The sequence below is a fragment of the Actinocorallia sp. API 0066 genome (assembly GCF_020991275.1).
Classification (GTDB): Bacteria; Actinomycetota; Actinomycetes; order Streptosporangiales; family Streptosporangiaceae; genus Actinocorallia.
In genome coordinates, this window is sequence record NZ_JAJLQY010000001.1 from 1 (window position 1) to 56,939 (window position 56,939).

Annotated in this window: 51 protein-coding genes, 1 tRNA gene and 1 pseudogene (1 of these 53 running past the window's edge); 36 read left to right on the forward strand and 17 right to left on the reverse strand. The window is 70.4% G+C overall.

Going from position 1 to position 56,939, the window contains the following annotated elements; translation table 11 throughout:
- Positions 1-269, reverse strand: a 269-nt coding sequence (locus tag LO762_RS33275; RefSeq protein ID WP_230610976.1) for a hypothetical protein, incomplete at its 3' end; no start/stop codon positions are given.
- Here LO762_RS33275 and LO762_RS00010 point away from each other — a divergent pair.
- Genes LO762_RS00010 through LO762_RS00045 form a run of 8 tightly spaced genes read left to right on the forward strand, consistent with a single transcriptional unit; the run spans position 243 to position 12,499 of the window.
- On the forward strand, positions 243-6,626 hold the full coding sequence (locus LO762_RS00010) for a type I polyketide synthase (RefSeq protein WP_230610979.1): 6,384 nt from the start codon (positions 243-245) through the stop codon (positions 6,624-6,626). The two genes, LO762_RS33275 and LO762_RS00010, sit on opposite strands and share 27 nt — an antisense overlap.
- Entirely contained in the window at positions 6,619-7,425 is an 807-nt protein-coding gene (locus LO762_RS00015; protein ID WP_230610982.1) for an arylamine N-acetyltransferase, read from the forward strand. The genes LO762_RS00010 and LO762_RS00015 overlap by 8 nt, the downstream gene beginning before the upstream one ends.
- 41 nt (positions 7,426-7,466) lie before the next feature.
- Positions 7,467-8,327: a 3-hydroxyacyl-CoA dehydrogenase family protein gene (locus LO762_RS00020; RefSeq protein ID WP_230610985.1), complete on the forward strand. Its 861-nt coding sequence runs from the start codon at positions 7,467-7,469 to the stop codon at positions 8,325-8,327.
- On the forward strand, positions 8,327-9,052 hold the full coding sequence (locus LO762_RS00025; RefSeq protein WP_230610988.1) for an O-methyltransferase: 726 nt from the start codon (positions 8,327-8,329) through the stop codon (positions 9,050-9,052). The genes LO762_RS00020 and LO762_RS00025 overlap by 1 nt, the downstream gene beginning before the upstream one ends.
- Positions 9,045-9,320, forward strand: coding sequence for an acyl carrier protein (locus tag LO762_RS00030; protein WP_230610991.1), 276 nt, complete (start codon positions 9,045-9,047; stop codon positions 9,318-9,320). Before LO762_RS00025 ends, LO762_RS00030 begins: the two co-directional genes overlap by 8 nt.
- Complete coding sequence (locus LO762_RS00035; RefSeq protein WP_230610994.1) at positions 9,313-10,413, forward strand: acyl-CoA dehydrogenase family protein; 1,101 nt, start codon at positions 9,313-9,315, stop codon at positions 10,411-10,413. Before LO762_RS00030 ends, LO762_RS00035 begins: the two co-directional genes overlap by 8 nt.
- Positions 10,410-11,372 (forward strand): 3-oxoacyl-[acyl-carrier-protein] synthase III C-terminal domain-containing protein, encoded by a 963-nt coding sequence (locus LO762_RS00040; RefSeq protein ID WP_230610996.1) that lies wholly within the window; start codon positions 10,410-10,412, stop codon positions 11,370-11,372. The genes LO762_RS00035 and LO762_RS00040 overlap by 4 nt, the downstream gene beginning before the upstream one ends.
- Before the next feature lie 11 nt (positions 11,373-11,383).
- Positions 11,384-12,499: an HAD family hydrolase gene (locus tag LO762_RS00045; RefSeq protein ID WP_230610999.1), complete on the forward strand. Its 1,116-nt coding sequence runs from the start codon at positions 11,384-11,386 to the stop codon at positions 12,497-12,499.
- A 36-nt stretch (positions 12,500-12,535) separates the two neighbouring features.
- On the opposite strand, the gene LO762_RS00050 is transcribed toward LO762_RS00045, so the two are convergent.
- Positions 12,536-13,315: an aminotransferase class IV family protein gene (locus LO762_RS00050; RefSeq protein WP_230611002.1), complete on the reverse strand. Its 780-nt coding sequence runs from the start codon at positions 13,313-13,315 to the stop codon at positions 12,536-12,538.
- 337 nt (positions 13,316-13,652) lie between these two features.
- Between LO762_RS00050 and LO762_RS00055 the strand changes: the two genes are divergently transcribed.
- Positions 13,653-13,895: a hypothetical protein gene (locus LO762_RS00055; RefSeq protein WP_230611006.1), complete on the forward strand. Its 243-nt coding sequence runs from the start codon at positions 13,653-13,655 to the stop codon at positions 13,893-13,895.
- Positions 13,896-14,129: 234 nt separating this feature from the next.
- Here LO762_RS00055 and LO762_RS00060 read toward each other — a convergent pair whose 3' ends face one another.
- From LO762_RS00060 to LO762_RS00070, 3 genes are all read right to left on the reverse strand, one after another.
- A complete protein-coding gene (locus LO762_RS00060) occupies positions 14,130-15,443 on the reverse strand; it encodes a hypothetical protein (RefSeq protein ID WP_230611009.1) in 1,314 nt (437 codons plus the stop codon).
- Positions 15,444-15,757: 314 nt separating this feature from the next.
- Positions 15,758-15,997: a DUF2283 domain-containing protein gene (locus LO762_RS00065; protein ID WP_230611011.1), complete on the reverse strand. Its 240-nt coding sequence runs from the start codon at positions 15,995-15,997 to the stop codon at positions 15,758-15,760.
- 391 nt (positions 15,998-16,388) lie between these two features.
- Positions 16,389-16,985, reverse strand: a complete 597-nt coding sequence (locus LO762_RS00070; protein ID WP_230611014.1) for a hypothetical protein — start codon at positions 16,983-16,985, stop codon at positions 16,389-16,391.
- A gap of 317 nt (positions 16,986-17,302) precedes the next feature.
- Here LO762_RS00070 and LO762_RS00075 point away from each other — a divergent pair, with 317 nt between their 5' ends.
- The 4 genes from LO762_RS00075 to LO762_RS00090 all read left to right on the forward strand — a co-directional run bounded on the left by LO762_RS00075 (position 17,303) and on the right by LO762_RS00090 (position 20,633).
- A complete protein-coding gene (locus LO762_RS00075) occupies positions 17,303-17,560 on the forward strand; it encodes a hypothetical protein (RefSeq protein ID WP_230611017.1) in 258 nt (85 codons plus the stop codon).
- Positions 17,557-17,799, forward strand: coding sequence for a type II toxin-antitoxin system RelE/ParE family toxin (locus tag LO762_RS00080; RefSeq protein ID WP_230611019.1), 243 nt, complete (start codon positions 17,557-17,559; stop codon positions 17,797-17,799). Before LO762_RS00075 ends, LO762_RS00080 begins: the two co-directional genes overlap by 4 nt.
- 542 nt (positions 17,800-18,341) lie before the next feature.
- Positions 18,342-18,926, forward strand: a complete 585-nt coding sequence (locus LO762_RS00085; protein ID WP_374201515.1) for a relaxase/mobilization nuclease domain-containing protein — start codon at positions 18,342-18,344, stop codon at positions 18,924-18,926.
- 1,098 nt (positions 18,927-20,024) lie between these two features.
- Complete coding sequence (locus LO762_RS00090; RefSeq protein WP_230611024.1) at positions 20,025-20,633, forward strand: helix-turn-helix transcriptional regulator; 609 nt, start codon at positions 20,025-20,027, stop codon at positions 20,631-20,633.
- A 118-nt stretch (positions 20,634-20,751) separates the two neighbouring features.
- Here LO762_RS00090 and LO762_RS33795 read toward each other — a convergent pair whose 3' ends face one another.
- From LO762_RS33795 to LO762_RS00100, 3 genes and pseudogenes are all read right to left on the reverse strand, one after another.
- Positions 20,752-20,925, reverse strand: a complete 174-nt coding sequence (locus LO762_RS33795; protein ID WP_374201528.1) for a UTRA domain-containing protein — start codon at positions 20,923-20,925, stop codon at positions 20,752-20,754.
- Positions 20,926-21,016: 91 nt separating this feature from the next.
- Positions 21,017-21,499 (reverse strand): annotated as a pseudogene (locus LO762_RS33800) (GntR family transcriptional regulator); the annotation flags it as partial.
- Positions 21,496-22,029, reverse strand: coding sequence for a GntR family transcriptional regulator (locus LO762_RS00100; RefSeq protein ID WP_230611030.1), 534 nt, complete (start codon positions 22,027-22,029; stop codon positions 21,496-21,498). The gene LO762_RS00100 and the pseudogene LO762_RS33800, both read right to left, overlap by 4 nt.
- Before the next feature lie 884 nt (positions 22,030-22,913).
- Between LO762_RS00100 and LO762_RS00105 the strand changes: the two genes are divergently transcribed.
- Positions 22,914-23,834, forward strand: a complete 921-nt coding sequence (locus LO762_RS00105; RefSeq protein WP_230611032.1) for a hypothetical protein — start codon at positions 22,914-22,916, stop codon at positions 23,832-23,834.
- Between the two features lie 121 nt (positions 23,835-23,955).
- On the opposite strand, the gene LO762_RS00110 is transcribed toward LO762_RS00105, so the two are convergent.
- Positions 23,956-24,037, reverse strand: a tRNA-Tyr gene (locus tag LO762_RS00110).
- Positions 24,038-24,168: 131 nt separating this feature from the next.
- On the opposite strand from LO762_RS00110, the gene LO762_RS00115 reads away from it, so the two are divergent.
- From LO762_RS00115 to LO762_RS00130, 3 genes are all read left to right on the forward strand, one after another.
- Positions 24,169-24,663, forward strand: coding sequence for a YajQ family cyclic di-GMP-binding protein (locus LO762_RS00115; protein WP_230611035.1), 495 nt, complete (start codon positions 24,169-24,171; stop codon positions 24,661-24,663).
- A gap of 746 nt (positions 24,664-25,409) precedes the next feature.
- Positions 25,410-26,150, forward strand: coding sequence for an SDR family oxidoreductase (locus tag LO762_RS00125; protein WP_308103155.1), 741 nt, complete (start codon positions 25,410-25,412; stop codon positions 26,148-26,150).
- Positions 26,151-26,299: 149 nt separating this feature from the next.
- The gene (locus LO762_RS00130; protein ID WP_230611038.1) at positions 26,300-27,661 is read left to right on the forward strand and encodes a pentapeptide repeat-containing protein; all 1,362 of its coding nucleotides are present in this window, start codon (positions 26,300-26,302) and stop codon (positions 27,659-27,661) included.
- A gap of 78 nt (positions 27,662-27,739) precedes the next feature.
- Here LO762_RS00130 and LO762_RS00135 read toward each other — a convergent pair whose 3' ends face one another.
- Positions 27,740-29,392: a tetratricopeptide repeat protein gene (locus tag LO762_RS00135; RefSeq protein WP_374201516.1), complete on the reverse strand. Its 1,653-nt coding sequence runs from the start codon at positions 29,390-29,392 to the stop codon at positions 27,740-27,742.
- Positions 29,393-29,477: 85 nt separating this feature from the next.
- Positions 29,478-29,672: a hypothetical protein gene (locus LO762_RS00140; RefSeq protein WP_230611044.1), complete on the reverse strand. Its 195-nt coding sequence runs from the start codon at positions 29,670-29,672 to the stop codon at positions 29,478-29,480.
- Positions 29,673-29,798: 126 nt separating this feature from the next.
- Here LO762_RS00140 and fxsT point away from each other — a divergent pair, with 126 nt between their 5' ends.
- A complete protein-coding gene (fxsT, locus tag LO762_RS00145) occupies positions 29,799-32,315 on the forward strand; it encodes an FxSxx-COOH system tetratricopeptide repeat protein (protein WP_230611047.1) in 2,517 nt (838 codons plus the stop codon).
- An 8-nt stretch (positions 32,316-32,323) separates the two neighbouring features.
- Here the strand turns inward: fxsT and LO762_RS33280 are convergent, their stop codons facing one another.
- The gene (locus LO762_RS33280) at positions 32,324-33,385 is read right to left on the reverse strand and encodes an HEXXH motif-containing putative peptide modification protein (RefSeq protein ID WP_230611049.1); all 1,062 of its coding nucleotides are present in this window, start codon (positions 33,383-33,385) and stop codon (positions 32,324-32,326) included.
- 1,055 nt (positions 33,386-34,440) lie between these two features.
- Between LO762_RS33280 and LO762_RS00155 the strand changes: the two genes are divergently transcribed.
- From LO762_RS00155 to LO762_RS00195, 9 genes are read left to right on the forward strand one after another with little or no spacing between them, the layout of a single operon-like run.
- Positions 34,441-37,023 (forward strand): tetratricopeptide repeat protein, encoded by a 2,583-nt coding sequence (locus LO762_RS00155; RefSeq protein WP_230611051.1) that lies wholly within the window; start codon positions 34,441-34,443, stop codon positions 37,021-37,023.
- A complete protein-coding gene (locus LO762_RS00160) occupies positions 37,020-37,403 on the forward strand; it encodes a hypothetical protein (protein ID WP_230611054.1) in 384 nt (127 codons plus the stop codon). The genes LO762_RS00155 and LO762_RS00160 overlap by 4 nt, the downstream gene beginning before the upstream one ends.
- A gap of 31 nt (positions 37,404-37,434) precedes the next feature.
- Entirely contained in the window at positions 37,435-37,983 is a 549-nt protein-coding gene (locus LO762_RS00165; RefSeq protein ID WP_230611056.1) for a hypothetical protein, read from the forward strand.
- Positions 37,980-39,689: an Hsp70 family protein gene (locus LO762_RS00170; RefSeq protein ID WP_230611060.1), complete on the forward strand. Its 1,710-nt coding sequence runs from the start codon at positions 37,980-37,982 to the stop codon at positions 39,687-39,689. Before LO762_RS00165 ends, LO762_RS00170 begins: the two co-directional genes overlap by 4 nt.
- A 42-nt stretch (positions 39,690-39,731) precedes the next feature.
- Positions 39,732-41,144, forward strand: a complete 1,413-nt coding sequence (locus tag LO762_RS00175) for a hypothetical protein (protein WP_230611063.1) — start codon at positions 39,732-39,734, stop codon at positions 41,142-41,144.
- Positions 41,141-41,605: a hypothetical protein gene (locus LO762_RS00180; protein ID WP_230611066.1), complete on the forward strand. Its 465-nt coding sequence runs from the start codon at positions 41,141-41,143 to the stop codon at positions 41,603-41,605. The genes LO762_RS00175 and LO762_RS00180 overlap by 4 nt, the downstream gene beginning before the upstream one ends.
- Positions 41,606-41,612: 7 nt before the next feature.
- Positions 41,613-42,284, forward strand: coding sequence for a VWA domain-containing protein (locus LO762_RS00185; RefSeq protein ID WP_230611069.1), 672 nt, complete (start codon positions 41,613-41,615; stop codon positions 42,282-42,284).
- A complete protein-coding gene (locus LO762_RS00190) occupies positions 42,274-43,719 on the forward strand; it encodes a protein phosphatase 2C domain-containing protein (protein WP_230611073.1) in 1,446 nt (481 codons plus the stop codon). The genes LO762_RS00185 and LO762_RS00190 overlap by 11 nt, the downstream gene beginning before the upstream one ends.
- A 16-nt stretch (positions 43,720-43,735) precedes the next feature.
- The gene (locus LO762_RS00195) at positions 43,736-44,665 is read left to right on the forward strand and encodes a hypothetical protein (RefSeq protein ID WP_230611077.1); all 930 of its coding nucleotides are present in this window, start codon (positions 43,736-43,738) and stop codon (positions 44,663-44,665) included.
- A 47-nt stretch (positions 44,666-44,712) separates the two neighbouring features.
- Here the strand turns inward: LO762_RS00195 and LO762_RS00200 are convergent, their stop codons facing one another.
- On the reverse strand, positions 44,713-45,069 hold the full coding sequence (locus LO762_RS00200; protein ID WP_230611080.1) for an Imm51 family immunity protein: 357 nt from the start codon (positions 45,067-45,069) through the stop codon (positions 44,713-44,715).
- Positions 45,070-45,238: 169 nt separating this feature from the next.
- Between LO762_RS00200 and LO762_RS00205 the strand changes: the two genes are divergently transcribed.
- The gene (locus LO762_RS00205; protein WP_230611083.1) at positions 45,239-46,765 is read left to right on the forward strand and encodes an alpha/beta fold hydrolase; all 1,527 of its coding nucleotides are present in this window, start codon (positions 45,239-45,241) and stop codon (positions 46,763-46,765) included.
- 66 nt (positions 46,766-46,831) lie between these two features.
- On the opposite strand, the gene LO762_RS00210 is transcribed toward LO762_RS00205, so the two are convergent.
- Positions 46,832-47,185, reverse strand: a complete 354-nt coding sequence (locus LO762_RS00210; protein WP_230611086.1) for a tetratricopeptide repeat protein — start codon at positions 47,183-47,185, stop codon at positions 46,832-46,834.
- Between the two features lie 103 nt (positions 47,186-47,288).
- On the opposite strand from LO762_RS00210, the gene LO762_RS00215 reads away from it, so the two are divergent.
- Complete coding sequence (locus LO762_RS00215; RefSeq protein ID WP_230611089.1) at positions 47,289-47,900, forward strand: ATP-binding cassette domain-containing protein; 612 nt, start codon at positions 47,289-47,291, stop codon at positions 47,898-47,900.
- A 47-nt stretch (positions 47,901-47,947) separates the two neighbouring features.
- The gene (locus tag LO762_RS00220; RefSeq protein WP_230611092.1) at positions 47,948-49,357 is read left to right on the forward strand and encodes a DUF6297 family protein; all 1,410 of its coding nucleotides are present in this window, start codon (positions 47,948-47,950) and stop codon (positions 49,355-49,357) included.
- Positions 49,358-49,361: 4 nt separating this feature from the next.
- On the opposite strand, the gene LO762_RS00225 is transcribed toward LO762_RS00220, so the two are convergent.
- Together LO762_RS00225 and LO762_RS00230 are read right to left on the reverse strand one after the other, a co-directional pair.
- Positions 49,362-50,240: a sulfotransferase gene (locus tag LO762_RS00225; protein WP_230611095.1), complete on the reverse strand. Its 879-nt coding sequence runs from the start codon at positions 50,238-50,240 to the stop codon at positions 49,362-49,364.
- A gap of 157 nt (positions 50,241-50,397) precedes the next feature.
- Positions 50,398-50,538: a hypothetical protein gene (locus tag LO762_RS00230; protein WP_230611098.1), complete on the reverse strand. Its 141-nt coding sequence runs from the start codon at positions 50,536-50,538 to the stop codon at positions 50,398-50,400.
- Positions 50,539-50,729: 191 nt separating this feature from the next.
- Here LO762_RS00230 and LO762_RS00235 point away from each other — a divergent pair, with 191 nt between their 5' ends.
- Both LO762_RS00235 and LO762_RS00240 read left to right on the forward strand, forming a co-directional pair.
- Positions 50,730-52,064: a hemolysin family protein gene (locus LO762_RS00235; protein ID WP_230611101.1), complete on the forward strand. Its 1,335-nt coding sequence runs from the start codon at positions 50,730-50,732 to the stop codon at positions 52,062-52,064.
- Positions 52,061-53,077, forward strand: coding sequence for a hemolysin family protein (locus LO762_RS00240; protein WP_230611104.1), 1,017 nt, complete (start codon positions 52,061-52,063; stop codon positions 53,075-53,077). Before LO762_RS00235 ends, LO762_RS00240 begins: the two co-directional genes overlap by 4 nt.
- A 1-nt stretch (position 53,078) precedes the next feature.
- On the opposite strand, the gene LO762_RS00245 is transcribed toward LO762_RS00240, so the two are convergent.
- Complete coding sequence (locus LO762_RS00245; RefSeq protein ID WP_230611106.1) at positions 53,079-53,903, reverse strand: SAM-dependent methyltransferase; 825 nt, start codon at positions 53,901-53,903, stop codon at positions 53,079-53,081.
- 173 nt (positions 53,904-54,076) lie between these two features.
- Here LO762_RS00245 and LO762_RS00250 point away from each other — a divergent pair, with 173 nt between their 5' ends.
- From LO762_RS00250 to LO762_RS00265, 4 genes are all read left to right on the forward strand, one after another.
- Positions 54,077-54,787 (forward strand): hypothetical protein, encoded by a 711-nt coding sequence (locus LO762_RS00250; RefSeq protein ID WP_230611110.1) that lies wholly within the window; start codon positions 54,077-54,079, stop codon positions 54,785-54,787.
- A 301-nt stretch (positions 54,788-55,088) separates the two neighbouring features.
- Positions 55,089-55,646: a hypothetical protein gene (locus tag LO762_RS00255; protein ID WP_230611114.1), complete on the forward strand. Its 558-nt coding sequence runs from the start codon at positions 55,089-55,091 to the stop codon at positions 55,644-55,646.
- Positions 55,647-55,869: 223 nt separating this feature from the next.
- Positions 55,870-56,424, forward strand: coding sequence for a hypothetical protein (locus LO762_RS00260; RefSeq protein ID WP_230611116.1), 555 nt, complete (start codon positions 55,870-55,872; stop codon positions 56,422-56,424).
- Positions 56,425-56,593: 169 nt separating this feature from the next.
- Positions 56,594-56,939, forward strand: the 5' portion of a protein-coding gene (locus LO762_RS00265) for a roadblock/LC7 domain-containing protein (RefSeq protein WP_230611119.1). 80 nt of this gene lie beyond the right edge of the window; 346 of the gene's 426 nt are visible here — the first part of the coding sequence; it begins with the start codon at positions 56,594-56,596; its stop codon lies beyond the right edge, outside the window.

The following is a 56,939-nucleotide window of genomic DNA, read 5'->3' on the forward strand; positions in this document are numbered from 1 at the left end:
CTGATCTGGGTGAGCGGGATGTTGGGGGGCTCGCGGGGTTGTTCGAGCGGGCTGCGGCGGCGGAGGAGTGGGAGATCCGGGTCCGGGACGGACGGGTCGAGATCCCCGGTCTCACCCGCGTTACGGGATCTGCCCTCGTGGCGGGTGCCGACGACACTGGGACTGGCGGTGCCGTCCGGGTTGGGGGTTTGGGTGCTGGTTGTGTGGTGGTGACCGGTGGTACCGGGACGTTGGGCGGGTTGGTGGCCCGGCATCTGGTCGCCGCGCACGGGGTCCGGAGTCTGGTCCTGGCCTCGCGGCAGGGTGTTGCCGCGCCGGGGGCCGAGCGGCTTCAGGCGGAGTTGGAGGCCGCTGGCGCTGAGGTGCGGATCGTGGCCTGTGACGTGGCTGACCGTGCTCAGGTCGAGGAGTTGCTCGCCGGAGCGTCGGCGCCGCTCAGCGGGGTGATTCACACTGCCGGGGTCCTGGACGACGCGGTTCTGGGCGGGCTCACTCCGGAGCGGTTGGAGACGGTGCTACGTCCGAAGGCGGATGCGGCCACACACCTGGACGAGCTGACACGCGGGCTCGGGCTGGCGGCGTTTGTGGTGTTCTCCTCCGTCTCGGGGGTGATGGGCGGCCCCGGGCAGGGCAACTACGCGGCGGCGAACTGCTATCTCGACGCGCTGGCCGCCCGGCGTCGGGCGGCCGGTGAGGCGGCGGTGTCGCTGGCGTGGGGTTACTGGGCTGAGGCGAGCACGATCACCGGGCACCTGACCCAGGCCGACCTGGCCCGGATGAGCCGGATCGGGATGGGCGCGCTGGACACCAAGAAGGGTATGGCGCTGCTGGATCAGGCCCTGGCCTCCCGGCATTCGACGCTGGTCCCGATAACGCTGGACCTGGCGGTGCTGCGCCGACAGGACGGCCCGGTCCCCGGTCTGCTGCGGCCGCTGACGGGAACCCGGCGCCGCGCCGCCGCCAGCGGTGGCGCCGCCGACGCGCTGCGGGCGACGTTGGCCGGGATGGCGGAAGGGGACCAGGTCGAGCATCTGGCCGGGTTGGTGTGCGCCGAGGCCGCGGTGATTCTGGGCGGCGCGGGTCGGGATCTGGTCCGGGTCGACCAGGCGTTCAATGACGCGGGCTTTGATTCGCTGACGTCGGTCGAACTCCGCAATCGCCTGACCGCCTTGGCCGGGATTCCGCTGCCCGCGACGTTGGTGTTCGACTACCCGACGCCGTTGGCGCTGGCCGACTACCTGCTTGGCGAGCTGATCGGTGTCGCTTCCGCTGACACCGCGATGCCTGTGGCCGTGACGGTCACGGACGAACCGGTGGCGGTCGTGGGTGTGGGGTTGCGGCTGCCCGGCGGTGTGGACGACCCCGCTGCCCTGTGGAGCCTGCTGCTGTCGGGTGCGGACCTGGTAGGGGAGTTCCCCACCGACCGGGGTTGGGATCTGGAGGGCATGTTCGACCCGGACCCTGACGCTCCGGGGAAGTCCTACGTTCGTGAGGGCGGCTTCCTCACTGATGCGGCCGGGTTTGACGCGGGGTTCTTCGGGATCAGTCCGCGTGAGGCGTTGGCGATGGATCCGCAGCAGCGGTTGTTGTTGGAGACCTCCTGGGAGGCGTTGGAGCGGGCGGGGATCGACCCGTCCTCTCTGAGGGGTCAGCGCGTGGGGGTTTACGCCGGGCTGATCGCCAATGATTATCTCGCTGCTGCTGGGGCGGTGCCTGAGACGGAGGGGTACCGGTCGACGGGTGCGATCTCCAGCGTTGCGTCCGGGCGTATCTCGTACGTGCTGGGCTTGGAAGGCCCGGCGGTGAGCGTGGACACCGCGTGTTCGTCGTCGCTGGTGGCGTTGCACCTGGCCGCCCAGGCGTTGCGCTCGGGTGAATGCTCGATGGCCCTCGCTGGCGGCGTGACCGTGATGGCGCATCCGGGTGTGTTCGTGGAGTTCTCTCGCCTGCGTGGCGTCTCTGCCGACGGCCGGTGCAAGGCGTTCTCAGAGGCTGCGGATGGTGTCGGCTGGGGCGAGGGCGCCGGGATGTTGGTCCTGGAGCGCCTGTCGGACGCGCAGCGGCTCGGGCATGACGTGCTGGCCGTGGTCCGGGGCAGTGCGATCAACCAGGACGGCGCCTCGAACGGGCTCACGGCTCCGAACGGTCCGTCGCAGCAGCGGGTGATTCGTCAGGCGTTGGCGAGCGCCGGTCTGACCCCGGCTGACGTGGACGCGGTGGAAGCGCACGGCACCGGGACCACGCTGGGTGACCCGATCGAGGCGCAGGCCCTGCTGGCGGTCTACGGCGATCGCGGCGAGCGGGGTGAGCCGCTGTGGTTGGGGTCGGTGAAGTCGAACATCGGGCATGCTCAGGCCGCGGCGGGTGTCATCGGGATCGCCAAGATGGTTCTGGCGATGCGGCACGGGGTTCTGCCCCGGACGCTGCATGCTGAGACCCCGTCGTCGAAGGTCGACTGGTCGGTCGGGGATGTGCGTCTTCTGACCGAGGAGCGTGCGTGGCCGGAGACCGGTCGTCCGCGCCGGGCCGGGATCTCCTCGTTCGGGTTCAGCGGCACCAACGCCCACGTGATCCTCGAACAGGCCCCCGCCACTCCCGACACCCCGGATCCGGCCGCTGCCGCGCCGACCTCGGACGCGCCGGTCGACCCGGACGCTCCTGCGGTGCCGTTGGTGGTGTCGGCGCGGTCACCGGAGGGCTTGCGGGCCGCTGCCGGACAGTTGGCCGACTTCCTCGAACAGCGGCCCGTGCCGAGTCTGGGTGACGTGGGCCGTGCGTTGTTGACGTCCCGTTCGGTGTGGGAGTTCCGGGCCGGTGTGGTGGCCACGGACCGGGATGAGGCCGTGGCGAACCTCCGCGCGGTGGCTGCTTCTTCGGGTGGGGAGCGGGCGGCGCGTTCGGCGGGGCGTGTGGTGTTCGTGTTCCCGGGTCAGGGGGCGCAGTGGGTGGGGATGGGTCGTGGGTTGTGGGCTTCTGATGCCGCCTTCGCGTCGCGGATGGATGAGTGCGACCGGCTCCTGGACTGGTCGCTGCGGGATGTGGTGGACGGGGTGGTGGGCGCTCCGTCGCTGGATCGGGTGGAGGTGCTCCAGCCGGTGTCGTTCGCGGTGATGGTGTCGCTGGCGTCGGTGTGGCAGGCGCGCGGTGTTGTTCCGGACGCGGTGGTGGGCCATTCCCAGGGTGAGATCGCCGCGGCGGTCGTCGCGGGGCGGTTGACGCTGGCTCAGGGGATGCGGTTGGTGGTGGCGCGTAGTCAGGTGATCGCGGCGCGCCTGTCGGGGCGGGGCGCGATGTTGTCGGTCGCGGTGGGTGAGGAGCGGGCCGGTGAGCTGATCGGGGAACGGCCGGTGGAGATCGCCGCGGTGAACGGTCCGGCGTCGGTGGTCCTGGCCGGTGCCGGAGAGCTGATCGCGGCGGTGCGTGCGGAGTGCGAGGCGGCCGGGGTGAGGTGCTCGCTGCTGCCCGTCGACTACGCGTCGCACTCGGCGCAGGTCGAAGAGGCCGAAGGTGAGTTGACCGCTGCCGTGGTCGCGGCGTTGGCCGGGGTCGGCGCCGTGGATCGGGGTGAGGGGTCCGGTCCGTCGGTGGGGTTGATGTCGACGGTGGACACGGACTGGGTCGTCGGGGAGTTGGACGCGGGTTACTGGGTGCGGAATCTGCGGTCGCGGGTGCGGTTCGCCGAGGCGGTGGAGCGTCTGGCGGACGAGGGGCACCGGGTGTTCGTCGAGGTGAGTTCGCATCCGGTGCTGACGATGGGCATCGAGGCCGTGTTGGAGCGGGCCGGTGTCGCGGATGCCGTCGTGGCCGGTTCGTTGCGGCGTGATGAGGAGGAGTCGGTCAGGTTCGTGCGGTCGATGGTCGATCTGTGGGTGGGGGGCGGATCTGTTTCGGTGGGTGATCTTGCGGCTGTGATTCCGGGGGGTCCGGGACGGTCTGTCTTGTTGCCGACGTATCCGTTCCAGCGGGATCGGTACTGGTTGGCTCCGGGTGTCGTCGGCGGGTCGTTGGTGGGTGTGGCGGGGGCGGGGTCGTCGGGTCATGCGGTGTTGGGTGTGGTGGTTGATGTTCCTGGTGGGGTGATGTTGTCGGGCAGGGTGTCGTTGGAGGGGCATCCGTGGCTTGCTGATCATGCGATTGGCGAGACGGTGGTGGTTCCGGGCGCCGGGTTGGTGGAGTTCGCGATCGCGGCGGGTGACCTGGTGGATTGTCCGGTTCTGGAGGAGTTGGTGATTCAGGCGCCGTTGCGGATTCCGGTTTCGGGTGGGGTTGATGTCCAGGTTCACGTGGGGGAGGTGGACGAGTCCGGGCTGCGGCCGGTGACGGTGCGCTCGCGTCCTTCGGGTGGCGGGGAGTGGAAGCGCAACGCCGAGGGTTTCCTGGCTCCCGTGAGCGTTCCGGTGGTTCAGGAAGGCGCTGATCTGGGGGCCTGGCCGCCGCCGGGCGCCGAACCGGTGCCGCTGGAGGGCTTCTACGAGCGGCTGTTCGATCACGGCTACAGCTACGGGCCGTCGTTCCGGGGCCTGACCGCGGCCTGGACCCGGGAAGGCGAGATCTTCGGGGAGGTGAGCCTCCCCAAGGACACCGGAACCGACGTGGCCGGGTACGGGATCCACCCGGCTCTCCTGGACGCCGCCCTGCACCTGTCCATGGCCACCGCACCGCCCAGCGACACCGGCGGCGTGATGGTCCCGTTCGCGTGGAACCGGGTCGTCCTCCACGCCGACGCCGCCACCGCCCTCCGGATCCACGGAGTCCAGGGCCCCGACGGGCTGAGGATGGACCTGACCGACACCGTCGGCGACCCGGTCCTGAGCTTCGCCGCCCTGTCCTCGCGCCCCCTCATGCCGTCGGAGCTCGCCGCCTCCGCCGCGGCCGGCGCCGTGGCGATGACGCTGGCCGTCGAATGGACGCCCGCCCTCGTCGGCGCCGTCCGTGCCGGCGGCACGGTCGCCGCCGATCAACCGGGCCGTGTGGTGATCGCCGAGGTGGCGGACGTGGAGGCGCTGGGCGAGGACGTGCCGGAATGGCTGATCCTCGACACCGACCCGGGGAGCGCTGACGCCGCCGAGGACGAGTTGGCGCGGGTACGGGTGGCTCTGGCGCGGGTGCTGGAGGTCCTGCAGGCGTTCACGACCGATCCGGCCTGCCGTGCGGCCCGGCTGGCCGTGGTCGTCCGGGACGCGGGCGGTGATCCGGTGGCGTCGGCGGTCGCCGGACTGGCTCGTTCGGCCCAGGCGGAGAACCCCGGCCGGATCCTGCTCGTCGACCTCGCCGAACCGGACCCCGGCACGGAACTCACGGGCCTGGTGGGGCTGCTCGGTCGTGCCGTGGCGGCGGACAAGTGGCACATCCGGCTCCGGGACGGGCAGGTCGAAGCCCCCAGGCTCACCCGGGTCGAGCACGCCGACGGCGTCGCACGGGCCGTGTTCGATGGGCCCGGAGGTCGGCCGCTTCGCGACCCCGACTTCGTCGGGAGCGGCCGCCCCCGGGCTGTGTTCGATGGGCCCGGGGGCCTGGGCGCCGGCTGTGTGCTGGTGACCGGTGGGACCGGGACCCTGGGCGGGCTGGTGGCCCGGCACCTGGTCGCCGCGCACGGGGTCCGGAGCCTGGTCCTGGCCTCACGGCAGGGCCCGGCCGCCGAAGGGGCCGCGCGGCTGCGGGCCGACCTGGAGGCCGCCGGCGCTGAGGTGCGGATCGTGGCCTGCGACGTCGCCGACCGGGCTCAGACGCGAGCCCTGCTCGCCGGGGTGCCGGCACCGCTCAGCGGAGTGATCCACACCGCCGGAGTGCTGGACGACGCGGTCCTGAGCGGGCTCACTCCGGAGCGGCTGGAGACGGTGCTGCGGCCCAAGGCGGACGCGGCCACGCACCTGGACGAGCTGACCCGTGGGCTCGGGCTGGCGGCGTTTGTGCTGTTCTCCTCCGGTGCGGGGGTGCTGGGCACCCCGGGGCAGGGGAACTACGCGGCCGCGAACAGCTATCTCGACGCTCTCGCCGCCCGCCGCCGGGCCGCCGGTGAGGCCGCGGTCTCCCTGGCCTGGGGCTACTGGGCCGACGCCACCACGATGACCGGGTCCAGGACCGAGGGCGACGTGGAACGGATCACCCGGGCCGGGCTGGGCGCGCTGGAGACCGCCGAGGGGATGGCGCTGCTCGACGCGGCGCTCGACGGCGAACGTCCGGTGCTCGTCCCGATGGTGCTGGACACGGCCGTCCTGCGCCGGCACGACGGGCCGGTCCCCGGGGCGCCGTGGGCATGGCCGCTGGCGCGCATGCTGGCCGGACCGCAGCGCCGCACCGCGGCCGCCGCCAGCGGCGCCGATGTGGGAGCGCTGCGGGCGGCGCTGGCCGCGCTGGCGCCGCACGACCAGGTCCGGCACCTGGCGGGCCTGGTCAGCGCCGAAGCGGCCGTCATCCTCGGCACGGCCGGGCGGGACCTGGTCGGCGTCGACAGTCCCCTGCTCGACATCGGATTCGACTCGCTGACGGCGGTCGAGCTCCGCAACCGGCTCACCAGGCTGACCGGGGTCTCCCTGCCCGCGACCCTGGTGTTCGACCACCCGACCCCATTCATGATCGCCGAGCGATTGGTGGAACTGATGAGAAAAGAGCAGAACGATGCTTGACGTTGATCAGTACCTCGCCGCCATCGGCTACGCGGGGCCGCTCGATCCCAGCCTGCGGACGCTCCGGGGTCTGCACGAGTGCCATGTCCGGGCCGTGCCGTACCACACCCGGCCGCACGACGCCGATTTCCAGACCGGCGCGGAGTTCGACGTGGTCGGGGCCTTCCAGCGTTCGATCGTCAGCCGGGCCGGTGGAAGCTGCTACGAGCTGAACGAATCGTTCCGCCAACTGCTCGAACAGCTCGGCTTCACCGCGCACCGGCTGGCGGCGAGCACCCGGCTGCCGAGCGGCCGGTTCGGGCCCGAGATCGAGCACCTGGCCGTGCTGGTGGAGCTGGACGACGAGCAGTGGATCGCCGACGTCGGCTACAGCGAACCGACCTCCTTCGGGCCGCTGAAGATCACCAGCGGGGTGCAGCTGCAGGACGGCTTCGAGTTCCGCATGGTGCCGGACGGCCAGTGGTGGATGCTCGAACGGCTTTCCCCGGTGAGGGGGTGGACGGGGCTCTACCGGTTCAAGGCGGTGGTGCGTTCGCAGGCCGACTTCGCCGCCAGCATCGGCGAGATCGCCGCGCAGCTGAGCGAATGGCCGGCGGCGAACCTCCGGATCCTCAGCCGGGTGGTCGGGAACTCGACCGTCCTGATGACCGGCCGTCGCCTCATGAAGCACGACGTCGGCCGGGAGACGAGCCGCATGGTGATCGACCAGGGCGAGTACGAGAAGCTCGCCGACCTGATCCTCGATCCCGGACTGACCGACGAGGAACGCGCGGAGCGGATCAAGGACTTCCATCCGTGAGCAGGGAAACGCCGTTGTCCGACGCATACGGAAGGGATCGCATGAACATGACTGGAGCGGGCGGCGACCGGATCGCCGTGTTCGGGGCCGGTGTCATGGGAGTCGGCATCACCGCGCTCGCGCTCGGGCACGGTGTCCCGGTGCTGCTGGTGGACGTGGACCCGGACAGGCTCGCCGCCGCGTCCGGCGAGATCCGCGGACACCTCAGGCAGGCCCAGCTGATGGGTGCGCTGCCGGACGTGCCGATCGGCGAGTTGACCGCCTCGGGGTCGCCGGAGGGCGTCGAGGGCGCCACCGCCGTCATCGAGGCCGTCACCGAGCACTTCGAGACGAAGGTCAAGCTGCACAACGAGATAGCGGCGGCGGTCGCTCCCGGCACACCGCGGATCACCAACACGTCGTCGATCCCGATCGCCGAGCTCGCCGCGGCGGTACCCCACCCGGAGGACCTCGTCGGCGTCCACTTCATGAACCCGCCGCCGCTGATCAGGACGGTCGAGGTGATTCGCGGGCCGCAGACCGGTGACGCCGCGCTGGCCGCCGTCAGGGCCCTGGCCGAGCGGCTCGGGCGCAGGCCGATCGTCGTGGCGGACGGGCCCGGCTTTGTCACCAGCATGCTGCTCCACCGGATGATCAACGCCGCGGCCGACCTCGTCGACCAGGGGCGCGCGTCGGTCGAGGACGTGGACGCGCTCATGGAGGGCTGCCTCGGCCACCCGAGCGGCCCGCTGCGCACGGCCGACCTCATCGGGATCGACAACCTGGTCGACTCGCTGCGCGTGCTGGAGGAGCGAACCGGTGACGCGGGGTGCAGTCCTTCGCCGCTGCTGCTGCGGAAGGTCGCCGAAGGCGAGTTCGGCCGCAAGACCGGCCGCGGCTTCTACGAATACGCGGCGTTCTGATGGCGGGCCAGGTCGAAGTGAGCGACGCGCTGCGGCAGTACGTGCGCGAGGTCTCCCTGCGCGACGACGAGGTGCTGCGCGAGCTGGCGGCCGAGACCGCCGGGATGAGCGCCCTCGCCGCGATGGTCACGATGCCCGAGGAAGGCCAGTTGCTGGGCCTCCTGACCGGCCTCGTCGGCGCGCGCGACGTGCTGGAACTCGGCACGTTCACGGGCTACGGCGCGTTGTGCATGGCACGCGCCCTGCCGCCCGGCGGCCGTCTCGTGACCTGCGACATCAGCGAGCGCTGGACGCGCATCGCCCAGCGGTACTGGGCGCGCGCCGGCGTCGCCGACCGGATCGAACTGCGGCTCGACCAGGCCGCGAAGGTACTTGAGGCGCTCCTCGCCGAGCGGGGACCGGACAGCTTCGACCTGGTCTTCATCGACGCGGACAAGACCGGATACCCCGACTACTTCGAGCGCGCGCTGACCCTGGTACGGCCGGGCGGCCTGATCATCCTCGACAACACACTGTTCTTCGGCCGGGTCGTGGATCCCGCCGCGCAGGACCTCGACACGCTCGCCATCAGGGAGCTCAACGCCGCACTGCGCGACGACGACCGCGTCGAGCTGTCCCTCATCCCGATGGCCGACGGCATCACCCTGGCGCGCAAGCTGGCGCCGGACCCGCGGCGCTCGTCCCCGACGGACCACCACCGGAAACAAGGAGTGCGTCATGCCTGAATCGGCCTCCGAGCACCTGACGACCGCAGCGATCGAACAGCGGCTGCTGGGCTTCCTCCTCGAACGGACCAAGATCGAGTGGGAGGTCGGGCAGGACCTGTTCGACACCGGGGTCGTCTCCTCACTGCTGGCTATGGAGCTCGTCGTCTTTGTGGAGAAGACCTTCGACGTCGCCGTCGAGCGCGAGGACCTCGCGCTGCACAACTTCCGCACCGTGCGCGCGATGACCGACCTGGTGCTGCGGCTGGGGAAAGCCACCGATGCGTGAGGACCTGTCGGCGATCGTGACCGAGGCGGTCGGTGACGCGGCCGGGCGCTGGGACCTGGCCGGCGAGATCCCCCTGGACCTGCTGCGCGGACTCGGCGGCAAGGGCCTGCTGTGCCCCGAGATCGGGACGCGGTTCGGCGGGCTCGGCCTGACCGGCCGGGAGTGCGGGGAGCTGACGGCCCACGTCGGCTCCCTGTGCAGCTCGCTGCGCAGCGTCATGACCTCCCAGGAGATGGGCGCCTGGACCATCTTCCGGCTCGGCGACCGGACCCAGCGGGAGCACTACCTCTCCCGCCTCACCGGCGGCGAGCTCGTGGCCGTCGCGTTCAGCGAACCGGACGCCGGAAGCGACCTGTCGGCGATGTCCACCCTGATCCGCGAGGACGGGGACACCCTCGTCGTCAACGGCGTCAAGACCTGGATCACGGCCTCCGTGTACGCGGACCTGCTGGTCGTCTTCGGCCGCTACGGTGACGGCGGCGCGGCCGTCGTCGTTCCGGCGACCAGCCCGGGCGTCCGGCGTGATCCGGCTCGGTCGCCGCTGGGCTGCCGCGCCGCCGGGCACGCGACGGTGACGCTCGACGCGGTCCGTGTTCCGCGCGCGAACCTGCTCGGCGCCGCCGGGCAGTCCCTGGCCATGCTCACCACGATCGCGCTGACCTGCGGCCGTCTCTCGGTCGCCTGGGGCTGCGTCGGCATCCTGCGCGCCTGCCTGACCGCCGCGACGGCGCACGCGCGCGACCGGCGGCAGTTCGGCGTGCCGATCGCCAGGCACCAGCTCGTCGCCCGTCATCTGGCGGAACTGTACGTCGCGGAGCGCACCGCGACGCTGGCCTGCGAGCGGGCCAGCGACCGCTGGGACGAGGGCTCGCCCGACCAGTTCACCGACGCCGTGCTCGCGAAGCTCGTCGCCTCGCGGGCGGCCGCCCAGGGTGCCGCGACGGCCGTTCAGGTGCTGGCCTCCGCGGGAGCGCAGGACGGGCACGTCGTCGCCCGCGCGTACCGGGACGCCAAGCTCATGGAGATCATCGAGGGGAGCAGCGAGGTCAGCCAGCTGCTCCTCGCCGATCGGGTGATGGGAGCGGGCCGATGACGATCGGTATCGGAGCGATCACGTGCCTGCTGCCACGGAAGCGGGTCGCCGTGGCCGAACTGCCCGAACTGTCCGGGCTCGGGGCGGCGGAGCGCGAGTTCCTGGAGACCTCCGGCGTGCGCACGGTCGGCGTCTTCGAGGACGGCGACGTCGGCTCGCTGGCCGGCCGGGCCTGCAAGAAACTGCTTGAGGAGTACGGCGGGAACCCCGATGTGATGATCATGGTGGGACCACGGGCGCCGGACGTGCTGATCGGGTCCGACGTCTGCAAGGCCCAGGCGCACGGCGAGGTCAAGAGCGCCGTCGCCTTCGCCGTGGACGGTCTCGGATGCGCGGGTTCGTCCGCGGCCTGGGCCCTCGCCCGCGACCTGCTGATCGCCGACCCGAGCCGCGAAAGCGTACTGATCACCTTCGCCAGCCTGCCGACCGGCGAGTTCCGCATCCGCTACCCGGTCACCGTGATCGGCGACGGCGCCTTCGCCATGACCGTCGTGCGCGGCGGGCGGCCGGTGCTGCGCGCCCACCGGCAGGAGACCGACGGCAGCTTCCACGACCTGTTCTATGTCGACTACAAGAGCGGCCCGATGCCCGAATGGCGCGAGGAATGCCGCTCGCGCGACCGGTACAGCTTCGAGTTGGCCATGCACAGCAGAGTCCGGTTGAGCGCACTGGTCGACGGCGTCCTCGACGACGCCGGGATCACCAAGGCGGACGTCTCCGCGACGCTGATGCAGAACGTCACCGAGAGCGCCTTCCAGTTCTACGAGCAGACCCTCGAACTGCCGATCCACCGGTTCTGCCGGGCCCACCTCGCCGACGCCGGGCACCTCGGAGCCATGGACGTCGTGCTCAACCTCCAGCGGGTCGTGTCCCTGGGGGGCCTGAGCCGAGGGGATTTTGTGCTGGTGCTCAACAACAGCCCCGTGGCGGCGTGGATCGTCACGCTGTGGGAGATCTAGGGAGTCATCTGATGGCGGACGAGCCGACACTGGTCAAATGCCTGATCTGGGACCTCGACAACACACTGTGGGAAGGGACGCTCGTCGAGCAGGACAAGGTCACCCTGACCGACGCCGTCCGGAAGGTGATCGTCGGACTCGACGAGCGCGGCATCCTGCAATCGGTCTCCAGCCGCAACGACTTCGACAACGCGTGGAGCCGGCTGGAGGAACTCGGCGTGGCGGAGTACTTCGTCGTGCCGAGGATCGGCTGGACGCCGGCCAAGTCCGTCATGGTCAAGGAGATCGCGGACGAACTCTCGTTCGCTTTGGAGACCATCGCCTTCATCGACGACATGCCGGCCGAACGCGCCGACGTCTCCTACCACCATCCCGTCGTGCGCTGCTACGAGGCGGAGCGCGCGGCCGAGCTGCTCGAACTGCCCGAGTTCACCCCCGCGGTGCTGACCGTCGACGGACGGCGGCGCCGCCAGATGTACAAGGCGGCGGCCCGCAGGGAGACCGCGAGGTCCGAGTTCACCGGCCCTGACGAGCACTTCCTGCGCACGCTCGGCATCGTCCTCCGGATCGTCCGCGCCACCGAGGAGGAGATCACCCGGGTCGAGGAACTCACGCTGCGCACGAGCCAGATGAACGCCACCGGCGTGCACTACTCGGACGAGACGCTGCGCGCACTGCTCGCGGACGAGACCCACGAGGTGCTCGTGGCCACGCTCGACGACAAGTTCGGCGCCTACGGCGCGGTGGGCGTGCTGCTGATCGAGAAGTTCGAGCACGCATGGAACGTCAAACTGCTGGCCACGTCATGCCGTGTGGTCTTCTCCGGCGCGGGCACGGTACTGCTGCGCTGGCTGGCCGACGCCGCGACGAACGCCGGGGTCCACCTCGTCGCCGACTTCCGCAGGACGGACCGCAACCGGATGGCCGAGGTCGCCTACAGGTTCGCCGGTTTCCGGTCCGAGGACTGCGCTTGCGCGGCCGGGATCCCGCCGACGTCCGAACCGGGGATCGAGCGGCTGCACCTCGCGCCCACGCGGCAGGAGCCACCGGGCACGATGACGGTGCACGCCCCCGACCTGGGTTCGCCCGAGGCCGCTGACCTCGTTTGGGGCGTCGCGGAGTCGTGAACCGCGCCCGGCCGCCGGGAAGCTGGCGGCCGCGCGCTACAACGACTCGCAGGGGGTTTCCGCGTACAGTTCACGCACCTCTTTGAGGACCTCGTGGTCGGTGCGCCACTCGGTGCGGTCGACGGACAGGACCGGTCGTACGCCGATGCCCGCGTTGGTGACGAACGCGGCCTCCATGTCCGGCAGGTCGGACAGGTTGACGGGTTCCGTCGTGGCCGGCCGGTTCAGCCCCTGGTCGATCAACGCCATGGTGACGCCCGGCAGCCACGCGGCCTGCGGCCACACCACCCGCCCTTGGCGCACAAAGCCGATGTTCGATGTCGAGGACTCGACGACCACCCCGTCGTCGCCGGTGAACAGCACGTCGTCGAACCCGGCCCGCTGCGCGCGACGCCGGTGCAGGAGCGCCCCGAACACACTGACGTGTTTGACCGCCGGAATCTCGCGCTGGTACCGCGCGGCCTGAAGCCGCAGAGGCTCCGACACTCCCCGCCCGGCCGGCCGGGTCGTCACCAGAACACTAGGCTCCGCGTCCGATCCGATCGTCCCAAGGTCGAGAGCCGGGTCGTAGACCGTGACCCGGACCATGACCGGCCCCGGATCCCCGCCCAGCGCATGCCGCACATACCGCCTAACAGCGTCGGTATCAAGTTCAACATCAAAGAGCAGCCGACAGTCCCTGACCAACCGCTCCAGATGCAGGCCGAGCCCCCGCACCGCAAAATCCCGAACCAACATCGACGTAAAATGCCCGTAGTTGGTCAGCGCAAGCACCCTCACCTGATCCGCACCAACAGGAGCCCCATTCAATTCCATCAGTCCCCAAACACCCAAGAAACCCAAAGACCACTGATCACCCCCCCATTCTCTCACCCATGTCAACCTCTCAAAAAGCCCCCCAACCCATCGCCGACCCCCACCAGCCCAACACCAACGAGCTTCCCCCAGCCGGTCTTAGCCGATCACGCGGTATTCGAACCGGGCAAGGCCGAGGACTGCGGCTGGCGTGTTCCGCCGCCTTCCCACGCCCGACGAGAAGAGCAAAGCCCCGTTCCACGAGGCAACACAGCGACCGCCGTAACGCGTTGTGACTGCGGTCGGTCTTGGACAGGACGTTGCCGTCGGTCGGTTGAGTGAAGGAGACGATGATGCCGTGGCCAGCGCCTCGGTAGCCGGGGTCGGCCAGGGTGGGCAGGACATGGCGGCGGGCGGCTTCGATATCGACGGTGTGGCCGGGTTCGACCTGGCCGTCGGCACGCGCCCGGTCGAGGGCGTCGTGCGGATCGGGTGCCTGAGCTTCCTACCAGGGCGGGGTTCCACGTCTCATTTCCGGCCTTCGGCGAACCATCTCGAAACACCCGGAATGCCAACTAACCACCCCAGCAATACCAGCTGACCGAACTATTTCGCTGAGATCACCTCAGTGAGATGCGGAGAACGACATCAATCCGCGGATCTTACAGTTGGTGTAGGACCCGTGTCCGGCTCGTCAGATGATGAGGCCGTGAGCGGGCAGTCCGCGATTCATATCCGCTCGCGGAAGCTTGATCAATTAGCGAGAGTTGGTCAACCGGCGACAAAGGAGATTCTGCGGGTGCCCCTGCCGGCCAGTTGTGATCGATTGGGGTGATCAGGAGGAGTGGGCCGGAAGGACCAGCAACGTGCCGTCGCTGTGTTTCTCGATCTCGATGACGACGTCGGTGTGGGGGGTGGAAGTGCTGTGCTCCGGGCTGAGAGAGCGTAGCCGGTAGGCGGTGTCCAGCAGGCTGTCTACCTGCCTTCGCAGCATTCCCACCTTGCTGGTGAGGCCCTTCGGGGAGCGTAGTCTGAGGCTGGACAGTCGGCGGAGGACGTGCTGCACGCGTTCTTCCAGGGCGTCGATTCGCTGTTGGTCGTCCCGGAGGCTGCGTGCGAAGTTCTCGAACGGGTTGTCCAGGTCGTTCTGGCTGGCCTCCACGCCTTGGAGGACGACCACGCGGCGTTTGAGGGCGATCGCGAGTGCCGCCAGTTCAAGGTGTGCGCGGAACTCGCCGCCGGGTTCGGTGACTCCTGGGAATGCGGATTCCAGGTCGGTGATGTCGACGTGGTCGTCCACGAAGGTGTCGAGTGCGGCCTCCCACTTCTTCACTCGGCGTTCCGCTTGTTGCGTCGCTGTGCTGATCGCGTGGACGGTGGAGTCCAGGCCGAGTGACGCGCCCACTTTGCCGTGGTCGAGGAGCAGCGCGGTCGCCTTGTCGATGGCGTCCCGGCAGCCGTCGAGTTCGCTGCGCTCGGCCTCCAACTTGTCGTCGTGGAGCTTCTCCAGGAGTTCGGTGATGTTCTCGATGGCCTTGTGGCGCTGGTGATCGGCGTAGGCGCTGGCACTGACCGCGACAGCCATGAGGACGAGCGGAGCGGCCACCGTCATCGCGGCACCCGCCGCGGTCGTGCCGGCGGCGGCTCCGACCGCGGTGCCCGTCGCTCCGGCGGACGCGGCCTCGACCGGCACGAAGGATGCCTTCGCGGTGACGAGCTTCTTGCCCGTGGTAGCGACAAGGTCGCCGTACGTGCCACCGTTCTTGGACGCCATCGGCTTCAGGAGCCCTTTACCGACCTGTGAAGCGACCTTCGCGGGGACCACCATGCGGTAGAGGACATCCGGCGAATCCACGATCCTCGCGACAGCGGGCACCTTGTGCGCGCTGGACGCTACGAGACGGGAGAGCTCCTGGGCCAGCGGGCTCATCGCGTCGAGCGGGAGGCCGCCCGCCCGCTCACGCTTCGCCGGGAGCGGGTGCGCTTCCAGCGTGACCAAGGGAACCGACGCGAACGCGGCGAGCGCGGAACGGAGCCCGTCCAGGCGCTCGAGTGAGAGAGGTCCCTCGTCGGCGGTTATGGAAGCAGTCGAGCCCTGGGCGGTGGACAGGGCCCAAACAGGCACGATCGTGCCGTCTACGTCACTCATCGATCTCCTCGGTCAGGCCACACGATATCCGCCTGAGCCGACAAAACCGGTCCTCTTCGAGAAGCTGGCCGCCATTGTCCGGTCCCCGTCTCGATCGGCGGCCGGCGGCCTGTCGGTCACGCCTCGAACTCGGGGCCCGGCCAGGGGCCCGTCCGAGTGGCCGCGCCACCCACGGGTGCCTTCAGCCGAGAACCCGACATTCGGACAATCCATCCTGAGAACGCCGGGGCGAATTCGGATTCGATCTAGTTCAGCCAGGATCCGCAGGCCGCAGATCCACTTCCGCCAGAATCGTCGGCCGTGAACACCTCGGTTTATGGTGCAGATTTCCTTTTTGCAGCAGAGGTGACGACTTCCGGCGAGGCGATAACCTCAATCCCAATGAGATGACCTGCTGCATCAAAATCAAGAACCACATCCATCTCTCGGCCGGGAACTTCGAGGACACATTGCTCCACAGCCTCTCCGTAAGCAATCGGCACACTCCCATCGATCTGAATATAGAAGGCTCCGGTTTCGCTATCCTTTTTTAGGGTACAGGCCCATTCTTCCACTGAGACTCCAAACTGTCGACAGGAGCCGGAAATCAATCTTGACAATATTATAGATATGAAGAGGCAATCCTGCGGCGCCTCCAGGCGCCGCAGGATTCATCGTTCCTGGTTGCTGTCCACGGAAATTATACGCCCATCTCGATTGAGGACCACCCATGCCTTTTTGCTTCGATACTTCCATGCGTCCGGCCGGTTGCCTCTGGACTTACTCCCCCTTTTGGCAACCTGCTCGACGGTATCTTCAGATATGCCCTACTCCCGAATCTGACTACGGGAGTAGTCAGAAATTCGGCCAACTACACGGTTGGCTCCCTTGTTCGGCACCCCGGCGACCACTATGTATAAGCCCCTGAACAGGGGGAACGTGGTGCGAGCGGCTCATATTGTTCCGTCAACCACTACTCGCACACACGCCTACAGAACCTCTCCACCAAAGGGAGCTAGCCCACTCCGTGGGCGTCTTCTGGACCGCCCAGGGGTGTTCCTCGGGACGGGTCTGAGCGAGTGCGAGTGCGAGGACCACATACCGTCCGAGGGTGGATTTGCCCGCGCCGGGGTCGCCGAGCACAACGGCCTTGCGCGTTTGGCCCAGCGCGTCGAGGACGGGGAGTGCGGGACGTTCTCGGTAAGCCTGGCGGGCGGTTTCCAGCTCCGCCCGGTCGATGCCGTCCGGCAGTTTGGCGACGTGGCCGTCGTCCAGAAGTCGCCGCACCACTTCGCGCGGCAGATCTAGAAGTTCCCGCGGCGGCGGGTTCTCCCTGACCTTCTGTGGGACGAAGACCTTGCCGAGCATCATCACCGGGTGCTCGCCGCGCTCGGTCAGGGGCGCGAGGATGTCCAGGCCTATCCGCTCGTACCGGAGGCACACCCGACCGAGGTACTCCGCCCTGACGTCGTCGCACGACGGCTCTGCTTCGGCCGGAGGCGAAAGAGGCGGCTGCTGGTCTTTGTGGGCGCGCACCATGCTGCGGATGGTCTCCACGACCACGATCAGGACGAGAACCCGCGCTCGCCACCGAGACGGCCCAGAGGCCAACGCCGAAACGCCTCATGTCCGATGCCCCTCCGCTCTCCACGCCGGGAAGCCGCCGCCCCGACGAGCTGGGCGAGGATGTCCGGACATTCCCGACGGTTGCCGACTATGACGCACAGTAGGGGGCGGGCGTTGCAGATCACCGGAGAATGATCCGAAGACGTCGGCGTCCGGCTCTCCCGGTGCAAGACGAGCGGCTTCACTCCTCTTCGCCCGCTGGTGTCGGTTACCGTGGTGACGGCCATGACGGGCGTCGCAGAAGGGGGTATCCGGTGACGGCGGAGCAGATCCACGGGTCCGGCCCGGAAGGGCACGACCTCATCCATCTCGGGGGCGAGACGGCCGTCGTCGTCCCGATCGAGGAATACCGGCGCCTACGTGCCCTGGAGCGCCGTGCCAGCGCCCAGGATCTCGCCGACGCTGAGGACGAGGCCGCGCTCGAAGTATGGAAGGCGCGGGAAGCCGCCGGGCTGAACGTGTATGTGCCTGCGGACGAGGTTCGGGCTCGGCTGGGGTTGCCGACCGGATGACGTCCCGCGCCGTCGTCTACGAGGCCGGGGTGAGCCAGGCCATGGCCCGTTTCCTGGACGACCCGGCCGGTCTGAGCGCCGCGATGGACGCCATCGACCGGCTCGCCGACGATCCCGCTCCGCCTGACGCTGTCCCCTACGGCCCCGAGATCCGCCGCCTTCGTGTCGGCCGCTACCGTGTGCTCTACGAGATCACGTCGGCCGAGATCCGCGTCATCAACGTCGGCCGCACCGCCTGACATCTCGGTGATGCACGTCACCTAAGACTGTCGGCCCTTCCACGTCACGAGGCACCCTCTTTTCGCCTTCTCTCCTGTGAACGCCCGCTTCCATGTGGAAGCAGGTGAAGGAGGTGGCTTTGAAAGGGTTCGAGCCTGCTGGACGGGGCAGGCGGGGACATGTCCCGTCGCAGGAGAGCGCGGTCCAGCAAGATGAGGATCAGGTGCCTGAACCTGAGGGCCGTCCGGTGGTAGCTGCGGAGCGGCGGAGCCGTCTGGAGGGCGGGCGTCGGTACCGGTATTAGGTCAGGCTCTCCGATGACGAGCGTGTCCTCGTCGAGCGGGCCGCAAGACAGGCCGGGCTGACGGTGCCGCGGTTGATGGCCGAGTCTGTCCTGTTGGCGGTCTCTGGGCGTCGTCGGTGCGGGGAGGCGGCTGGATGCCGTTCTCGACCTGCTTGCCGGGCACGTCCAGGGACCGAGGTCGAGTGATCAATAAGATCATGCGCCGCGGCAAGTCGGTGGGTGGGCTGGTCCGCTACCTGTTTGGGCCGGGCGAGGCCAATGAACACCGGGACCAGCGGGTTATCGCGGCCGACGAGTCCCTCGAACTGGCCGACGGGCGCCGTGCCGGTGGATCGCGGTCCACCACGGTCCGAGTGCCGAGGGCAACACCACATCCACGTTGCGGTCAACCTCGTGCGCGAGGACGGAGAGGTCGCGTCGCCCGGGTGGGACCGCAAGCAGATGTCGCGGATCTGCGGCGAACTTGAGCGCCGATTCGGCCTGTCGGTGGTGGCGGGCCGGGTGACGGGCGGCATGCCGAGCATCAGCCGCGCCGAGACCGCCCGAGTGCGCGACGGCCTGCGACCGGAACCTGAACGGCTCACATTGGCCCGTCACGTACGGGCCGCCGCCCTCGTCGCCGAGCTCACTGCCGGTGGCGCTCTTGTGCGCGCCCGGCGCGCCTCCGGAAGCCGGGCCGTCACCGGCTACGCCGTCGCTCTCCCGCCGCCCGAGGGTAAGGCCCCGGCGTGGTTCGGCGGCGGCCATCTCGCCCCCGACCTGACCTTGCCCAGACTCCGCGAACGCTGGCTGACGACCTTGCCCGGCCTCGATGTCGCCGTATGCAAGGACCCGTGGGATTGAGGAGGTTGCCCACACCGTCACCCTGCTGTCGGGCGTCGAGCCGCACGACAGCAGGGTGTGGCCCGACGCGGCGGGGGATGTCTCCGCGCTCTACGCCGTCCTGTCCCCTGCGCTACGAGCCGACCAGTCCCGGCCCGTTTGCCCACGCGAGCGACGTACTTGCCCGCGGAGCCCAGACCAGGCAACGCTCGCGAATTCCCCGTCATCCCTGGCTCCGCACCGCAGGACGGATAGCCCGCATCCACGCTGCGCCCGACCACGACCGCCTGATCAGCCTCCTTCGCCAACTCTTCCGCCTGGTCTCCCTCATCGATCAGGTTGCCGAAGCACGCCGCGCCACCACCCGAGCCCTCTCCCGCCTGGCCGCGACCGAAGCCGCCCCCACCACAGCCACGAACTAGAACGGTGACACCCGCCCGCCCCGTCGCCAAGACCCAGCCCCGGCCGCCGTCCCCGCCTGCCCATCCGCCGCGCGTCAGAGGCCCGGAGGTCTTGCCCAGCCGTCTCAACCCCACTCAGGAACGTTGCCCAGGTTGAACGGAGACCCCGCCCAGCCTTGCCTCCGTGCTGCGAGCTGGCCGGATCAGGCTGATAAGACCTTGCCCGGGCGGGCGGCACGCTGTAATGAGTTCTGCCCAGCTCATCCGAAAATCTTGCCTTTACCGAAGGCTCTCCTGCCGCCGATCCTGCACAACTGCTCAACGCTTCTGGCGTGTGTCGCTTGCCCTGCTCCGTTTTGCTGGGCAAGACCACCGGCAAGCCCGAGTCTGGCTCACCGCCAAGGGAGCAGGCTCCGAGGACCAGACGCGGCGCGTCAGCCGATCGCCCCTGACCACATGCTGGCATCAACCCGACGTGGTGATCGCAGAAACTCAGGTGAGCGAGGCAAGCCGCACAATCCGCACTCGCTACGCGACTTCGATCGACCATGACGCATGTCACATTAATTGAATGGGGGTGCTTTGAGCTGGGGATACGTGGAGGAAAAGACTGTGTAGCGCTCACCGCATCAATTATCTGACCAACGACTGGTCTGCTCCTGGGCGCTGCCATCCTGTCGTCATGGCCCTGGCCACTACGAGTCGTCATGGAGGGGATATGGCACGACTGGAGAGACCGGTTGAGACGGATAGTCGCGAGCTGAGGAGGCTGGTCACGTGGCTGCGCCGTCAGCGCCAGCGGTCCGGGCTCACGTATAGGGAGCTGGGGATGAGGGTGGGGTGCTCCGGAAGCCGCCTCTCGCGGGCGGCTTCGGGGCGGTCGGTACCGCCTTGGCCCGCTGTAGAGGCGTATGCCCGTGGCTGTGGTGTCGATCTGAGTCGGGCTCGGCGGCTCTGGGAGGACGCGCACGATGCGAGGTATCGCTGTTACCTCGATCCCACCGAGTACGACCCCGACGCGGTGCGCGACTACGCCGACCTACGTCGGGCGCTGCGCACTCTGTGGGCTAGCGCGGAGATCAGCATCGCCGAGTTGGTGCGGCGGGACGCTAGCGAGTTCCTGCGGCCCAGCACCCTCAGCGCGGCTCTGCGCGGACCGGATCGTCGCTCGTGGCGTCGGCCAAGCCGGGCCCTTGTGATGATCTTGGCCGATGCGTATGACGCCGACCGGGTGCAGGAGTGGCTGGCGGCATGGGACCGGGCCCATGAGAGGAGTTGGCGGCGCGGGCGCTACGGATGGGCGCCGCTACCTCCCAGGCTCCGCTGATACCTAGATGTCCACAGAGGTAGCTCTCTGTGCGGCACATTCCTGGCCAGGGCGGGCATGGGGTGGCGCGGGCCCGGAGTGGCCCCGTCCCGCTGCCCGCCGTGGCTCGCGGTCCGTGTTAGGGGGTGAGTTTGTAGTGGAGTTCGGTGAGGTGGCCGGGTTTGATCATGGTGGTGGCTTCGATGGGGCGGTTGTTGTGGGAGTAGACGACGCGGAAGGTGTGGAGGACGGGGAGGTCGCTGGGGAGGTTGAGGGCTTGGTATTCGGTGGGGGTGGGAATCCGGGTGGAGATCGATGGCGTGGATGGGTGGGTAGCCGAGGGATTCCAGGAGGGTGGGGGCGCCGCCCTTGATTCTGCGGGGTTCCATCATGGGGGTGTCGCGGGCTAGGTCCAGGGGGTAGTAGCTGGTGACGAGTTCGACCGGTTCGTCGTTGACGCGGAGGATCTGGGTGCGGCGGAGGGCGGGTTCGTCCTGGGCGAGGCCGAGTGCGGCGGCGGGCTGGGGTGGCGGCACCACTTCGACGACATCGAGGAGCTCGCTCACGGCCGTCTCGTCTTCGTCGGGGATGTGGGTGAGCCAGGCGTAGGGCTCGCCGGGTGGGGCGGGTTTGAGGGAGATGGACGGGCGGATGGTGCGTTGGCGGCGGGGGCGGATGGTGATGTTGGCGCCGGGGCGGCTGATGAGGAGGCCCTCGTCTTTGAGGAGTTGGACGGCTTTTTGGATGGTGGCGTTGGCGGCGTTGAAGCGGTCCTTGAGCTGGCCTGTGGAGGGGAGGGTGGTGCCTGGGGGGAGGACGCCGTTGAGGATTTCGTCGCGGAGGTCGGCGGCGATGCGTTGGTGGAGAGGGCGTGGGTCTTGGGTCATTGGGTCACCTTGAGTTCGTAGCGGAGGCGGGTGCTGCGGGCGGGGGTGACCATGACGTCGGCTTGGACGGGTCGGTCGGCGTCGTCGCGGATGAGGCGGGTCAGGGTGAGGACGGGTTCGGTTTCCGTCAGGGCGAAGAGGTCGCGTTCCTCCGGTGTCGGGGGGCGGGCGGTGACTTCCTCCTGGACGTGGGCGCCGGCGTGGCCGAGCTCGGCGAGGAGGGTGACGGCGCCGCCTCGGATCTTCGCGGGGGTGGCCAGGGCGGTGCCGGCGGCGATGGCGGGCGGGTAGTAGGAGTCGGTCAGCTCGATGGGCCGCTCGTCCAGGTAGATGACGCGGCGTCGGACGATCGCCGCGCCGTCGTCGCCGAGGCCCAGGAGGTGGGCGATGTCGGCGGGTGCGACGGTTTCGCCCGCGTAGGCGATCCGCTGGCTTCCCTTTCCGCCACGTGCGGCTGCCTCTTCGGCCCAGACGTCCTTACTTCCCGGCGTGATGTACGGCACCGACGTGCTGGTCCAACCGCTGGTCACTGGCTTGTCTCCGGGTGGGGTTTCTTCTTGCCCTGGAAAGGAAGAAAGTGCCCCTGATCAGCGCCTTGAAGGTGTTCGAGATCGATGACCGGGATGGCCGGTTGATGGCGTCGGACGGGGAGAGCCGGTTCGGTGTCTACGTCCGGCAGCGCGCGGACGGCGGGTCCGAGCTGGTTGGAGTTCGCGCTTGCTTACGTCGACATGAAGTGGCCGACCGCGTCGCCTGGGCATCGGCGCGGCATCGCCGAGGGGCTGGCCGGGGCGACGCTGGCGCTCGTCCGCTGGGAGGAAGGCCATCCGCCGAAGGACGAGGTGCACGAGGCGATGACGTCGTGGGCGTTCCGGACCGAGGAACGTCGAGGCCGTGTCCCGGAGAAGTGGAAGAAGGCGGTGCGGTGGGTGGAGACGCACGCCCTGGACGTCGCGGACCTCGCCGACGCCGATGTCGCCCAGGCCGTCCTCGTGCAGCTCACGCGGAAGCTTGACGGGACGAAGGCGGCGGTCTCGACGTACCAGCGTAAGCGGGCTGTGGTGTTCAACGCGTTGAAGTACGCCGTCGTGAAGCAGCACCTGACGGTGAACCCGCTGCTGGTGACGACCTTGCCCGCCGCCAGGAGCAGCGAGGCGCTCGACCGGCGCCGGGTCGTCGGTGAGGCGAAGGGGCGGCGGCTGCTCATCGCGGTCGCGGAGACCGGCGCGATGGGCGCTCACCTCCAGGCGTTCTTCGCGTGCCTTTTCCTGGCCGGGCTCCGGCCGGGCGAGGCCGTGGCGCTGCGGGAGGAGTTCATCGAGCTGCCCGACGACGAGGACGAGTGGGGGTGGTTCCACCTGGAGAAGTCGTCTCCCGACGTGGTGGGGACTGGACCGACAGCGGTGAGCGTGAGGTGCGGCAGCTCAAGCACCGGGCGGAGAACGAGACGCGGCCGGTGCCGATCAGCCCGTTGCTCGGCAAGATCCTGCGCCGCCATCTCGACCGGTACGGGACGGCGCCGGACGGGCGGCTGTTCCGGGGCGAGGACGGCTGGTTCGTCTCGGAGAGCACCGTGAACCGCGTCTGGGACCTTGCTCGCAGGGCTGTCCTCAGTGCTCGGGAGGTCGTCTCCGTCCTTGCGGAGCGGCCCTACGATCTGCGGCACGCGCGGCTTTCGATCTGGCTCAGCTCCGGGGTGGACCCGGCCCAGGTCGCGGAATGGGCTGGGAACAGCGTCCCGGTTCTGCTGCGCGTCTACGTGCATTGCATCAGCGACTCCCAGGAGTCCGCGCTGGCGAAGCTGGGTCGTAAGGCGCCCGCCGCGATGCCGGGGCCGGATCTTGACGAGCTGGAGAGGCTCCTTCTCGCCGAAGCCGTCGTGGCGGAGCCGCTTGCCTGGTTCGTGTTCGCGGTCGGTTATCTGGAGGCGAAGTGGCCGACGATCAAGCACAGCACCCGTCGCGGCGCCATTGAGGTTCTGACGAAGGTCACCCTTGTCCTTGCGGATGGTCGACGGGGTCCGTCCGATGATTTCCTCGTCAGTCGGGCGTTGTCGTCGTGGGCGTTCAATCTGGATCGGCGGGCCGACACGCCCAAGGAGGTGGCTGATCTGATCGACCGGGTTGCGGCGAGATCGGCCTCGACGGCTGTCCTGAGGGACCCGGACCGCGTCACGGCCGTCATGATCACGTTGTCGCGGCGAGAGGACGGGGAACCGGCTGCCTCGAGTGTGGTCGCGCGGCGGAGGTCGGCGCTCTTCAACGTCCTGGAGCACGCGGTCGCCGTCGGCCAGCTCCCGGTGAACCCGATGCTGTTCCGGCACTGGGGCGCCTGATTCTCATCCGCCGCTCATCCGCGGAGAGCCGGTGAAACACGGTGATCACCGTGAACCGCCGGAAGGGCAAAACGAAGGGCCCCCGACCAGATCGCCTGGTCAGGGGCCCGTTTCGCTTGCGTGGCGGCTGGTGGGTTCGAACCACCGTAGGCTATGCCGACAGATTTACAGTCTGCTCCCTTTGGCCACTCGGGCAAACCGCCGTGTGTCGCTTGCGACGTCAGAAATATTAGCGGATGCGGGGAGTGGTTCGTGCACGGGTTTTGGGGACGGGGGTGGGGGTGCGGGCTGAGAGACTGGGGGGATCAGGGTTTGTGAAGGTGAGGAGTTGGGTGTGGCTGGGGAGAGTTCGTTCGACATCGTGTCGAAGCTCGATCGGCAGGAGACCGACAACGCGCTGAACCAGGCTGCCAAGGAGGTGGCGAACCGGTTCGACTTCCGGAACGTCGACGCGGGGATCCGGTGGTCAGGCGAGGCGATCGAGATCCAGGCGAACAGCGAGGAGCGGGCGCTCGCCGTGCTCGACGTGTTCAAGGAGAAGCTGATCAAGCGCGGCCTGTCGCTGAAGATCCTCGACGCGGGGGACCCGAAGGCGTCAGGCAAGATCTACAAGATCGGAGTGAACCTCAAGGAGGGGATCTCCCAGGAGAACGCGAAGAAGATCGGCAAGATCATCCGGGAGGAGGGGCCGAAGGGCATCAAGGCCCAGATCCAGGGTGACGAGCTGCGGGTCAGCTCCAAGAAGCGCGACGACCTGCAGGTCGTCATCGCCCTGCTCAAGGGCAAGGACGACCTCGACGTCGCCCTCCAGTTCGTCAACTACCGCTAGCGGCCGGACGACGACTGGCGAGGCCGCCGAGCCTCGATGAGGCGTCACGGGCCGCACACCTCCGGGCCCCGCACCCGGACCGCACACCGCGCCCCGTGACGCCTCCACACGCCCGTCCCCGCGCCGACCGGCCCTCACGGAGAACACGCTCCTGCGCAGGGGCCACCCGGTGGCTCCATCCCCTGGGGCCCGAGTCCGGCGCGTCGTCGGGCGCGGCAGGGCCGGGTGACGTTGAGTCCGCCCCGATCCGGCTCCCGCAGGGGAGAACCGCGCTGGCTTCACCTCAGGACGCGAGCCCGGCGCGCGTCCGCTGAGCGCGGCCGGGCGGGGGTGACGCCGAGGTGGCCCGTTCCAGCTCGCTGGGCAACCGCGCTGGCTTTGCCTCGGGAACCGAGCCTGGCGCGCGTGTGCTGAGCGCGGCCGGGCGGGGTGACGTTGAGGTGGCCCGTTCCGGCTTGCTGGGGCAACCGCGCTGGCTTTGCCTCGGGGGCCGAGCCCGGCGCGGCCGGGTGGGGTGACGCGAAGGTAGCCCGTTCTGGCTCGATGGGGGGCAACTGCGCTGGCTTCACCCTCGGGAGCCGAACTGGTGTGCGTGTGCTGCGCTGTGGGGGCTTGGTGCCGTCTGCGGCCTGACCCGAAGGGTGGGGCCTGGGTGGGTTGTGGATAACTCGGGGGTGGGAGGGGGAGGGGTGGGTTGAGGGGAGGGGGCTGCGATGGGTGGGAGGTTCGTGGGGAAGGTTGTGGTGGTGACCGGGGGTGGGGGTGGGTTGGGGCGGGCGGTGGCGGTGCGGGTGGCTCGGGAGGGGGCCCGGCTGGTGTTGGTGGATCTTGGGGTGGACGGGTTGGGGGAGACGGCGGACGTGGTGGCGGGGGCGGTGCGGGGGACGGACGTCGTGCAGATCGTGGCGGACGTGAAAAGGGAGGCGGATGTGGCTCGGGTGGTCGCGGAGACGGTGAGGACGTTCGGGCGGATCGACGGGTTCTTCAACAACGCGGAGGTCGCGGGGGAGAGGCGGCGCACCGAGGACTACGGGCCGGTGGAGTTCGACAGGGTCGTCGCCGTCAATCTGCGGGGAGCCTTCCTCGGGCTGAAGTACGTGCTGGGGCAGATGCGGGAGCAGGGACACGGGACGGTCGTCAACACCGCGATGGTGGACGGATCGGGCAACAGGGCCGCCTACGCGGCGTCCAAGGAGGGCGTCATCGGGCTGACGCGTAACGCGGGCCTGGAGTACGGGCGTCACGGGATCACGGTGAAGGCGATCGCCGTGGGGTCCGTCCTGACGCCGCCGCTGGAGGAGTACCTGGGTGGGCTGCCTGAGGGACGGGAGGCCGCCGAGGAGAGGGTCGCCGCCGAGCATCCGATGGGAAGGCTCGGCACGCAGGAGGAGGTGGCTGACCTCGTCGCCTTCCTACTGTCGGACGAGGCGTCCTTCATCAACGCCACGACCGTCACCATCGACGGCGGACGCCGCGTCGACCCATGAACGTCACCCGTCCTCAGGCGGCGAAACGGGGCGGGCCTCGCAGAACAGGAAAATGTGTGTCATAGGGCACAGGTGGCCACGGAAGAAGGGGTATTTGTGTAGTCGGTCGTGAATCATGAGTGAAGGGGTTTTTAAGTAGTCTTGGTGGTATGTCGAGCTCACCCCCCTCGCGCGGACGGCGTTTTCTGGAAGGCGTCGCCGAATGGGCGGTGATCCTTCTCGTCCTCGCCTTGGCGGGGTCCGTCTTCGTCGTCCTCATGGGGCCCGTTACCGAGCTGCTGGTAGCGCATGACCTCGCCCATCTGGTGGAAGCGGAACGAGAGAAACGGCTGATCGTGGCGCGTAAGGAGACCCGTTCAGGGCTGGTCCAGATATTCACCGCTTTGATGGCCGTAGGCGCGTTCCTCTACACGGTGAAGTCTTTCGGGCTGGGCAGGCGGACGTTGGAGAACACCGTCGAGCAGACGGGCAACCAGCACAAGGCGGCGCTGGAGACGCTGCGGCAGAGCGAGTCCGCGCAGATGACGGACAGGTTCGCGCGCGCCGTGGAGCAGTTGGCCGGGCAGGTGGAGCAGCGCATCGGGGCGATCCACGCCCTGGAACGCATCGCGGTGGACTCGGCGCGCGACCGGGGCGCGGTGCTCGACGTCGTCGCGGCCTACGCGCGCCGGGTGTCGCGGTCCCGCGCGGGCGACGAGATCCCCGAGGACCTGCAAGCGGCGATGGGCGCTCTCGGGCGGCTGCGCGCGGGCCAGGAGCCGGAGGCGGGTGAGCCGCTGCTCAACCTGCGCGGCGCGAACCTCTCCGGCCTCGCCTTGCCCGGTGCTGACCTGAGCCGGGCGGACCTGACCGCGGCCGACCTCACCGGCGCCGACCTCTCCCGGGCACGGCTAGCGGAGTCCGTCCTGGACGGGGTGGTGCTGGACGGGGCGGTCCTGGCCCTCGCCGTCCTGCCGGGCGTGTCGCTGCGGGGCGCCAGCCTCGCCGGGACGCGGCTGCGCGGCGCGGCCCTGCCCAGGGCCGACCTGACGGGCGTCCGGGGCCCAGGAGCCGATCTGGGCCCCGCCGAGGGGCGTCCCGCCGACCTGGACGGCGCGGTGCTCGCCGAGGCGTCGCTGCGCGGCGCGGACCTGACGGGCGCGCGCCTCACCTCGGTCAACGCGCGGGACGCGGACCTGACGGACGCCGTCCTCAACGGCGTTCGGGCCGCCTCAAGCGCGCTGGGTGACGCCACCCTCACGGCTGCCAGCGCGCTGGGCGCCGACTTCACCAAGGCCGACCTCACGGGTGCGACCCTGACGAACGCCGACCTCTCCGACGCCGTCCTCGCCTCCGCCCGGCTCGCCGACGCCCGCCTCAACGGCACCCGCCTGACGGGCACCGTCCTGAACGGCGTTGCTCTCGGCTCCGTCCGTGGCTCGCCCGACTTCACCGGCGCCCACACCCGCCCGGACGACCCTCCGCCTCCCGGCTGGCACCGCACCCCGTCAGGCGCCCTCGCCCGCCTCTGACCCACACCTTTTGGCGCGCGCCGTGCACCGTGGTCCGGACGTCATCTGGCGCGGCTCCTGCTGACGGCGGCGCAAGGGTCAGCGGTTCTCGTCGAGGATCTGGGCGCGGAGGCGGTGGAAGTCGACGTCCTCGGCGGGGGCGGTGACGGGGCGGATGACGGCGGCCGCGGCGGCGCGTTGGCCGGACCCGGCGAGGGCGCGGGCCAGTTCGGTCTTCACGCCGGGGTCGGTGGGCAGCCGGGTGGCGGCGGCGCGCAGGAGTTCGACGGCCTCGGCGGAGCGGCCGCCCTGGAGGGACAGCCTTGCGAGGGCCGCCATGAGGACGCCGACCATCGCGCGGTCTCTACGGGACTCGAAGGTGTCCAGGAGCGTCATCGCGTTCTGGTAGGCGTCCTTGGCGTCGTGGTCCCTGTGCTGGGCGAAGGCGACGTTCCCGAGCAGCGTGTAGGCGTCTATCTTCAGCCGCCTGTCCGGGCCCGCCTGGGCGAGGACTTCGCCTGCGCGGTGTTCGGCCGCCTCGTGGTCGCCCGCCACAAGCGACTGGACGGCGGCGGCGAGCCTGTCCTCGACGAGGTCGGGCTGATCGGGCCACGCGCGCGGGTCGGCGAGTAGGTCGAGCGGCGATAGCAGGCGGTCGCCGGCGATCCGGTAGACGGACGCCCCGTCCACGCGCGTGTGGTGCAGCACATAGCGGTCCACGAACATGGCGAGCGCGGCGGGCGGAAGCCCCGCAGACAGGACCTCCGCTTCCGGGACGAGCCTCGCGTGTCCGGTAGCGGTCATGAAGGCTCCGGCGAACCACCGGTAGAGCCGGAGCCTGTCGCGCTCGAAGCCCGCGGCGACGGCGCCGAACACCTCGGCGAGCCGTTCGGCGAGGGCGGCGTCGACGTCGGCGGGTGTCACGGGCAGGTCGCGCGGACGGTCCCAGAGCCAGCGCCCCGCGGCGCGGACGTGCCACGGTTCGGCGGTAGGCAGCGGGTCGTCCTGGTACCTGCCGGTGGAGTCGTACCTCCGCAGTGCGCACAGCGCGCGCACGGTCTCGGTGATCTGCTCGCGGGGGGCAGGCGCACCGGCTGCCGCGAACGTCCGTTCCAGCACTTCCTTGGCGGCGGGAGGCCGCAGCCCGTCCAGGGCCACAACGGCGACGCCGTCGGACTCCCCGGAGGAGGAGGCGCGCTCTCGTACCTCGTCCAGCAGGTCCTCCAGCCTGTCGTCCCGCACGCAGAACAGCAGGTGCACGCGGGGCGCGGCGAGGAGCGCGTCGAGGACGTCGGCGCGTTCGGCGGCGCGCCTGCCTCGGAAGAGGTCCTCGGCCTGGTCGACGGCGGCGAGCAGCGGCGACATGCGCGACCTGTCCCGCAGGAAGGAGCCGATGGTGCCGGGCCGGACCATGACCTCCGCGCTCCACGTGCGCAGGAGGGAGACGGAGAAGAGGTTCCGGGCGGCGGTGGCGGCCTCCGGCAGCAGGGCGTCGCGCCCGGGGTGTCCGGAAGGCAGCACGTTGGCTCTGCGGGCGCGTAGCCGGGGGATGAGGGCGGCTTCCAGGAGCGAGGTCTTGCCTACGCCCGCGCGGCCGTGCAGGACGGTGACGCGCCCGCGACGCCACAGGTCCGCGACGGACTCTGTCTCGGCGTCGCGGCCGTGGAACTCCGCGCTCCGCATTTCGGAATAGGACCGAAACCCGGAAAACGGATTTCCTGACGGCTCCCCCGTCAGCCCTGATGGGGCCATCGCCGGAATCCACCCCGTTGTCCGTGACGGCTGTGTCGCCAGTAGCGATGATTTAGCCGGTCGTATCCGGATTGTCGCACGACGGTCACCTCGCCGCCCGCTCTTGCCGGTCCTCGTGATATCCGCCGCTCAGGAGAGGGTCCGCGGAGTCCCTTTCGCAGGCGAGAATTCGGGAGACGAAGGCCGTCACCTGTGCCGGTTCGATCGATCGCACGTCCGACAGCCGCAGCGCCGTCACATCGGCCAGCTCCGTCGTGATGCCATCCGCAGGGGAATCCATCGCCCGGCTCCTTGTTAGACCTGCCCTCATCATCCTAGACGGACCGGCTCGGGACCAGTATCGGTATGGTTTCATCAATCGGCCTTTCCCCGTACGATGATATTCTCGCGATTTCCCGGAGGGGCCATGCCAGCCAACGAGTCAAGCCCCGGCGAGTCAAGGCCCGAGGTCTGGGGGCAGGTACCGCAGCGGAACATCCATTTCACCGGGCGTGAGGACCAGCTCGAACAGCTCCGCGAGCTGGTGCGGGCCAGGCCGACGGCGGTGCTTCCGGCGGCGCTCTACGGCAAGGGCGGCGTCGGCAAGACGCAGATCGCCGTGGAGTACGTCTACCGCAACCTCGCGGACTACGACCTCGTCTGGTGGATTCCCTCGGAGTTCCCGGACAACGTGCGTGCCACGCTGAGCCAGCTCGCGCCGCACCTGGGTGTGCCCGTCAGCCAGAACGAGACGGTGGACCTCGTCATCCAGGCCCTCCGGGTGGGTCGTCCTTACGCGCGCTGGCTTCTGGTGTTCGACAACGCCGACGACCCCGCCGACCTGGTGAACAGCTATCCCAGCGACGGCCCGGGCCACGTGCTGATCACGTCACGGAACTTCGATTGGGAAGGGGTCGCGCCTACGATCACCGTCCCGGAGTTCTCGCCCAAGGAGAGCCGCGACTTCCTGCACCGCAGGCTGCCGTCCCTGGGCGACGAGCAGGCCGACGCGCTCGCGGGCGAGCTGGGCCACCTGCCCTTGGCGCTGGAGCAGGCGGGCAGCATGCAGGCCCAGACGGGCATGCCGTCGGAGGAGTACCTGGAGGTCCTCCGCACCAAGGCCGGCGAGCTCATGGCCGAGGGCAAGCCGGTGGAGTACCCGGTGCCGCTCGCGGCCACCTGGAGCGTCTCGTTGGAGAGCCTGCGAGACAAGAGCGAGCCTGCGGTCGAGCTGCTTGAGCTGCTCGCCTTCTTCGGCCCCGAGGCGCTGCCGCGCTCGGTGCTGAGCGTCGGCCCCGGCGTCGTCGAGGGCGACCTGGGAGAGACTCTCAGCAGCCCGCTCCGGTTCAACCGGGCGGTGGGACTCCTGCGCCGCTACTCCTTCATCGACGTGGACGTCGAGCGTAGGACGGTGCAGATGCACCGGCTGTTCCAGAGCTTCACCCGGGAGGACGCCAGCGCGGACTCCAGGGCGACGAGCCTGAAGAACGTCAGGCGGCTGCTGGCCAACGCGCTCGCCGACCCGCGCTCGCCGGACGCCCCGGCCGACTGGCCGCTCTTCGCGTCCGTCCTGCCGCACCTGGAGCCGTCGGAGGCGCTGCGCCACCCTGAGGAGCCGACCACCAGGCATCTCCTGCAGGCGGCGGTGCGGTACCTGCACTCGGCAGGCGACCCGCTGGCTTCCGAGCGGCTGGCGCGCCGCGTCCTACGGCGGTGGAAGGACGCGCCGGAGGTGCCCGTGGCGGAGTTGTGCGCCCTACGCCGCAACCTCGGCAACGCGCTACGCGACCTGGGTTCCTACGCCGAGGCGCACCGGCTGGACGTCGAGACGGCGGCGCTGGGCGAGGCGCACCTGGACCGCGACCACCGCGAACTGCTCCTTCTGGTCAACAGCCTCAGCACGGACCTTCGCGCCACCGGCGACTTCATCGGTGCCTACCGCCTCAACGAGCGCGAAGTGCCACGGCACCGGCGCGTCCTGGGCGAGAAGGACAGGCTGACCCTCAGCCTGGAACTCGACCTCGCGCTCGACATGATGCTGGCCGGGGAGTTCCCCGAAGTGATCGCCCTGCTGAGCCGCATCTACGACGACCGGCGCGCGCTGCACGGTTCGGAGGAGCACCCGGCCGTCCAGGTGGTCCTGAACAACCTCGTGCGGGCGATCAGGCTCGGCGGCGACTACGGGGACGCCAGGGAGCAGAACGAGACGGTCTACGGCATGGTCCTGGCCACCCGCGGCCCCGACCACGTCCGGACGATGCGGGCGGCCAACGACTTCGCCATCGCCTTGCGCCTCGCCGAAGGGGCCAGCCCTGACGCCGTCGCCTTCGCCGAGGAGAGGCACGCGCGTTACGGGAGCGCGCTCTGGGCACGGCACCCCGACAAGGTCGCCGCGGAGATCCTGCTTTCGAACGTCTACCGGGAGGCGGGCAAGCTCACGGAGGCGGACGAGCTGCTACGCCGCGCCCACACGCGCATGCTGGCCATCTATGACGACGACCACCCTTACGTGCAGGGCGTGCGCAGCAACCTCGCGCTGCTGAACCGGCTGCAAGGCGAGCCGGAGGAGGCGGTGGCGCTCAGCGAGCACGCGGTGGCGAGCCAGGACGCCCGGCTGCGGGGCCGGAGCTTCCTGCAGGTCTGCTGCGCGGTGAACCTCGCGGGCGACCTGGCGGCGGCCCGGCGGCTCCCCGAGGCGGTCGAACGCGGCGAGTCCACGCTGGCCCTCGCCGTCGAGCGGCTCGGCGAAAGGCACCCCGTCACCCTCGGCTGCCGTTTCAACCTCGGTCTTGACCTAGCCGCCACCGATCCAGAGCGGGCCCTCGTCCTACGCGAGGAGGCGACGCGGGCGATGGAGGCGCGGCTCGGCCGCCAGCACCCGCGGGTCGCCGCGATGGCCGCGGGCGAGCGGATGGACTTCGATTTCGACCCGTCCCCGATCTGACCCCGGCCTCACGGGGTGGCGTAGCGGTGCCGGTGCCGAGTGGCCTGCGCGCGGGCGGTCACCCGCGCGGACGGCGGGACGGGCCGGGCGGCCAGCGTGTCGAGCGTCCGGTTCATGCCCGCGAGGAAGGCCCGGCCCAGCTCGGTGAGGGGGACCTCGGCGGCGATGAGGCGCGCGGTGTCGCGCGCGGCGTCCCGCCAGCGGCAGAAGCGGATGTGCGCGGCCTCGGTCTCGGCGCGGGTGCCCGCCAGGCGCCGCCTGCGGTCCCAGAAGGCGGCGACGCCCATGTGCGCGTAGGTGCCCTGCAGGAGGCCCGTCGCGGGGCGCGGGTCGCGGCGCCAGGGCGCGTAGTGCAGGGTCGCGGGACGGTCGGGCGCGATGAGGTCGACGAGCTGGGTCAGCATGCTCAGCTTCGCGTGCTGGGCCTCGTGCACGAACGTCTCGGCGAGCGTCACGGGGTCGTCGGGCCGGGTGCAGGCGAGGGCCCCGAACGTCCTCCGGGAGCTGCCGCTGAGCGGGCCTCCGTCGCGCGTGGCGAGTGGTACCACCACCGAGAACGCCTCGCGTATCTCTGGGTGGAAGTCCGGATGGTCCCTGGAAAGGATGCGGGCGGCCTCGCCTACCATCGCGCTCCAGTGGGCGAGCTCCTCGCCTCGTAGGGACAGCACGGAGGCGTTCGCGGGAAAGGCGTCCGGTGGGACGAACGCGTAAGGGTCGAGATCGTCGAACGTCAGATGAAGGCCGTGCGCTCGGATGGACGACAGGGGACGCACCACCCTTGGACGTCCCCCGGGCCCCGGCACGGCGTAGCCCAAGGACGGCAGCAGTAGCGCGTCATCGATAGGCGGGCACGGAATTCCGGCACGCACGGCCGCCGCGGCGGCGACCCCCGTCATGAGTCGCGCCGGAGCCGGATTCCCCGCGCGCGCGGAACGCAACGCATAAAGCGCCCAACAGCCGATCGACGGATAACGCAGCACCCGTTCCGTCTCTTCCGGAGCCCGTTCATGGGCCTCGACCAGAAGCCCGAACGCCGAGGCGACGTCGTCGTCCCCCGCCTCGTCACCCACCGCCCGCACCAACACAACAGCCCGCGCCCGGGCGACCCGTTGCAGAAACCTCAGGGCCTCCGGACTTCCACCCCCCGCCGCGATCCGCTCGAACACCGGACGGGGAAGAACCACGCGGTCCATCGTTCACCGACCCATCTCTGCTGGAGATTTACCCCAATTATCCACATCCGTGGATTTCTCCAAGTGTCACATGCCATGACCGGCTATTAGCCGGCGTGGATCGGCGCATTCGGGACGGAGGCGCGAGCGCATCCGGCAATAGCCGGTGTTCAGATCCCGGGGCGGCCGCCGCTCCAAGATCCACGGCGAACCATGACAGGCCGTGCGCCGAGCGGACGAGTCCGTAGCCGTCGGTCGTGGGACGCCGGAGAAGCAACCGCACTCAGGGTTGGCCGCGAACGGTCCTGCAGGACCGCGTCGGACAGGGGCGCCTTCGACGAACGGCGATCCGCATCCCTTCGTCCCCGCGTCCTCGGGACGGCGTGGCGCCGGACGCCGCGTGTTCACCGCGACGCCGTCGCGTTCGCGACTCGTCCGGCTTGGACGGCCACGCCCTCGGGCTGTCCGCGCCCTGGGGGCGGGACGTGCCGGCGGACCCCACGCGCCGTCCGTCCGTGACGAGTGGGGGATATGTCGGCTTTGTAGGCCGTTTATGGCCTTCGTCTAGTTGGGCGGTGTGCCGGTTTCGGTCGATAGATTCCCTCAAATGAGGGAGTCTGGATTGTGGGTGGTTTGTAGGGTGATGTCGGGATAGTCCGAGGTGTTGGGTCATGCAACACATTTCATCGATAACAAAACAGGAAATATCCCGTGGCGGAATGTCGCTTGCGCGGGATTTGACCTAGCGTCTGTTCCTGCTCCGGCGGGGTGGTGCTTCGGGGCGAAGACGTCGAAGGGGGTCTCGGCGGGTGGGCGGGTGGAGCGCTGGAGAATGGTGCAGGGCCTGCGGCGACGTGGAAAGCGCCGCCGCGGTCTGCGGAAGGTGCGGGACGCCGCTCGCCCGGCCGCATCCCGGGCCGACGCGCGTCGGGCTCGTGGTGAAGGTGGGCGGGATGATCCTGCGGACCCGGGCGGGCGTCGTGATCGGCGAGTCCGCGCACACCGTCTCGCTGCTGTCCAAGGACGCGCGGGCCGACGAGACGCCCCTCGCCGACTTCGAGCGGATGCAGCCGCTCGCCGTGCCGGGGCCGCCCGTTTTCGGCGCCGCGGGACGGTTGTGGCGGGCCGCCGGGGCCGTCAGGGTCGGCCAGCTCAACGCCGCGTGGGATCCGCGCGTCGCCGAGGGCGCCGCCGGCGCGTTCGCGGCGGGCGACCTGGGGGCGCGCAGGGCCGCCGCCCGTGACGCCCTCCTGCTCGCGATGGACGGCGCGCTCGACCTGTTGGGGCTCAGCCCCACCGAGGCGCTGTGGTACCGGGCCCACGCGGCCGTCATGGGCGGCAGGATCGACCTCGGCGTCGACCTGCTGTCCCGGCTGCCGAACGGCGCCTACCCGGCCGTCGTGCCCCTGCTGGCCACCGCCGTGCCCAGGCTGCTCGCCGAACCGCGCCTCGCGGCGCGCGCCGCCATGCTCGTCGCGCCGTTCGCCGCAGGTCGGTCGGTCGTCTCCGCCGACGGCACGCCGGACCGGGCGTGGCCCGAGGCCGCCGAGCTGCACGGGGCGCTCGTGCCCACGCCGCCGCCGGACGCCGTCGCGCTCGCCGAGTCCGCCGCGACCCGCCTGGACGGGCAGGAGCAGCGGATCGCCATGGTCACGGCCCAGGCGCTCGCGCGGGAACTCGGTCTTCCGCGCGTCCACGGGGACCTGCCTCATGTGATGGGCCTCAACGCCTACCTCACCGGACGCGAAGGCCACAGCGTCAACGAGCGGGTGGAGGAACTGTTCGCCGTTCCGGTGCCTTTGCTCGACGACCTGATCGACCGGGGAGGGCTGAGCCGCCCGCCGGAGTCGCCGCGTTGGCCGGGGGGCGCGCGGGCACACGTGCGGGCGCGTCTCGACCCCGGCGGCGCCACGGTCGAGGAGCTGACGATGGCCGGGTTCGCCGGTGAGCTGGCGCGCCGCCGCTACCTCGCGGGTGACGGCGACGCCCTGTCCGCGCTCCCCGACGACCCTGCCGTCCGCCACTACCGCGCCCTGCTCGCCTTCCGCGACGACCCGCGCAAGGTGCCGGACGAAGGGCTGTTCCCCGGAGCGGTGGAGCCGCTCACCGAGGTGGCGGCGGTGCTCGCGGCGGCCCGCCGGGGCAGGACCGTCGAGATCTCGGCGGCCCTGGCGGCGGACGCCAGCCTCCGGCCGCCGCTCACCGACGCGGCGATCGCGGGCGCGGTCGGCCTGAGCGCGGAGCTGCGCGCCGCCCATCCGGGCTGCGCGGACTGGCTCGACCTGTGCGCCGTCCGCGCGCAGATCCACGCGGGCGCATGGGCGGCGGCCGGGCACGCCGCGCGGGGCCTGGCCGCCCGCACCGGCGACCCCGCCGTCCACGACGAGGCGCTGAACCTCGCGGCGCTCGCCGACCTTGAGGGCGGCGACGCGGAGACTGCCGTGCGCGTCCTCGACGCGGTGCTCGCCGAACGGCCTAACCCGAGGCTCGTCGTCAACGCCGCCGTCGCCGCCGCGGAGACCGGGGACCTCGCGGAGGCCATGGCAAGGCTCGTCACGGTGTGGGAGACGCACCCGGACCCGGCGGCGAAGAAGGCGGTCGAGAGCCGGGCCCTCATCCTGTGGCTTCAGTCTCCCGACCCCGAAGCGCCGGACGCCCTGCGTGAACTGTTCCACCGGGCGCTGTCCCGGCCGCAGGAGGACGACGACCATTACCGTCTCCTGCTGCGCCAGGCCGCCGCCCACGACGCCGACTGGCTGGCCGCCGCCTCCGTCGTCGCCAAGGACGACGGCGACCAGAGGGACGCGTTGCACTACTACCGAGTCCGTGCCCGTGCCTCCTCCGAGCGTTACGAGACGCTGATGGACGAGGCGATGGGGGTTCTGGGCGGGCTCGCCGCCCGCCCCGACCCGGCCCCGTGGGTGACGGTCGAACTGGACCGGATGGTCGGGTTCCTCATGGAGGCGGTCCATGTCCCGTTCGGGGAGGCGTTCTACGTCCTCGGCATGGTCGAACGGCTAGCGGACGCGGGAGTTCTCACGCCGGCGGCGGAGATCGTCCTTTCGGTGCAGGTGGGCGCGCACCTCGCTGTGTTCTTCGGCGGGCAGGAGGAGGCGGGGTGCCTTACCGAGGACGCGGAGCGGCGCTGGCTGTTCCGGCCCGCGGAACGTTACCGGCGACTGCGCGACGGCCCAGCGGACGACGATCCCGGCGACGGCGTGGGCGAGGAGGTCGTGCGCTGCCTGGCGATGGCGCAGCTCGCGCTGTTCAAGTACGCGGACACTGAGTTCGACCGGTTCAGCGAGCTGTGGAACGACGCCATAGACAAGGCCGACGTCATGCAGGGCGACCGGGTCGTCGCGTTTCTGCGTGATCTCTTGAAGGACGTCCGTCCCTACCCGAGCCGGTTGCGCCGCTATCAGACGCTTTCGGTGGGCCTGCCCACTGAGGAAGAGCACGCCGAGCAGTTCCGGATCATCGGGAAAGCCTGCGACGGATGGGACGGCCAGCTGGAGCGGTTGCGGAAGGCGGTGTGACGGTGGAGCGCAACCCTTATCTGATTCTCGGTCTGGAGTTCGGCGCGTCACGTGAAGAGGCGAACATCGCGTTCGCCCGGCGCAGCAAGGGCATGCACCGTGACCCGTCCAAGGTCGATCTGCTGACCGACCTGACGTGGGCGCTCAACCAGATCGACGAGGCCGAAGGCGACCCGGAGCACCGGATCGACCTGTACCGGGTGCCCGCTGTCGAGACGGGTGAGGGCTCCGGTGTCCTGCGGCCCCCGCCGCTGCGGCCACCGGCACGCGGCGGCGATCGCGAAGCGGCCTATCGGTGGCTGCGGCAGGCGGCCGCCCATGAGTACCTCAGACACCTTGTCGCGGCGAGAGCGAAGCTGCTGGCTCCGCCCGAGGCATGAGGCCACTACCCCCCGAACGAGAGGCACCGAGATGTTCTCTGGCAGGAAAACCGACCGGCTTGTGCGAGAAGTCCGCGAGCTGGCACGCGTCCTCGAAGAGGTGCGGCGGAGCGGCAAGAAGCAGGAGGACCTGCTGTCCATCGTCGATGGACGGAGTTCCCTCGTCTTCGATGCGCTGACGCTGCAGAATCCCGGATCGACGGTGGCCGCCGAGGCGTACGACGGGCTGCGCAAGCAGATCGTCGCGGCGATGTCGGAGCGGGCGCAGCACCTGGTGCAGCTCGTCCAGCTCGACGCGGCGCTCGCCAGGGGCGTGGACGCGGAGGGGCTGCGGCCGCTGGTGGGCGAATGGATCGAGCAGGCCCGGCTCGTGCGGATCGACGACCCGGCGCATCCGCGGGCCGCCGAGCTGTTCACCGCGCTGGACGAAGGGGACGGGCCCGTCGAGGTCGTGACCCCCGCCTACGTGGACGGGAACACGGACCGGGTCGTGCGGGCCGGGGAGGTCCGGCACGTGCCCGCGACAGCGCCGGAAGACACCGTGGAAGGCCCTCAGGACGTCGAGGAGGCACGCACGTGAACGAGACCTACGGAATCGACTTCGGCACCACCAACAGCGTCCTGGCGCGCGCCACCGCCACGGACGTCGAGACGATCGCGCTGGACGACGGCGCTCCCGTCGAGTGGGCGACGCTCGGGTTCGACAGGGTGATGCCGTCGGTCATCGGTAGGGCGGACGGCGCCTACACCTACGGCTGGAAGGCCAAGCTCCAGCGGACGAACCGGCTGGAGGCCGTCAAGCGGCTGTTCGCGACCGACGACAGGATCACGGTCGGCGACGTCGACATCGAGGTGGAGTTGGCCGCGTCCCAGTTCTTCGCCGAGATGAGGCACAAGGCGCAGCAGGCGGGCCTGGTCAGGCCGCTCGACCAGGCCGTCGTGACGATCCCCGCGAACAGTCGCGGCAAGGCGCGGTACCGGACGAAGGTGTCGGCGGGCCTGGCCGGGATCGAGGTGCTGGCGCTCATCAACGAGCCGACCGCCGCGGCGATGGCTTATGCCCGTGAGATCGAGGAGGACCAGCGGATTCTCGTGTACGACTTCGGGGGCGGCACCCTCGACGTCACCGTCCTCCAGTCATTCGAGGGCACGTTCATCGAACAGTCGTCCAAGGGCGTGCAGCGGCTTGGCGGCATCGACCTGGACGCGGCGCTGCTCGACGTGCTGCGCCCGCGCATTCCGGATCTCGACTCGTGGGCCGACTACGAACTCGGCTCCTTCCGCAACGAACTCGAACGCGCCAAGGTCAGGCTCTCCACGGCCGAGTCGGTGACCACGGTACTGCCGCGTGGAGGCAAGTCCCTCACCGTGACGCGTGAGGAACTGGAACAAGCCATCGAACCGCTTGTGCGGCGCAGCCTTGAGCCCGTCGCGGTGTGCCTGAAGGAGAGCCCCGGGAAGATCGACCACCTCGTCATGGTCGGCGGCACCTCGAAGATCCCGCTCGTGCAGCGGCTCGTCAGTGCGGCCGTCGGCGTGCCGGTGAACAGCCGGGTCGACCCGATGACGGCGATCGCGGAGGGCGCCGCGATCGCCGCGGGCATCCTCCAGGGCACGATCACCGACCTCGACTTCCACGTCGGGACCGAGCACGCCCTCGGCACGATCGTGCACAACGACACGTCACCGAAGGACGGGGAGTTCTCCGTCCTCATCCCGCGCAACACGAAGTATCCGGCGCGGGCGACGGACACCTACGTCCCGGCGCACGACTTCCAGGAGTCGATCCAGATCAGGGTCGTCGAAGGGGACCCGGAGAAGCCGATCAGCCATGAGGACAACGTCGAGCTCAAGGACTGGGAGATCGACCTGCCGGGGCAGCGCCTCAAGGCGGACGCGGCCTTCACCGTGACCTACACCTACACCGTCAACGGGACGCTGGAGGTGCTCGTCAAGGATGTGGCGACGGGCGTCGAGCTGATGAGCGGCGAGGTCGGGTTCGGCGCCGGTGAAGACCGCAGGAGGCTCGCGGACCTGCACGCGCGGATGGTGCCGCCGGAAGGGGAACCGGCCGTGGCGTCGCAGGTCGGAGGCTGGGCGCTCTCCGAGACGTCGCAGGCCGCGGTGCGCAAGGCGCGGGAGCGGCTTATCCCGTTCGTCATCGACATCGACAGGCAGGAGCTGGAGCAGCGGGTGGACGCGCTGCTCGCGGCGACCGCCGACACGGAGGACGCCTTGCGCGACGACCTGGAACGGGAGATGCGCAAACACGCCTACCTGCTGTGACCGCACGCCTTTGCCCCCCTCGCCCACACCGGAAGGCTCCCGATGCCCGCCCCCGCACCACCCGTCGCCGAGCTGCGCGCCCTGGCCGCCGAACCCCGCCTCGCCGCGCGGGCCGACCGTCTGCGCGCGCTCGCCGACGACCTGGAGACGGACACCGACCTCGGCCGCTGGGCCAGGGTCGATCTCGTCGGGCACTTCGTCCGGCCCGAGTCCGTCGCGAATCCGGTGCGGTCCCGGAGGCGCGAGCGGGGAGGCATGGCGCTCGACCTGGCGCCCGCGGTGCTCATCTTCCTTCCGATCTTCTTCACCTGGACGGGCCTGTTCGCGGCCACCCGTGCGTACCGGTTGAGCCGGGGTGAACCCTCGCTGGAGGGGATGTCCTTCCTCGAACAGTGGCAGACGGGGTTCGCGGGCGGGCTCTCCCCGCTCCTCTCCTTCGACAGGATCGCGCTGCTGACCCTCGCGGGCGTGCTCCTCCTCGTCGGGGTGACGGTCGCGCAGTCCGTCGTGCAGCGGCGGGTCGAGCACGGGGCGGCGCGGGAGAAGGCCGAGCTGCTGCGCAGGCTCGCCGTCGCGCTCACCGACGCCGACATCCACCTCGCCGTCCACCGGATGGACACGGCGGCGCGGCTGGACACTGTGGCGGACGCGCTCCGTGAGGCCGCGCGGCGGCTCGCCGAGGCCGGCCGGGGATCGCGCAGGCTGCACCAGGGGGCCGTGGAGGCCGCCGCCGGGATCAGTAAGGCCCTGGACCGCGCGGAGGGCCTCACGGACGCGCTGACGGCCGTGTCGGACGCCAACGTGCGGGCCCTCACCGATGCCGCCGGCGATCTGTCCCGCGCCCTGGCCGGCGCGTCGGACGCCGCCGTCCGGGCCCTGGCGGACGCCTCGGACACGGCGGCGCGGGCGCTGGCCGAGGCGTCGGGTGAGCTGGCGCGGACGGTCACCGGGGCGTCCGACGCGGCGGTGCGGACGGTCGCGAAGGCGTCGGACGGGATCGGCGGTGCGGCCGAGCGGGTCGCGGTGGCCGCGGACGCGCTGGGCCGGTCGGGCCGGGACGTCGGCGACGGGATCGGCAGGTCGCTCGCGGAGACCGGAACGCACATCAGGGCGGCGCTCGACGACTGGCGACAGGAGGGGACGATCTACGCGCACCGCCACGAGGTGGGAACCGAGCACCTGGTCGCGCTCGTGTCCGCGCTTGAGGTGGCGCTGGAGCGGGCCAGGCACGCGATGGACGCCATGCCGCGGTCCCTCGACCGGCTGGAACACCAGTACGCGCGGTTCGACACGACGATGACGGCGACCGCCGACCGGATCGAGACCCGGCTCGACGCGTTCGCCAAGAGCCTGCCGGACGGCGGGAGCGGCGCCGTCGACCCGCTGCTGCGCGAGCTGGAGCGGGTCAGGCTCGCCGTCGAGGCGGGCGGACGGCGCCGGAGGTGGTTCGGTTGAACGCCAAGGTCACGGTGACCGCTGTCGCGGGCTGGCTCTTCGCCGACCTGCTGCTCGCCTTCGCGATCGTCGTCCTCGGCACCCAGGAGCCGCCGCCGCTGCCGACGGCCGCCCCCACCCCGACGCCGTCGCCGACGAACACCCGGCTCGCCCTGGAACGGAACTGGGTCGAGGTCGCTCTGACCCTCGACCCGGACGACGTCAGGGCAGGCCGCACGGCAGCCGTGGAAAAAGTGCGCCGCGCGCTGCGCGCGAAAGGGCGCCTGAAAGGCCGGAAGGCGGGCATCGTCCTGACCTTCGGCGCCCAGCACGACGGCGGAGAACGCTACGCCGGGGCGGTGAACCGGCTGCTCACCCGCGCCGACCCCGACCTGTTCTCCGACGTCCAGACCAGGGACTTCGCGCTGCTCGGCAGGAGCGGCGGCGAAGTCCTCCTCCAGATCTATCTCTTCTATCGGTGAGGAACCTATGAGTCAGCAAGTCCTTCCCTTCTACCTGGTGTGCGACGAGTCGAGCTCGATGAGCGGCGGCCCCGTCGACGCGATCAACGACTCGCTGATCAAGATCCACCAGGAGATCGGCGCCAACCCCGTCGTCGCGGACAAGACTCGGTTCTGCCTGATCAGCTTCAGCGACCACGCGCAGGTGCTGCTGCCTCTGTCGGACATGAGCAACGTGACGTCCATGCCCGCGCTCCAGGCGAACGGCGGCACGAGCTTCGCCGCCGCGTTCGACGTGCTGCGCGATACGATCGCGCAGGACGTCGCGCGCCTGAAGTCCGAGGGCCACCAGGTGCTGCGGCCCGCGGTGTTCTTCCTGACGGACGGACAGCCCCTCGACTCCAGCGACTGGCCCGCCTCCTACCAGCGGCTCACCGACCCGTCATGGGGGCCGCGGCCGAACATCCTCGCGTTCGCGTTCGGCGGGTACGACCTGACGACGATCCAGCAGATCGCGACGATCAAGGCGTTCGTGCACGACGGCTCGATGGGCCCGGCCGAGGCGCTGCGGGAGTTCGCGCAGAAGCTCATCCAGTCGATCGTGCGGTCCGGCACGTCGGCGGCCCCCGGCGGCGGCATGAGCCTCGCGCTGCCCGACAACGTCCCCGGCTTCACCGCGGTGCCCGCCGATGTCATCTGAGGAGGTCTTCCCTTACGCGTCCGATGGCGCGCCGAAGCGTCCCCGGAACCTCGCGGCGCACGAGGACCCACCCGCCGAGGACGCCTCGGCCGGTGCGCCCGGTGACGACGACGCGCAGGAGTGGAAACCGCAGCCCGACTTCGGTTCCGCGGTGTCCGTCGAGCGGACGGGGGCGCCACGCCAGGACGTCGCGCCGTACGCGTTCGGGAGGCCGGTCGAGTCGTCCGGCGCGGTGGGCCCGCCGGGCACGCCGCCGCCGGGCCCGGCCCCCGAGGACGTCTCGTCCGCGCCGTCGGCCGGGGCCGCGGCCCGGGAGTCGATGCCGCTCCGGCCGCTCGGAAGGTCCGGGTCGTCCGCCGAGGCGACGGTGCGGGAGGCCACGCCGCTTGCGCCTGCGCAGTTTGAGTCGCCCTTGCCGGGTTCCGGGGCCGTCGTGCGGCCTCGGCTGCGCATGCCGGGCTTCACGGGCGTGAAGCGCAGGGCGGAGGACGTTCCGGCGGCCGAGGACATGGCCGACGCGCAGGCGCCGGTTCCGTCGCGGGCGGAGCGGGAACCCACCGTGCCTTGCCGGGATGAGGAGACGCCCGTGTACACGCCGCCCGCCCTCTACGACAAGCCACATCAGCAGTACGGCACGCCGAAGGGCCTGCCACCCAAGGGAGGTCGCCCCGACACCGTCATAGACGGCGCCGACCTGGCCGGCCTGACGGTGCGCGGCACGTCCCAGCGGGGCGACGACCACCGGTGGCTGACCGAGGTCCGCCAGGACTCGATGGGCCTGTGGCCGCTGGAGGCCGCCGGGGGACGGCGGGCGCTGCTCGTCGCGGTCGCGGACGGCGTCGGCAGCCAGCCGATGTCGCACCAGGGGTCGGAGCTGGCCTGCTCGCTGCTGCGGGCCGAGGCCGAGAGGGTGCTGCCCGAGCTGCTCGACGCCGAGTACAACGAGCTGCAGGGCCTCTGGAGCGGTGTGTTCGGTGCCGTCTCGCGCGGGATGACCGAGCACATCGAGCGGGTCGGCGGCCTCCCCGTCCATTGGTCGACGACGCTCGTCGCGCTGCTCGTGGAGTACCCGACCGGGTGGACGCACGCCGTCCGGGTGGGCGACAGCAACGCCTACGTCCTGCGGGACGGCGCGTTCCAGCCGCTCTTCGAAGCCAAGGGCGGCGGGGAGATCGCGACGAACCGGACGAGCGCGCTGCCCGGCCACACCGGGCCCGCGGAGGTCGCGGTGTTCGAGCGGGCCCCGGACGACGTCGCCGTCGCCTGCACGGACGGGCTCGGCGACACGCTGCGGCATCCGGGGGTCGCGGCGCGCCTCGCCGCCCAATGGGGGGCGCCCGTCCTTCCGACGATGCTGGAGTTCGCGTGGCAGGCCGCCTTCCGGGTCAAGTCGCACTCCGACGACCGCACCGTGGTGTGCGTGTGGGGGCGGTGACGTGTTCCCCGAAGGGGTGGATCTCCACAAGCACGACCTGAGCCTCGGCGACCAGCTCGGCACCGGCGGGCAGGGCACTGTGTTCGCTCTGAAAGGCAAGGGTAAGGGGCTCGTCTACAAGGAGTACCTGAATCCGGGCATGGTGAACGGCGTGGAGCTGGCGGAACTCGTCGCGCTGCCGTCCCGCGCGTTCACCGACGCGGAGCGGCGCCGTCTGCGCGCGCAGACGGCGTGGCCGCGCAACCGGGTGCTCGACGGCGGCGTCGTCAAGGGATTCCTCATGGAACGGGTGCCTGACGAGTTTTCCGGGCAGGCGGCGGCCGGAGCGAAGCTCCTCGAACTCCAGTACCTGCTCTACCCGCCGAAGCCGCTGTGGGGCTCGATCACCCCGCTCGACGTGGATGGGCGGCTGCACGCCGTCCGGCAGGCGGCTGCGCTGTTCCAGCTGTTGCACAGCAAGGGGCTCGTCATCGGTGACGTGTCCATGGTGAACCTGCTCTGGTCGCATACCCCCGGAATCCACCTCCTGGACTGCGACGGCATCCGCAGGCAGGGCCATCCGCCCGTCACCGCGCAGGCTGAGACGCCGGACTGGGACGATCCGACCCAGCCGCCCGGAGGCCCGGACCTGGACACCGACCGGTACAAGCTGGCGCTCCTCGTCGTGCGCGTCCTCGCGCGGGACAGCGGGGTACGGCCCTTGCAGGCGCCGACGCTGTTGCCGGGGCTGCCGCAGCGGATCGTCGAGGAGGTGACCAAGCGGTTCGCGGAGGCGAACGGGCCGCGCGGCACCCGGCCGGACGCGGCGCGCTGGTGCGCGGCGCTCAGCGAGCGCGGCACGATCACGCTGGGGCCGCTGCCGCCTCCCCGCCAGCCGCCGAACCTGCCCAAGGCGCCCGTGGACCTGCCGGGGCCGCGCGGGACGATCCCGCTGCCGCCCCGGTGACCGTCCGGGGCCGCCGTGCGGCGGCTTCGGGCGGTTGCCGGGAGGGGTCAGGTGAACCAGGAGGGGGTGGCGGTGTTGATGAGGGCGCGGAGGATGGGCGGCGTCTGGAACGCCTCCTGGAGGTAGGTGGCGAGCGTCTGGAGGGCGAAGGGGTCTTCGGAGTAGGCGGCGAACATGCCGGGCTCGGACTCGAAGGTGACGAGGGGGGAGATGTCGGGCGAGCGGGACTCGATGGCCGAGCGGGCCACGCCGTTCCAGCCCGGACCGTCGCTCTCGCGGTCGCACTCCTTGAAGACGGGGCCGACCTCCGCCATGCAGTCGTCGCTGAGCATGAGGCAGTACGTGCCGGGCTTGTGGTCGTACTCAAAAAAGACGAACGGCGCGTAGGTGGAGCGATCGGTCACGCGGCAGACCCTACCGGAGGGCGCCGCGCCGCGATCGGCGTCGTGGACGACGCGTGACTGAAAGGTTCAGTAAGTGAACCTTGACGGAAAATCGGGTGATCCTTACTCTCGGGTAGCGATCGGGTCGGGGGAACCGGTCAAGGCTCGTCCACCCCCCTGGAGTCCCCTTATGACACGCAGTTCCCTCGCCGTGGGCGTCGCCCTGCTTACGGCGGTCGCCCTCCTCCCCGCCACACCGGCGCAGGCCGCGCCGCAGCAGCGCACGGTCAAGGTGCGCAGCTTCGACGGCGTACGCATCACCACCCACTTCTTCCGTGCCCCCGGCCTGAAGAAGGGCGAACGGCGTCCCGTCGTGCTGCTCGGCCACGGATGGGCGGGCCGTGGCGAGACCAAGCGCAAGGAAGGGCAACTCGGGTACCTCCTGAAGGCCGGATACAACGTCGTCACCTGGAACGCGCGAGGGTTCGGCTCGGGTGGACGTGCCAACGTCGACGACCCGCGCGTGGAAGGCCGCGACATGAAGCGGCTCATCAACTGGATCGCCAGGCAGCCCGAGGTGAAGCTCGACAGGAAGGGCGATCCAAGGCTCGGCATGGCGGGTGGCTCCTACGGCGGCGCGATCCAACTCGTGACGGCGGGACTCGACCGCCGGGTGGACGTGATCGTCCCGACCATCGCCTTCCACAACCTCGTGGACACCCTGTACACGGACGGCTTCTTCCGGGCGGGCTGGGGACTCCTGCTCTGCTCGGCGGGCCTACGCGGCGGCAACAAGCTCGCGTGGCAGGTCGAGAAGGGCTGCGTCACCGGGCTGGCCAGCGGCGAGATCCCCGGCGACGTCGAGCGCTGGTTCCGCGAGCACGGGCCAGCCCACCTCGTGAAGCGCATCAAGGTGCCTACGCTGGTGCTTCAGGGCACCGTGGACACGCTGTTCACGCTGCGCCAAGGGGTCGCGACCTACAAGCAGGTCAAGGCCAACGGGGCGCCCGCCAAGATGGTCTGGTTCTGCGGCGGCCACGGCGCCTGTAAGACGAACGACGGGCCTGACGACCACCTGGAGAAGGCCACCCTTGCCTGGTTCGCCCGGTACCTGAAGGGCGACCGGAGCGTGGACACGGGTCCGGGCTTCGAGTACATTGACCAGCACGGCGTCTACCGGGGCGCGCCCTCCTACCCGCCTGCCTCGGCGGGCTCCCTGGACGCGCGGGGTACGGGCGCGCTGAAGTTCTCGCGAGCCGACGTCTTCCCTTACCTGTCGCAGGAGCAGGAGGCGCCTTCCGGGCCGCTGCCCGTGCCGTCCTACGTGGTGGCGGCGGAGCCCGCGAAGAAGGCGGTGAACGTCCCGATCCCCGCGCCGTCCGGCGGGGCACAGGCGGTCGGGTCGCCTCAGGTGACGCTGCACTACAAGGGCACCGCGAAGAAGGCGAGGACCGCCCTGTTCGCGCAGATCGTGGACCGTAGGAGCGGGCTCGTCCTGGGCAACCAGGCGACGCCGCTGCCTGTCGTGCTCGATGGCAGGCCGCGCACGGTGACGCGCGAGCTGGAGGCGATCGCGCACACGCTCACCCCGAACGCGGACCTCGTGCTGCAGATCGTCCCGATCACCGGGCTGTTCGACTGGCAGCGGTCGGCGGGCTCGGTCGAGCTGGAGGCGAAGATCAGCGTCCCGCTGTCGCATCCGGGGCCGCGCCTGTAAGCGCTCGTAGATAAGGGCGATGCCTCGTGGGGAGGCATCGCCCTTGTCATGCGCTGGCGGGGCGCGTTACAGGCCCCAGAGGTCGGCCATCCGGAGGTGCGGGACGGCTTCGGCGTCCCTGCTCTGCCGCTGCAGGGTGCGGCCCAGCATCAGGTGCGCGTACGCCTCGGTCGGGTCGAGGTCGAGGACGGCGCGCAGCTCGGCCTCCGCCCTACGCAGCTGCGCGGAGTGGAAGTAGGCGCGGGCCAGAAGCAGCCGGGTCGCGACCTGGCCGGGGAACTCCTCGGCGAGGGGCGTGAGCAGCTCGATCGCGGAGCGGTAGTCCTTGGCCGTGAAGAACGCGGTGGCGCGCTCCCAGCGGTCCGCCGGGGCGCCCGTCGTCGCACCGGTGAACCCGGCGATGTTCGGGAAAGTCCGCATGCTTCCTCCTTCGTGACGTCCGAACGCTCCGGGCCGCCGGGATATTTCCCCTGGTGGGAAGGGGTGTGTCGGGAATCTCCATGATTCGTGGTGGTATGGGGTCATGGACGCGGTGGTGGCCGACGGCCTCCTCAGGGACTTCGGCGGCGGTAGGCGCGTAGGCCCGGTGGGCTTCACGGTGCGCGCAGGCGAACTCGTCGCCCTACGCGGCTCGAACGGCGCCGGTAAATCGACGATCCTGCGCGCCGTCTGCGGTGAGGAAAGGCCGGACGCGGGCTCCGTCCACGTGCTGGGCCGCGCCCCCCGCCGCGCCGCCTCCTGGTTCCGCACCGAGGTCGGCGTGCTGGAGGACCGCAGCGCCTTCCCCGACCTGACCGTCCGCGAGCACCTCGAACTCGTCGCCGTAGGGCACGGCCTCGGCGCCGAGCGGGCCGCGTCCGTCGCGGCGGCCTGCCGCCTCGCCGACCACGCCGACCTGAGCCCGCACAAGCTGAGCAGCGGCCTGCGCCAGCTCTTCGCCCTCGCCGCGATCCTCATCCCCGAGCGCACCCGCCTGCTCGTCCTCGACGAGCCGGAACGCCACCTGGACGCCCGCGCGCGCACCTGGCTCGCCGCCACCCTGCGCGCCCGCGCCGCGACCGGCACCGCCGTCCTCACCGCCACCCACGCCCCCGAACTCGCGGCCGCCGCCACCCGCGCCGTCACCCTCGCGTGACCCCGCCGACGAGCGTCCGGGTGCCTCGGCGGCGGGCGAAGGGGGCGGTGGCGTACCGGGTGTACGTGGTGCTGCTGTGTGTTGGGTTGGCGACGGTGGTGGGCGGCGGGTGGGTGCGGGACGCGCTGGCGGCGGACGTCGCGGCGACGCGGGCGGCGGCGGCCGTGCCGTTCGGGGTGGCGGCGGTGGCGTTGACGGCGCTGTGGGGCGCGGTGCGGGAGGGCGCGCTGCGCGGGCCGGTCTCGGTGCCGGGGCCGGTGATCGACTGGGTGCTGACGTCGCCCGTGAGCTGGGAGCGGGTCCTGGGCGGCGCGTATGCCCGTGACGTCCTCGCGCGCGCGCTCGTGGGGGCGGCGGGCTGCGTCGCGCTGCTCCTGGTGCTGCGCGCGACGGTCCTTCCGATCGCGCCCGGCGCTCTGGGGCCGCTGCTCTGGGCCGCGTTGGCGGGGGCTTTCCTTGGCGCGCTCTCCGCCGGGCTCCGGGCGCTCGACCTTGCACCCCGAACCCTGTACTTCGTGCTCCCGCTGGCCCTCCTTGCCGTGGCCGCCGCCCTCACCTGGACGGCCGGGTTGTGGCTGGGTCCGTGGGGGTGGGCGGGGATCGTCCTCGCGGGCGAGGAGGGGGCGCCGGTGGCGCTGGCGCTGCTGGGGGCGACGGCCCTGGGCGCCGTCGTGGTGGGCGGAAGGCGGCTCTTCCGGGTGGGGTTCAAGGAACTGCGGCGTGGGGCGGAGGTGACGGCGGCCGTCAAGGGCGGTCTGTGGGTGACCGATCCAGGGTGGGCCGGTGTGGTCGGGGAGGGCAGGAAGGCGGAGAAGGCGGGACGCGTCCGGTTGCCCGTGCCCAGACGCGGGTGGCTGCTCGCACCCTGGCGGGACGCGGTGGGGCTGCTCCGGGACGGGGAAGGCTGCGTCCGTGCTGCGGCGCTGCTCGTCGTCGCGTTCGTCGCCGTAGGGCAGGGCGGGAACCTCTGGCTCGCGGTCGGATGCGGCTGCCTCTACCTCGCGGCTTCGGCGCTGCTGGACGGGGCGCGGATGTGCGCGCTCCAGCCCGCGCGCGCACGGTTCTTCCCGGGCCCGCCGCCGATGGTGGCGCTCGCGCTCGGGGTGACGCCGCTGCTCGTCGCGGGAGCGCTGGCGCTGCCTGCGGGGGTGGCGCTGGCGCTGCTGGGGGTCGACCCCGTGGGGCTCGCCTGGGCGGTCGGGCTGCTGCCCGCGGCCGTCGGCGCGGCGCTCGCGGGTGCTTATCGCGGCCAGATGCCGCCGACGCTGCTTGCGGGGTTCGACACGCCCTTCGGCAACAGCGCGGGCTTCCAGGTGGTGTTCTGGCACGGGGCGGGGCCGTTGGCGCTGTTCGGCGCGGCGCTGGGCGCTGCCGGATGGGGGGTGCCCGCGCTCGTCGCGGCGACGGTGGGGATCGGAGTGTGGGCGTCCCGCAGGGGCGCCCGTGCGTTCGTCTGAGGGCTCAGGGGGTGGTCGCCGGGGCGAGGATGCCCGCGGTGCGCTGGCGCGCGCGTGCGGCCTGCCAGAGGCGGGACCAGCGGGCGTCGAGGTGGCGGTCGATCCGTGACGACGGGGGGTTGGGGTTGCCGGGGAAGGAGTGGGAGCGGGCGAACTCCTTGGCCAGCCGCTCCGGGTCAAGGATGTGGGCCGCCCAACGCGAGCCTTCGGCCGGGTCGTGGACGAGTTCCTCGTAGTCGAGGAAAGCGACACGGTCCAGGGGGAGCCGCGCGGTGGCGCGCAGCATGCCGAGCACCCGCAGCCGCAGGTTCCAGCGGCCGACGAGGCTGAGGAGCGCGGCGCCGGGACGGGTGAGCTGGGCGCGGATCGCCAGCCGGACGACGCGGCTGTGGCCGGTCAGCGCCATCCCGTAGGCGGTGCTGCGGGCGCCCCGGGCGAGCGCCCGGTCGGCGCTGCCGTAGATCCCGGCGAGCGGCCTGCGGGTGAGGATGATCCGGGCGTCGGGGAAGCAGCGCAGGAGGAGCGCCTCCCGGCCGGTGTCCGACGGGTTCTTCAGGACCGCCACACCGGCCCGCCGCTTGATCTCCTCCGCGACGCGTCCAAGGAGGCCCGCTCCGCGCGGATGGAAGCGCGACGACAGCAGCCCCGACACCTTCTGGTCCACCAGGAGCCAGCCGTACTCCTCGGGCGTGTCCGCGCGGACGGGCCTGGCGTCCACCCCGCGGTCCACCGGTTCCGGCGCCTCGACCAGCGCGTTCAGCCGGGTCGCGAGTCCGGGCGAGCCATGCCTGACCAGGTCGCCGACGGTGAAGGGCGCGCCCCCCGACGCCGCCGCGACCGCCTCAAGCAGCACCGTGGTGCCGCTTCGGTTGAATCCGCTCACGAATACGATCAAAATGCTCTCCCGGCGCGTGGTGCGAACACACAAGGAAGAATCTTCGGATCGCCATAGAAGCTGGATTCTCAGCACCTATCTAGCTTGTTACTGACAAATTTCACAATATTACGACGCCCCACACTTGACACTCAGTGCCATATTGTCAACCGAGGACCAGCCGCACCGCCGCCGCGAAGGTGGCGCCGCAGAGTAGGAGTGCCCCGGCGACGCCCAGGGTGATGATCTTCACGAGGTGCTTCGGGGTCGTCTTGGGCGACGTTGCTTGTCCGGTTCTGTCCGTCATGGGGGTACCTCCACTGGCTTGACGTCCGTGAAGCCCGGACGCGTTGCGCAGAACGCACGATCAGGCGTAACCCATCGGGGCGACTGTCCGTTTATCCTGGGCCCACACAACATGAGAGGAGGGCTGGTGTCCGTGGACTCGGACCCCGGTCATAGACGGACGCGACCGAAGAAGGCTCGGGAGGTGGGCCGGTGACGGTCGCGCTCGGCCTTCTCGCGGTCGTCCTGTTGACCGCAGCCACGGGTTACTTCGTGGCCCAGGAGTTCGCTTACGTCACCTCTGACAGGCTCGCCCTGCAGGAGGCGGCCGAAGGAGGGGACAAGAAGGCGGCCAGAGCCGTCAAGGTCCTGGAACGCCTGTCGTTCATGCTGTCGGGCGCGCAGCTCGGCATCACGGTGACGACCCTCGTCGTCGGATTCATCGCCAAGCCCGCCATCGCCGGGGTGGTCGAGCCGCCCCTGCACGCGGTCGGCATCCCCGAGGCGGCCATCGGAGGCATCGCCTTCGGTCTCGCGTTCGTCATCGCCTTGGTGATCCAGATGGTGCTGGGCGAGCTCTTCCCCAAGAACCTCTCGCTGGCCAGGCCCGAGACCCTGGCGCGCGCGCTGGCGCCGTCCACCCTTGTGTACCTGAAGCTGGCGGGGCCGCTGATCGTCCTGTTCGACTCGGCTGCCAACCGCCTGCTGCGATCCGTCGGGATCGAACCCGTGGAGGAGCTGCACCATGGCGCGACCCTGGAGGAGCTCGGTCTGATCATCGGCGAGTCCGAGAAGCACCTCGCGCACGGCCACGTCGACCTGCTGGAGCGGGCGCTCGTCTTCTCCGACCGGACGGCGCGCGACGCGATGGTGCCGCGCGTCGACGTCACCACGCTGGAAGCCACCGCGACGCTCCCCGAGGTCACCGAGGTGATCGCCGCACACGGCCACACCCACTACCCGGTCGTCGGGGAGCGGGTGGACGACATCGTGGGCGTCCTCGGCCTGCCCGAGCTGATGCCGGTGCCGCACGACGACCCCCGCCTCGCGGGCGACCTCGCGCGGCCCGCCCTCGTCGTCCCGACGACGCTGCCGCTGCCCGCCGTCTTCGCGCAGATGCAGGCGCGCGGCGACGAGGTGGCCTGTGTCATCGACGAGTACGGCGGCTTCGCCGGACTGATCACCCTGGAGGACGTCGCTGAGGAGCTCGTAGGCGAGATCTCCGACGAGGACGACGAGGACGAGCCGCTCGCCCGTGTCGTCGCGGGCTGGTGGCACACCGACGCGGGCCTGCGGATCGACGAGATCGAGCAGCTCACCGGCCTACGCCTGCCCGAAGGCGACGACTACGAGACCGTCGCGGGCCTACTCCAGCAGCGGCTCGGCCGGATCGCAGGGCCGGGCGACCGGGTGGAGGTGGACGGCCTGCTCGTCGAGGTCCTGTCGGTCGACCACCACGTCGCCGACGAGATCCGGCTCCGCACGGTGCCCGCGGAGGCCCCTGAGCCCGAGCCTGAGCCCGCGCCGGTCCGGGAGGCGGCCCGATGAGCCTGACGACCGGCCTCGTCCTCACCGTGCTCCTCCTGGCCGGGAACGGCTTCTTCGTCGCCGCCGAGTTCGCGCTCGTCGCGGCCAAGCGGCCCCGCCTGGAGCAGGCCGCCGAGAGCGGCAGCCGCGCCGCCGCGCAGGCCGTCGCGGGCATCCGCGAGCTGTCGCTGATGCTCGCGGGCGCCCAGCTCGGCATCACGATCTGCTCGCTGGGCCTCGGCGTGGTGTCCGAACCGCTCATCGCCTCGGTGCTGACCCCGCTGTTCCACGACATCGGGCTGTCCGACGCGGTAGCGCACGGCGTCTCCTTCGTCATCGCGCTCGCGCTGGTGACGTTCCTGCACATGGTCGTGGGGGAGATGGCGCCCAAGTCGTGGGCGATCGCGCGTCCCGAACGCTCCGCTCTGCTGCTGGCGCTGCCGTTCCGCGCCTTCGCCTGGCTGTTCCGCCCTGTGCTGACGGCCTTGAACCAGCTCACCAACCGGCTGCTACGCCTCATCGGGGTGGAGCCGCGCGACGAGATGGAGGTGTCCCGCACCCCGGAGCAGCTAAGGCACCTCGTGGAGGAGTCGCGCCGCCTGGGGCTCATCGAGGAGGCCGACAAGAACCTCCTCGCCAAAGCCCTGGACGCACCCAAAACGGGCCTCGGCGACCTCGTGATCCCGCTCGCGGAGGCCGTCACGGTGCCCGCCTCCGCGCTGCCTCAAGAGGTCATCGACAGGGCGACGGGAGCGGGCGTCACAAGGCTGCTGCTCCAGGGCGACGACGGCGAGGTGACGGGCGTCGTGCACGCCCGTGAGGCGTACCTGGCCCGCGCGCGCGGCACCCTCCCGGCGGCCGAGTCGGTGGCGCACCCGATCCCGGTGGTGGCGCACGACATCGCCGTCGCCGACGCCGTCTCCGACCTGCGGCTGCACCACAGCCAGCTCGCGCTGGTACGGGACGGCGCTGGCACGATCACCGGCCTGATCACCCTCGACGACCTGCTGACGAGGCTGCTGGCACCCGCCTGACCTACGGCTTGCGGGCCGCCCCGCCGACCATAAACCCGGCGGCCCGCGCGGCCAGGGGGTTGTCCGGCCGCCAGCGCGGCAGGTGGACGAGCCCGGGGGCGACGGCCTCCAGGCCGTCGAAGTAGCGCAGGACGTCGCCGGTGGTACGGGCGCCGTCCTCCTCGGTGCTCAGGACGCGCTGGTAGATCTCCACGATGGGCTGGGCGAGATCCGGCCTGCCGTCGAACACCACGTGCGCGATGCCCAGGTGGCTGCCAGGCGCGAGCGCCGCCATGACCTCCCGGACGCCCGCGTAAGGCCCGGCGACGTCAGGCAGGAACTGGAGGGTGCCGAGCGCCAGCACCCCGACGGGCTTGTCGAAGTCCAGGAGGCCGCGCACGGAGGGGTCGGCGAGCAGCGCTTTCGCGGCGGTGACGCAGCCGTCGACCACCGCCGTCCCGGGCGCCCCGCCCAGCAGGGCCCGCGCGTGCGCCAGGACGACAAGGTCGGTGTTGACGTAGACGACCCGCGCCGACCCGTCCACGGCGTGCGCGATCTGGTGCGTGGCGTCACGCGTCGGCAGCCCGGACCCGAGGTCGAGGAACTGCCGGACCCCCTCACCGAGCAGATAACGCACGAGCCGCCGCCGGAAGTCCTGCATCTGCTCGGCCATCGGCTTGATCTCGGGCGCGAGCTCCAGCAGCGCGTCCGCCACCTCCCGATCGACGGCGAAATTGTCCTTCCCGCCCAGAAAGTAGTCGTTCATCCGCGCGACGTTCGGAACCGTCCGGTCCAGATCGCGCTCGGCCCGCGCCCCCTCGCCCTCCGCCACCACCCACCCCCTCATCGCCGGACCGCAACATATACCTCACTCTCCGACGCCCCCACCAGATCCCCGGTTCACCCCAAACCCAGACACCCACCCCCATCTGGTCGAATGGCCGCCTTGTCGTATGCGCACTCGGGCATTTCGGGACTTTGGTCCCGCCTTCCTCTCAGGGTGCGGTCAGCAGCAACACCATGACGATCGTCTGTATCGCCCACAACACGACGAGCCCTGCGGCGATAGCCGACTTGTTCCCCCGCACCCACTCGGACGCCAACGAGAACAGGCTCTCCTCTTCGTTCGGATCGACCCGGTTGACGAGCCCACGGCCGTGCGGCGCCGCCGTGCCCGTGAACTCGGGCCGGTACTCGGCCTGGGCGAACCGGGCGGCGAGGCCGGGCGAGGTCGTCGAGGCACTCCGACAGCGTGTTGATGGCGACCGCGCTGTCCACCACGCGCGGAGGGCACGCCTCGGTTATCGCGTGCTGCTCCCGGGTGCGCTGGCCGCCGAACCCGTGCACCGAGACCCGGGTGCGGTCGCTGAGCGCCCCGGACGCGATGCGCTTGGCGGCGCCGACCTCACGCGCGAGATCCTCGGGCCGGATGCTCCCCGACAGGTCCACCAGGATCGCGATATCGAGGACCGTGGGTTCCGGCTCGGGGGCCGCGACCGCCGGGGCCGTCGGGGAGACGACGGCGAGCGGGGCCGCGACGAGGAGCACGGCGGCGGCGAGGTGGAGCGCTCGGCGGAGGGGGCCGGGCCCTGGGTACTGCGTCATCATCGGTTCCTTACGTTCTCTCCCGATGCGTCGTGGCGCAGTCTCGTGCAGCGCGTGCCGGAAAAAACCCTCAAAGGATGGGATGTCGGGTGCGGGTCCGGCGGTATCGGCCCGGCGCGCCGGTGACGGCGGGCCGTCGTGGTGTTTCCGACGGCGCGGGAAAGGCGTCGGATATCCGGCGGACAAAGGCGCGTCAAGCGGCTGCCGGGAAAAGGGGGAAGGGGATTGTATTTCCGGATGTGGGGGTCGGTACCGATGGGTTGGCGCAGGTGGGGGTGGGTGTGGATTTGTGGTGGGGGAATGTGCCGGGGATTCTTTCGGGGTCGGGAAAAAGGGTGGTCCGATGGGGTGGCGTGTACTAGGTTTCTGCGGGCGTGTCATCCGACGGAGGGGGACGGATTTGTTCAGGCGAGTTATCCGCGGGGTCATGGTCTCGGTGCTGGCGGCGGGGGCCGTCGCGGGGGTCCCGGTCGGCGCGGCGGGCGCGGCCGCCAAGCCGTGTGCCGTCGGGAAGTGGACGATGGTGAAGCACACCTTCTCCGCGCGCGGCCAGGGCTACGACTTCACCGGCGCGGGCGGCAAGGGGGTCCGCCTCGTCGTCGGCAAGAAGAAGCTCTCCTGGAACTTCCGGGGTTCGCGGCCGCTGGCGAGCAAGGGCACCAGGGCGGACGAGAAGGTCGCGATGTGGAGCCGCTACAGCGGTCGGCTCACCGTGCCGGTGTCCATCACGGGCAACCGCAAGGGCCTGCTGGCGGCGGACGTCCGCAAGGCGAAGGGCGACGCGGTGGCACGGACGGGCAAGGGCGGGTCCACCAAGGCCGACGCCACCTATCCGCTCGCCCCGAACTACCGCAACGGCAAGCCGGAGACCATCGCCCTGGGATCGGGCTCGTTCACCTGCTCGGCGAAGACCCTCCATCTTGTCCTCGCGACGAAGTCCGCCACGGACTCGTCGCGCTTCGACACCTGGTTCCGGCGCGCCTGACGCGGGCACTCACGAGGGCCGTCCCTGAGGGGGCGGCCCTTCGTCGTCTTCGGGAGAGGGCGGGACGAGCGGGGAGCGGGGCCGCCGAAGTGACCCAGGTGACACGTGTGAAATGAGGGCCGTATCTCACTATCTTCGGCGATCGTCGGAAGTGTAAGTTTCAACGGTTCATTTCTCCCCCGGAAAAACTCGGAGGTCAGCCTTGGTCACAAGGCTCGGTCAGGTGGGTCTCGCGGCGGCGCTCGTGGTGGGCGTCGTCGCGGTCCCCGGTACGGCGTCGGCGGCGCCGAAGGCGTGCGCGCTCGGCACCTGGACCCTCACCAAGCACGCGCTCTCCGTCTCGGGCGACGGTTTCAGCCTGAAGACACAGGGCGGCAAGGGCACCAAGCTCACCATCGCCGCCAAGTCCGTGAAGTACGACTTCAGCAAGACCGCCCGGGTCACCGGCAAGGCCAGCGGTGAAGGCATCACCTTCTCCATCTGGACGAAGTACTCCAAGACGCTGACCGTCAGCGGCTCGTTCAAGGGCAAGGCGAAAGGCACCTTCCTGCTCAAGCCCAAGACGGCCAAGGGCACCGCCCTCGCCGAGCAGGGCTTCGCGGGCTCCACCAAGGTGGACGAGCGCTACAAGGTGGCCACCGCGGTCAAGAAGGGCGACGTTGAGCCGCTCGTGCTGACCGAGGGCAAGTTCACCTGCTCGAAGAAGGCGCTGCGCCAGTCGCTCGCGGGCAAGTCCCCGGAGGGCAAGGTCAAGATCGACCTCTGGTACAAGCGCTGACCCCTGTTCCACTGGGAATCTCCGCTGAGATTCCCAGTGGAACGTGTCAATGTACGGCTACTGGCCGGTATTTGCTAAAAGTGCCGATTATGTGGGGTGTAGCCGTTGATATCCGGGCGAACCATGGCGAGTATGACGAGCTGACCGAGCACTACGACGGGCAGGAACGATGACCCACCCCGAATCGACCGCCAAGCTCAGCTGGCTCCTCGACGATCTCGTCGAGCGCGTCGAGCAGGTGCACCAGGCGGTCCTGCTCTCCCGTGACGGCCTCATGATGGGCGCGTCGCGCGGTGTCTCCCGCGCCGACGCCGAGTTCCTCTCCGCGCTCTCGGCCGGCTTCAACAGCCTCGCCAACGGGGCGCGCGAACACTTCAAGGCACGCCAGGTCAGGCAGGCCGTCATCGAGATCGACGACAAGCTCTTCTTTGTGGTCCCCGCCGGCAGTGGAAGCTGCCTCGCCGTCCTCAGCAGCGCGGGACAGGGCGCGGGGATCGTCGCCTACGAGATGGCCC

Excerpts from the sequence above, each read along its gene's own strand:
- LO762_RS00015 (WP_230610982.1), top strand. The coding sequence starts at position 6,619 with ATGCTTGACGTTGATCAGTACCTCGCCGCCATCGGCTACGCGGGGCCG.
- LO762_RS00020 (WP_230610985.1), top strand. The coding sequence starts at position 7,467 with ATGAACATGACTGGAGCGGGCGGCGACCGGATCGCCGTGTTCGGGGCC.
- LO762_RS00025 (WP_230610988.1), top strand. The coding sequence starts at position 8,327 with ATGGCGGGCCAGGTCGAAGTGAGCGACGCGCTGCGGCAGTACGTGCGC.
- LO762_RS00030 (WP_230610991.1), top strand. The coding sequence starts at position 9,045 with ATGCCTGAATCGGCCTCCGAGCACCTGACGACCGCAGCGATCGAACAG.
- LO762_RS00035 (WP_230610994.1), top strand. The coding sequence starts at position 9,313 with ATGCGTGAGGACCTGTCGGCGATCGTGACCGAGGCGGTCGGTGACGCG.
- LO762_RS00040 (WP_230610996.1), top strand. The coding sequence starts at position 10,410 with ATGACGATCGGTATCGGAGCGATCACGTGCCTGCTGCCACGGAAGCGG.
- LO762_RS00045 (WP_230610999.1), top strand. The coding sequence starts at position 11,384 with ATGGCGGACGAGCCGACACTGGTCAAATGCCTGATCTGGGACCTCGAC.
- LO762_RS00050 (WP_230611002.1), bottom strand. The coding sequence starts at position 13,315 with ATGGAATTGAATGGGGCTCCTGTTGGTGCGGATCAGGTGAGGGTGCTT.
- LO762_RS00060 (WP_230611009.1), bottom strand. The coding sequence starts at position 15,443 with ATGAGTGACGTAGACGGCACGATCGTGCCTGTTTGGGCCCTGTCCACC.
- LO762_RS00080 (WP_230611019.1), top strand. The coding sequence starts at position 17,557 with ATGACGTCCCGCGCCGTCGTCTACGAGGCCGGGGTGAGCCAGGCCATG.
- LO762_RS00085 (WP_374201515.1), top strand. The coding sequence starts at position 18,342 with ATGAACACCGGGACCAGCGGGTTATCGCGGCCGACGAGTCCCTCGAAC.
- LO762_RS00090 (WP_230611024.1), top strand. The coding sequence starts at position 20,025 with ATGGCACGACTGGAGAGACCGGTTGAGACGGATAGTCGCGAGCTGAGG.
- LO762_RS00130 (WP_230611038.1), top strand. The coding sequence starts at position 26,300 with ATGTCGAGCTCACCCCCCTCGCGCGGACGGCGTTTTCTGGAAGGCGTC.
- LO762_RS00135 (WP_374201516.1), bottom strand. The coding sequence starts at position 29,392 with ATGGCCCCATCAGGGCTGACGGGGGAGCCGTCAGGAAATCCGTTTTCC.
- LO762_RS00140 (WP_230611044.1), bottom strand. The coding sequence starts at position 29,672 with ATGGATTCCCCTGCGGATGGCATCACGACGGAGCTGGCCGATGTGACG.
- fxsT (WP_230611047.1), top strand. The coding sequence starts at position 29,799 with ATGCCAGCCAACGAGTCAAGCCCCGGCGAGTCAAGGCCCGAGGTCTGG.
- LO762_RS00155 (WP_230611051.1), top strand. The coding sequence starts at position 34,441 with ATGATCCTGCGGACCCGGGCGGGCGTCGTGATCGGCGAGTCCGCGCAC.
- LO762_RS00165 (WP_230611056.1), top strand. The coding sequence starts at position 37,435 with ATGTTCTCTGGCAGGAAAACCGACCGGCTTGTGCGAGAAGTCCGCGAG.
- LO762_RS00175 (WP_230611063.1), top strand. The coding sequence starts at position 39,732 with ATGCCCGCCCCCGCACCACCCGTCGCCGAGCTGCGCGCCCTGGCCGCC.
- LO762_RS00185 (WP_230611069.1), top strand. The coding sequence starts at position 41,613 with ATGAGTCAGCAAGTCCTTCCCTTCTACCTGGTGTGCGACGAGTCGAGC.
- LO762_RS00190 (WP_230611073.1), top strand. The coding sequence starts at position 42,274 with ATGTCATCTGAGGAGGTCTTCCCTTACGCGTCCGATGGCGCGCCGAAG.
- LO762_RS00205 (WP_230611083.1), top strand. The coding sequence starts at position 45,239 with ATGACACGCAGTTCCCTCGCCGTGGGCGTCGCCCTGCTTACGGCGGTC.
- LO762_RS00210 (WP_230611086.1), bottom strand. The coding sequence starts at position 47,185 with ATGCGGACTTTCCCGAACATCGCCGGGTTCACCGGTGCGACGACGGGC.
- LO762_RS00215 (WP_230611089.1), top strand. The coding sequence starts at position 47,289 with ATGGACGCGGTGGTGGCCGACGGCCTCCTCAGGGACTTCGGCGGCGGT.
- LO762_RS00230 (WP_230611098.1), bottom strand. The coding sequence starts at position 50,538 with ATGACGGACAGAACCGGACAAGCAACGTCGCCCAAGACGACCCCGAAG.
- LO762_RS00240 (WP_230611104.1), top strand. The coding sequence starts at position 52,061 with ATGAGCCTGACGACCGGCCTCGTCCTCACCGTGCTCCTCCTGGCCGGG.
- LO762_RS00245 (WP_230611106.1), bottom strand. The coding sequence starts at position 53,903 with ATGAGGGGGTGGGTGGTGGCGGAGGGCGAGGGGGCGCGGGCCGAGCGC.
- LO762_RS00250 (WP_230611110.1), top strand. The coding sequence starts at position 54,077 with ATGACGATCGTCTGTATCGCCCACAACACGACGAGCCCTGCGGCGATA.
- LO762_RS00255 (WP_230611114.1), top strand. The coding sequence starts at position 55,089 with ATGGTCTCGGTGCTGGCGGCGGGGGCCGTCGCGGGGGTCCCGGTCGGC.